The 45,251-nt window shown below is 73.9% G+C and carries 50 protein-coding genes and 1 riboswitch; of the genes, 33 read left to right on the forward strand and 17 right to left on the reverse strand.

What is annotated here, in order from left to right; translation table 11 throughout:
* Positions 1–73: 73 nt before the first annotated feature.
* The gene (locus tag AB0K00_RS15165; protein WP_363520688.1) at positions 74–916 is read right to left on the reverse strand and encodes an NAD(P)H-binding protein; all 843 of its coding nucleotides are present in this window, start codon (positions 914–916) and stop codon (positions 74–76) included.
* 119 nt (positions 917–1,035) lie between these two features.
* Between AB0K00_RS15165 and AB0K00_RS15170 the strand changes: the two genes are divergently transcribed.
* From AB0K00_RS15170 to AB0K00_RS15185, 4 genes are read left to right on the forward strand one after another with little or no spacing between them, the layout of a single operon-like run.
* Positions 1,036–2,037 (forward strand): methyltransferase, encoded by a 1,002-nt coding sequence (locus tag AB0K00_RS15170; protein WP_363520690.1) that lies wholly within the window; start codon positions 1,036–1,038, stop codon positions 2,035–2,037.
* A gap of 3 nt (positions 2,038–2,040) precedes the next feature.
* On the forward strand, positions 2,041–3,096 hold the full coding sequence (locus tag AB0K00_RS15175) for a phosphotransferase family protein (protein WP_363520693.1): 1,056 nt from the start codon (positions 2,041–2,043) through the stop codon (positions 3,094–3,096).
* A complete protein-coding gene (locus tag AB0K00_RS15180; RefSeq protein ID WP_363520696.1) occupies positions 3,093–4,100 on the forward strand; it encodes an LLM class flavin-dependent oxidoreductase in 1,008 nt (335 codons plus the stop codon). Before AB0K00_RS15175 ends, AB0K00_RS15180 begins: the two co-directional genes overlap by 4 nt.
* Positions 4,101–4,110: 10 nt before the next feature.
* Positions 4,111–5,166, forward strand: a complete 1,056-nt coding sequence (locus AB0K00_RS15185; protein WP_363520699.1) for an LLM class flavin-dependent oxidoreductase — start codon at positions 4,111–4,113, stop codon at positions 5,164–5,166.
* A gap of 47 nt (positions 5,167–5,213) precedes the next feature.
* On the opposite strand, the gene AB0K00_RS15190 is transcribed toward AB0K00_RS15185, so the two are convergent.
* From AB0K00_RS15190 to AB0K00_RS15205, 4 genes are all read right to left on the reverse strand, one after another.
* Complete coding sequence (locus AB0K00_RS15190; protein WP_363520701.1) at positions 5,214–6,053, reverse strand: alpha/beta hydrolase; 840 nt, start codon at positions 6,051–6,053, stop codon at positions 5,214–5,216.
* Between the two features lie 45 nt (positions 6,054–6,098).
* Positions 6,099–7,007, reverse strand: a complete 909-nt coding sequence (locus AB0K00_RS15195; protein WP_363520703.1) for a zinc-binding dehydrogenase — start codon at positions 7,005–7,007, stop codon at positions 6,099–6,101.
* 3 nt (positions 7,008–7,010) lie between these two features.
* Complete coding sequence (locus AB0K00_RS15200; protein WP_363520705.1) at positions 7,011–7,331, reverse strand: muconolactone Delta-isomerase family protein; 321 nt, start codon at positions 7,329–7,331, stop codon at positions 7,011–7,013.
* 96 nt (positions 7,332–7,427) lie between these two features.
* The gene (locus tag AB0K00_RS15205; protein ID WP_363520707.1) at positions 7,428–8,126 is read right to left on the reverse strand and encodes an SDR family oxidoreductase; all 699 of its coding nucleotides are present in this window, start codon (positions 8,124–8,126) and stop codon (positions 7,428–7,430) included.
* A 117-nt stretch (positions 8,127–8,243) separates the two neighbouring features.
* On the opposite strand from AB0K00_RS15205, the gene AB0K00_RS15210 reads away from it, so the two are divergent.
* Positions 8,244–9,248, forward strand: coding sequence for a hypothetical protein (locus AB0K00_RS15210; RefSeq protein ID WP_363520710.1), 1,005 nt, complete (start codon positions 8,244–8,246; stop codon positions 9,246–9,248).
* A 14-nt stretch (positions 9,249–9,262) separates the two neighbouring features.
* On the opposite strand, the gene AB0K00_RS15215 is transcribed toward AB0K00_RS15210, so the two are convergent.
* Together AB0K00_RS15215 and AB0K00_RS15220 are read right to left on the reverse strand one after the other, a co-directional pair.
* The gene (locus AB0K00_RS15215; protein ID WP_363520712.1) at positions 9,263–10,708 is read right to left on the reverse strand and encodes an MATE family efflux transporter; all 1,446 of its coding nucleotides are present in this window, start codon (positions 10,706–10,708) and stop codon (positions 9,263–9,265) included.
* A gap of 156 nt (positions 10,709–10,864) precedes the next feature.
* Positions 10,865–11,302, reverse strand: coding sequence for a MarR family transcriptional regulator (locus AB0K00_RS15220; RefSeq protein WP_363520715.1), 438 nt, complete (start codon positions 11,300–11,302; stop codon positions 10,865–10,867).
* A 135-nt stretch (positions 11,303–11,437) separates the two neighbouring features.
* On the opposite strand from AB0K00_RS15220, the gene AB0K00_RS15225 reads away from it, so the two are divergent.
* Complete coding sequence (locus AB0K00_RS15225) at positions 11,438–11,908, forward strand: VOC family protein (RefSeq protein ID WP_363520718.1); 471 nt, start codon at positions 11,438–11,440, stop codon at positions 11,906–11,908.
* A 40-nt stretch (positions 11,909–11,948) separates the two neighbouring features.
* Here the strand turns inward: AB0K00_RS15225 and AB0K00_RS15230 are convergent, their stop codons facing one another.
* Positions 11,949–13,025: a phosphoribosylaminoimidazolecarboxamide formyltransferase gene (locus AB0K00_RS15230; RefSeq protein ID WP_363520720.1), complete on the reverse strand. Its 1,077-nt coding sequence runs from the start codon at positions 13,023–13,025 to the stop codon at positions 11,949–11,951.
* Between the two features lie 29 nt (positions 13,026–13,054).
* Positions 13,055–13,140, reverse strand: a riboswitch (ZMP/ZTP riboswitch).
* 68 nt (positions 13,141–13,208) lie between these two features.
* On the opposite strand from AB0K00_RS15230, the gene AB0K00_RS15235 reads away from it, so the two are divergent.
* The gene (locus AB0K00_RS15235) at positions 13,209–13,664 is read left to right on the forward strand and encodes a pyridoxamine 5'-phosphate oxidase family protein (RefSeq protein ID WP_363520723.1); all 456 of its coding nucleotides are present in this window, start codon (positions 13,209–13,211) and stop codon (positions 13,662–13,664) included.
* A gap of 18 nt (positions 13,665–13,682) precedes the next feature.
* On the opposite strand, the gene AB0K00_RS15240 is transcribed toward AB0K00_RS15235, so the two are convergent.
* Complete coding sequence (locus tag AB0K00_RS15240; protein ID WP_363520726.1) at positions 13,683–17,675, reverse strand: tetratricopeptide repeat protein; 3,993 nt, start codon at positions 17,673–17,675, stop codon at positions 13,683–13,685.
* A gap of 73 nt (positions 17,676–17,748) precedes the next feature.
* Here AB0K00_RS15240 and AB0K00_RS15245 point away from each other — a divergent pair, with 73 nt between their 5' ends.
* Positions 17,749–18,309: a GNAT family N-acetyltransferase gene (locus tag AB0K00_RS15245; protein ID WP_363520728.1), complete on the forward strand. Its 561-nt coding sequence runs from the start codon at positions 17,749–17,751 to the stop codon at positions 18,307–18,309.
* Positions 18,310–18,327: 18 nt separating this feature from the next.
* Here the strand turns inward: AB0K00_RS15245 and AB0K00_RS15250 are convergent, their stop codons facing one another.
* Positions 18,328–18,951, reverse strand: coding sequence for a GDSL-type esterase/lipase family protein (locus AB0K00_RS15250; RefSeq protein ID WP_363520731.1), 624 nt, complete (start codon positions 18,949–18,951; stop codon positions 18,328–18,330).
* A 78-nt stretch (positions 18,952–19,029) separates the two neighbouring features.
* Between AB0K00_RS15250 and AB0K00_RS15255 the strand changes: the two genes are divergently transcribed.
* The 6 genes from AB0K00_RS15255 (at position 19,030) to AB0K00_RS15280 (ending at position 23,082) form a co-directional block, all read left to right on the forward strand.
* Complete coding sequence (locus AB0K00_RS15255; protein ID WP_363520733.1) at positions 19,030–19,302, forward strand: hypothetical protein; 273 nt, start codon at positions 19,030–19,032, stop codon at positions 19,300–19,302.
* A 71-nt stretch (positions 19,303–19,373) separates the two neighbouring features.
* Positions 19,374–20,255, forward strand: coding sequence for a UbiA prenyltransferase family protein (locus tag AB0K00_RS15260; RefSeq protein WP_363520736.1), 882 nt, complete (start codon positions 19,374–19,376; stop codon positions 20,253–20,255).
* A gap of 41 nt (positions 20,256–20,296) precedes the next feature.
* Complete coding sequence (locus AB0K00_RS15265) at positions 20,297–21,097, forward strand: MerR family transcriptional regulator (protein ID WP_363520739.1); 801 nt, start codon at positions 20,297–20,299, stop codon at positions 21,095–21,097.
* A 15-nt stretch (positions 21,098–21,112) separates the two neighbouring features.
* Positions 21,113–22,033: a hypothetical protein gene (locus AB0K00_RS15270; protein ID WP_363520741.1), complete on the forward strand. Its 921-nt coding sequence runs from the start codon at positions 21,113–21,115 to the stop codon at positions 22,031–22,033.
* A 48-nt stretch (positions 22,034–22,081) separates the two neighbouring features.
* Positions 22,082–22,603 (forward strand): hypothetical protein, encoded by a 522-nt coding sequence (locus AB0K00_RS15275; RefSeq protein ID WP_363520743.1) that lies wholly within the window; start codon positions 22,082–22,084, stop codon positions 22,601–22,603.
* Positions 22,603–23,082, forward strand: coding sequence for a DinB family protein (locus AB0K00_RS15280; RefSeq protein WP_363520745.1), 480 nt, complete (start codon positions 22,603–22,605; stop codon positions 23,080–23,082). Before AB0K00_RS15275 ends, AB0K00_RS15280 begins: the two co-directional genes overlap by 1 nt.
* Here the strand turns inward: AB0K00_RS15280 and AB0K00_RS15285 are convergent, their stop codons facing one another.
* Positions 23,083–23,592, reverse strand: a complete 510-nt coding sequence (locus tag AB0K00_RS15285; RefSeq protein WP_363520748.1) for a DUF5997 family protein — start codon at positions 23,590–23,592, stop codon at positions 23,083–23,085.
* Positions 23,593–23,730: 138 nt separating this feature from the next.
* Between AB0K00_RS15285 and AB0K00_RS15290 the strand changes: the two genes are divergently transcribed.
* From AB0K00_RS15290 to AB0K00_RS15325, 8 genes are all read left to right on the forward strand, one after another.
* Positions 23,731–24,531: a LysR substrate-binding domain-containing protein gene (locus AB0K00_RS15290; protein WP_363520751.1), complete on the forward strand. Its 801-nt coding sequence runs from the start codon at positions 23,731–23,733 to the stop codon at positions 24,529–24,531.
* A gap of 35 nt (positions 24,532–24,566) precedes the next feature.
* Positions 24,567–25,046 (forward strand): aminoglycoside adenylyltransferase, encoded by a 480-nt coding sequence (locus tag AB0K00_RS15295; protein WP_363520753.1) that lies wholly within the window; start codon positions 24,567–24,569, stop codon positions 25,044–25,046.
* A gap of 12 nt (positions 25,047–25,058) precedes the next feature.
* On the forward strand, positions 25,059–25,634 hold the full coding sequence (locus AB0K00_RS15300; RefSeq protein ID WP_363520756.1) for a hypothetical protein: 576 nt from the start codon (positions 25,059–25,061) through the stop codon (positions 25,632–25,634).
* A gap of 34 nt (positions 25,635–25,668) precedes the next feature.
* A complete protein-coding gene (locus AB0K00_RS15305) occupies positions 25,669–26,496 on the forward strand; it encodes a DUF72 domain-containing protein (RefSeq protein ID WP_363520758.1) in 828 nt (275 codons plus the stop codon).
* 77 nt (positions 26,497–26,573) lie between these two features.
* Positions 26,574–26,810: a hypothetical protein gene (locus AB0K00_RS15310; protein ID WP_363520761.1), complete on the forward strand. Its 237-nt coding sequence runs from the start codon at positions 26,574–26,576 to the stop codon at positions 26,808–26,810.
* A gap of 151 nt (positions 26,811–26,961) precedes the next feature.
* Entirely contained in the window at positions 26,962–28,539 is a 1,578-nt protein-coding gene (locus AB0K00_RS15315) for a glycoside hydrolase family 43 protein (protein ID WP_363520762.1), read from the forward strand.
* Between the two features lie 190 nt (positions 28,540–28,729).
* Positions 28,730–28,987 carry a hypothetical protein gene (locus tag AB0K00_RS15320; protein WP_363520764.1) on the forward strand — a complete coding sequence of 86 codons (258 nt, stop codon included), beginning with the start codon at positions 28,730–28,732 and terminating at the stop codon, positions 28,985–28,987.
* Between the two features lie 68 nt (positions 28,988–29,055).
* Complete coding sequence (locus AB0K00_RS15325; RefSeq protein ID WP_363520767.1) at positions 29,056–30,927, forward strand: sensor domain-containing diguanylate cyclase; 1,872 nt, start codon at positions 29,056–29,058, stop codon at positions 30,925–30,927.
* 14 nt (positions 30,928–30,941) lie between these two features.
* Here AB0K00_RS15325 and AB0K00_RS15330 read toward each other — a convergent pair whose 3' ends face one another.
* Complete coding sequence (locus tag AB0K00_RS15330; protein WP_363520769.1) at positions 30,942–31,355, reverse strand: ATP-binding protein; 414 nt, start codon at positions 31,353–31,355, stop codon at positions 30,942–30,944.
* Between the two features lie 135 nt (positions 31,356–31,490).
* On the opposite strand from AB0K00_RS15330, the gene AB0K00_RS15335 reads away from it, so the two are divergent.
* Entirely contained in the window at positions 31,491–31,793 is a 303-nt protein-coding gene (locus AB0K00_RS15335; RefSeq protein WP_363520771.1) for an STAS domain-containing protein, read from the forward strand.
* Between the two features lie 155 nt (positions 31,794–31,948).
* A complete protein-coding gene (locus AB0K00_RS15340; RefSeq protein ID WP_363520774.1) occupies positions 31,949–33,100 on the forward strand; it encodes a GAF domain-containing SpoIIE family protein phosphatase in 1,152 nt (383 codons plus the stop codon).
* Positions 33,101–33,103: 3 nt separating this feature from the next.
* Here the strand turns inward: AB0K00_RS15340 and AB0K00_RS15345 are convergent, their stop codons facing one another.
* Together AB0K00_RS15345 and AB0K00_RS15350 are read right to left on the reverse strand one after the other, a co-directional pair.
* Positions 33,104–33,748: a hypothetical protein gene (locus AB0K00_RS15345; RefSeq protein WP_363520777.1), complete on the reverse strand. Its 645-nt coding sequence runs from the start codon at positions 33,746–33,748 to the stop codon at positions 33,104–33,106.
* Between the two features lie 47 nt (positions 33,749–33,795).
* Entirely contained in the window at positions 33,796–34,704 is a 909-nt protein-coding gene (locus AB0K00_RS15350; protein ID WP_363520780.1) for an aldo/keto reductase, read from the reverse strand.
* Between the two features lie 85 nt (positions 34,705–34,789).
* Between AB0K00_RS15350 and AB0K00_RS15355 the strand changes: the two genes are divergently transcribed.
* The 3 genes from AB0K00_RS15355 to AB0K00_RS15365 are packed head-to-tail and all read left to right on the forward strand — an operon-like array spanning position 34,790 to position 36,823.
* A complete protein-coding gene (locus tag AB0K00_RS15355; protein WP_363520782.1) occupies positions 34,790–35,770 on the forward strand; it encodes a DUF5937 family protein in 981 nt (326 codons plus the stop codon).
* Positions 35,771–35,776: 6 nt separating this feature from the next.
* Positions 35,777–36,391: a class I SAM-dependent methyltransferase gene (locus tag AB0K00_RS15360; protein WP_363520785.1), complete on the forward strand. Its 615-nt coding sequence runs from the start codon at positions 35,777–35,779 to the stop codon at positions 36,389–36,391.
* Positions 36,392–36,400: 9 nt separating this feature from the next.
* Complete coding sequence (locus AB0K00_RS15365; RefSeq protein WP_363520787.1) at positions 36,401–36,823, forward strand: ASCH domain-containing protein; 423 nt, start codon at positions 36,401–36,403, stop codon at positions 36,821–36,823.
* Here the strand turns inward: AB0K00_RS15365 and AB0K00_RS15370 are convergent.
* A complete protein-coding gene (locus tag AB0K00_RS15370) occupies positions 36,820–37,413 on the reverse strand; it encodes a hypothetical protein (RefSeq protein ID WP_363520789.1) in 594 nt (197 codons plus the stop codon). The two genes, AB0K00_RS15365 and AB0K00_RS15370, sit on opposite strands and share 4 nt — an antisense overlap.
* 27 nt (positions 37,414–37,440) lie before the next feature.
* On the opposite strand from AB0K00_RS15370, the gene pyrF reads away from it, so the two are divergent.
* On the forward strand, positions 37,441–38,193 hold the full coding sequence (gene pyrF / locus AB0K00_RS15375) for an orotidine-5'-phosphate decarboxylase (protein WP_363520791.1): 753 nt from the start codon (positions 37,441–37,443) through the stop codon (positions 38,191–38,193).
* Here pyrF and AB0K00_RS15380 read toward each other — a convergent pair.
* Together AB0K00_RS15380 and AB0K00_RS15385 are read right to left on the reverse strand one after the other, a co-directional pair.
* Positions 38,135–39,532, reverse strand: a complete 1,398-nt coding sequence (locus AB0K00_RS15380) for a nitronate monooxygenase (protein WP_363520793.1) — start codon at positions 39,530–39,532, stop codon at positions 38,135–38,137. The two genes, pyrF and AB0K00_RS15380, sit on opposite strands and share 59 nt — an antisense overlap.
* A gap of 14 nt (positions 39,533–39,546) precedes the next feature.
* Entirely contained in the window at positions 39,547–40,848 is a 1,302-nt protein-coding gene (locus AB0K00_RS15385) for a hypothetical protein (RefSeq protein WP_363520796.1), read from the reverse strand.
* Between the two features lie 61 nt (positions 40,849–40,909).
* Between AB0K00_RS15385 and AB0K00_RS15390 the strand changes: the two genes are divergently transcribed.
* The 5 genes from AB0K00_RS15390 to AB0K00_RS15410 all read left to right on the forward strand — a co-directional run bounded on the left by AB0K00_RS15390 (position 40,910) and on the right by AB0K00_RS15410 (position 43,842).
* A complete protein-coding gene (locus AB0K00_RS15390) occupies positions 40,910–41,866 on the forward strand; it encodes a hypothetical protein (RefSeq protein ID WP_363520799.1) in 957 nt (318 codons plus the stop codon).
* Positions 41,867–41,883: 17 nt separating this feature from the next.
* A complete protein-coding gene (locus AB0K00_RS15395; protein WP_363520802.1) occupies positions 41,884–42,396 on the forward strand; it encodes an AAA family ATPase in 513 nt (170 codons plus the stop codon).
* Between the two features lie 106 nt (positions 42,397–42,502).
* Complete coding sequence (locus AB0K00_RS15400; RefSeq protein WP_363520805.1) at positions 42,503–42,991, forward strand: hypothetical protein; 489 nt, start codon at positions 42,503–42,505, stop codon at positions 42,989–42,991.
* 5 nt (positions 42,992–42,996) lie between these two features.
* The gene (locus AB0K00_RS15405; protein WP_363520807.1) at positions 42,997–43,542 is read left to right on the forward strand and encodes a GrpB family protein; all 546 of its coding nucleotides are present in this window, start codon (positions 42,997–42,999) and stop codon (positions 43,540–43,542) included.
* A 72-nt stretch (positions 43,543–43,614) separates the two neighbouring features.
* Complete coding sequence (locus tag AB0K00_RS15410; protein ID WP_363520810.1) at positions 43,615–43,842, forward strand: hypothetical protein; 228 nt, start codon at positions 43,615–43,617, stop codon at positions 43,840–43,842.
* The last annotated feature ends 1,409 nt before the right edge of the window (positions 43,843–45,251 follow it).

Consider the following 45,251-nt stretch of genomic DNA (forward strand, 5'->3'; position numbering starts at 1 on the left):
GCACCACCGCGCCGCGGCGCGGTCCCGGCCGGTGACCGCCGGCCGGCACCGCTGCGCCGGGAACACAGCAGCCCTATCGAAAGGTGTCGACGTGGTCCTCGACCCACTGGCGGAAGCTGCGTGGCTCCCGGCCCGTCACCTCGAGGACCGTCGGGAGAACCCGGGCCCGAAACGGGCCGGCCGCGGCGCGCGCGGACAGCACCGCGTCGACCACCTCCTGCGGCAGCCGGCGCGCCATCGCGGCCCGCGCCTCCGGTACACCGAGCTCCTCGAACCGCACCGGCCGGTCCAGGACGTCGGCGAGCACGGCAACCTGCTCCGCGGGGCTGATCGCGGCCGGGCCGCTCAACGGCAGCACCGCGCCGTCATGCCCGCCGGACATCGCCGCGACGACCACCGCGGCGATGTCCCGCGGATCCACGATCGCCGCCCGCAGGTCCCTGAACGGCGCCCGGACCACACCGGCACGCACCGCGGGCGCCCAGTCCAGGGCGTTGGACATGAACCCGCCGGGCCGCACGATCGTCCACGCCGGGCCGGCCTCCCGCACCGCCCGCTCACCGTCGGCGTGCCAGCGGCCCAGGGCGCCGTCCGGGTCCTCCTCGGCGGCCAGGGACGACAACGCCACCAGCCGCCGCACCCCGGCCTTCGCCGCGGCCTGCGCGAGGTTCGCGTCGTGCTCGGCCATCTGCGGCCCGGCCGACAGCAGGAACACCCGCTCGACGCCGTCCAGCGCGGCCGGCAGGCTGTCCGGGTCGCCGAGGTCGCCGCCGACGACGTCGACGCCGTCCGGCAGCAGGGTCGCGGCCCGCGCCGGATCGCGGGTCAGGGCACGCACCGGCGCGCCCGCGTCGAGCAACTGCCGCAGGACCGCGCGCCCGACGGTGCCGGTGGCACCGGTCAACAGGATCGTCATGTCCACGTGTGTACCGGGCCGCGCTCCAGCCGCGCTGGAGTGGAGGCGGACTGTATGGCCGCTCCAGCGGCCGCTTCTAGCGTCGGGCAGCAGCAACCGACGAGACCTGGGAGCCCACCGTGGAGCTGAACCCCGCCCGCATCCTCGACATCGCCTCCGGTGCCCGCCGCGCCCGGCTGCTGTTCGCCGCCGCCGACGTCGGTGTCTTCGGCGCCCTCGCCGAGGCACCCGCGACCACCGAGGAGCTGCGGGCACGGCTCGGCCTGCACCCGGCCGGGGCCGGCGACCTCCTTGCCGGACTGGAGGCCCTGGGGCTGATCGAGCGGCGCGACGGCCGGTACCACAACAGCCCGGCCGCCGAGCGGTACCTGGTGCCTGGGCGGCCCGAGTTCCTCGGCGGGTTCCTGGACTTCCTCGACGGCACCCTGCACCCCGCGTGGGACGGCCTCGCCGGCAGCCTGCGCACCGGGCAGCCGGCGAACGTGCAGGCCGGCGACGGCGACCCGTACGCGCCGGTGCACGCCGACCCGGCGGCGCGGACCGCGTTCTTCGACGCGATGGACGTGCTCAACGCCCCGATCGGCGCGGCCCTCGCGGAGCTGGACTGGAGCGGCTATGAGCACGTCGTGGACGTCGGCGGCGCCCGCGGCAACATCGCCGCGCACCTCGTCAAGGCCCACCCGCACCTGCGGGTCACGGTGTTCGACCTGCCAGACGTGCGGCCCGCGTTCGACCTGCACATCGGCGGGCTCGGCCTGGCCGAGCAGGTCACGTTCACCGGTGGGGACTTCTTCACCGACCCGCTGCCCGCCGCCGACGCGGTGCTGTTCGGTCACGTCCTGCACAACTGGCCGGTGCAGCGCCGCAGGTTCCTTGCCGAGGCGGCATTCCGCGCGGTACGCCCCGGCGGCGCCGCGTTCGTCTACGACCCGATGCTCGACCCGGACCGCCCGCAGCTGCCCAACGTGCTGGCCAGTCTGAACATGCTGGTCTGGTCCGCCGGCGGCGCCGAGTACACCTACGCCGACGCGGCCGGCTGGTTCACCGACGCCGGGTTCGGCACCGTCGGGCACACGCCGCTGGTCGCGACCACGAGCCTGCTCACGGCGCGGAAGGACTGAACGGTGGCCGTCGCTGTGACCCGCGACCCCGAGCTGACCCGCACGGCGCTCACCGGCTGGCTGTCGGCCCGCTTCGCCGCGCCGGACCTGCGGCTCGGCCCGGTGACCGTGCCGCCGTCGACCGGCTTCTCGGCCGAGAACCTGGTCGTGGACGCCACCTGGACCGGCGCGGACGGGCCGGTCCGGCGGCGGCTCGTGGTGCGGGTCGCGCCGACGACCTACCAGCTGCATCCGCGGCCACGGTTCTGGTTGCAGTACCACATCCAGCGCCTCCTCGGCGAGCGCACGAGCCTTCCGGTGGCGCCGGTGCACGGCTTCGAGCCCGACCCGGGGCTGCTCGGCGCGCCGTTCTGCGTGCTGGGTCACGTCGCCGGCACCGTGCCGGCGGACCTGCCGTCGTACCATCGCGAAGGCTGGCTGCACGACGCGCCGCAGCCGTTGCGGGCGGCGGCGTGGCGGCACGCCGTGGACGCGCTCGCCGACATCCACCGGCTCGACCCCGCGACCCTCGGCCTCGCCGCGCAGCTGGGCCCGGCCGATCTGGCCGCCCAGGTCGAGGAGCTCGCGGCGGACCTCGACTTCTACGGCTGCGCCGAGAACCCGCAGATCCGCGCCGGGATCGACCTGCTGCGGGCCACGGTGCCCACGGCGCACGGCCGGCCGGCGCTGCTGTGGGGCGACGCCCGGCTCGGCAACCTCGTCTTCGACGGTGCCACCGTCGCCGCCGTCCTGGACTGGGAACTGGCCGGGCACGGCGCGCCGGAGACCGACCTCGCCTGGTTCCTGCACCTGGACCGGCACCTCAGCGAAGGCATCGGCGCCGAACGGCTGCCCGGGCTGCCGGACACCGCGGCGACCGTCGCCCGCTGGGCCCGGCGCACCGGCCGGATGCCGCACGCCCTGGACTTCCACCGGGTGCTCGCCGCGGTGCGGTTCGCGGCGTTCACCGCCCGCGTGACCACCCTGGCGACCGGGCACGGCCTGGTCCCCGCCGACTTTCCTCTGCACCGCAACGCGACGCGCCTGCTCGCGGCCACACTCAAGGAGGTCGGCACATGAAACTGTCCATCCTGGACCAGTCCCCGATCGGGGCCGGCCAGTCACCGGCGCAGGCCCTGCGCAACACCGTCGAGCTCGCCGTGCTCGCCGACGAGCTGGGCTACACCCGGTACTGGGTCGCCGAACACCACGCCATGCACTCCCACGGCGGCAGCGCGCCCGAGGTCCTCGTCGCCGCGATCGCCGCCCGGACCGAACGGATCCGGGTCGGCTCCGGCGGGGTGCTGCTCAGCCACTACAGCCCGTTCAAGGTCGCCGAGGTGTTCCGCACCCTGGAGGCGCTGCACCCGGGCCGCATCGACCTCGGCATCGGCCGGTCGGCCGGCTCCAGCCCGGTCGAGTCCTACGCACTGCGCGGCACCCGCGGCACCGCGCCCGTCGCCGACGACTTCGACGACAAGCTCGTCGAGCTGCTGGCGTTCCTGGACGGCGGGTTCCCGCCCGGGCACCCGTTCCGCGACGTCGTGGTCACCCCGACCGGCACCGGCCGGCCCGAGGTGTGGCTGCTCGGCTCCAGCCCGCGCAGCGGCGTCGCCGCCGCCCAGCTCGGCCTGCCCTACGCCTACGCCCATTTCATCAACCCCGCCCCGACCCGGGCCGTGTTCGCCGACTACCAGGCCCGCACCGGCGGGACCGGCGGCGCGATCCTCGGCATCGGCGTCTACTGCGCCGACACCGACGCCGAGGCGGAACGCATCTACGCGACCCAGCGCGCGTTCCGCCGCCGGCTGACCCGCAACGACGTGCGGCCCGTGCCGAGCCCCGAGCAGTCGCTGCGGGAGCTCGCCGACGGTGACGACCCGCTCGGCGCCGAACGGTTCGAGTTCCCGCGCTACGTGCACGGCACCCCGGACAAGGTCCGCGACCAGATCCTGGCCATCACCGAGGCGACCGGCGCCGAAGAGGTCATCGCGCTCGCCACCATCTACGACCACGCCGACCGGCTGCGCTCCTACGAGCTGCTGGCGGAGGCGTTCGCGCTGCAGCCTGTTGCTGTGTCTTGAGAGGACTCCGATGCGCTTCGGAATCAACCTGTTCCCGACCGTCGGCCCGGACGACAAGGATGCCGCCGAGTACTTCGACGACGCCCTCGCCCTGGTCGAGCTCGCCGAGCAGCTCGACTACCACCACGTGAAGACCGTCGAGCACTACTTCTTCGCCTACGGCGGCTACAGCCCCGACCCGGTCACGTTCCTGGCCGCCGCGGCGGCCCGCACGTCCCGGATCAGGCTGATCACCGGCGCGGTCATCCCGGCCTTCACCCACCCGGTGAAGCTGGCCGGCAAGCTCGCCATGCTCGACAACATCTCCCACGGCCGGCTCGACGTCGGCTTCGGCCGGGCGTTCCTGCCCGACGAGTTCGCCGCGTTCGGCATCCCCCTCGATGAGAGCCGCCCCCGCTTCGACGAGGGCGTCGAGGCCGTCCGTCGACTGTGGACGGAGAAGGACGTCGTGTTCGACGGGGCGTTCCACCAGTTCGGGCCCGTCACCCTGCTGCCGTTGCCGTACCAGCGGCCGCACCCGCAGATCCTGGTCGCCACCGCCATCACCCCGTCGTCCGCCGAGACCGCCGGGCGCAACGGGTACGGGCTGCTGCTTGTGCCGTCGATCAACAAGCGGGAGAAGGTCCAGGAGATGATCGCCGGCTACCGGTCGGCACGCGCCGCCGCGGGACTCGACCCGGCCGGCGGCGACATCCACCTCAGCTACAACTGTTACCTGTCCGAGGACCCCGACGAGGCGTACCGCAGCGGCCGCCGCTACTCCGAATGGACCAACGCCCAGCTGCTGGAGGCGGTGTCGGCCTGGTCGGCGACGCGCAGCTCCGGATACGAGGGCTACGAGAACATCGTGAAGAAGGTGTCGGCCGCGGACTTCGACAGCTCGCTGCGCGACAACAAGGCGCTCGTCGGCACCCCCGCCGAGGTCATCGACCGCATCGGCACGATCCGCGACTGGTTCGGCGACGTCACGGTCAGCCTGCAGGTCGTGTCGGGCAACATGCCCCTGTCCGAGTCACAGCGCACCGTGCGCCTCTTCGGCGAGCAGGTCCTGCCGAAGTTCGGCTGACCACAATGGACAGTGCCCCGGCCGCCACCGGCCGGGGCACTGCCGCGTCAGGACAGGAACTCGTTGACCGCCGCGACGAACGCGGCCGGCTCGTCCACCCACGGGTAGTGCCCGGCGCCCGGGATGGTCACGTGGCGGCCGTGGGCGAGGCCGGCGGTGACCACGTCGCCGATGCGTACGCCGGTCAGTGCGTCCTTCTCGCCGGTCAGCACCAGTACCGGCGCCGGCAGGGTGGCGAGGCCGTCGAGCCAGCCGGGGTCCGTCCCGGCCCAGAACCCGGCCCACGCGGCCAGGGCGAACTGCTCCCGCTGGGTCGCCGCGTGTGCCCGCTGCCGCTCGTCCCAGCGGCCGTAGGCCGCCGGCGTGTAGCGGTCCAGGACGTCGAAGACCCGCTCCGGTGCGGCGTCCGGCGGCAGGCTCAGCAGCTCGCCGGCGGCCGCGCCGACCTCGGCGTGCCAGGGCGCGTCGGTGCGGGTGGCGAGGATGTCACCCACGTCGTCGCCGCCCTTGCCGTACAGCTGCGGGCTCGGCGACACCAGGACCAGCCGGGCGATGCGGGCGGGGTGCGCGGCGGCGTAGGCGCTGGCCACGACCGACCCGGCGGAGTGCCCGAGCAGGTCGAGCCGCTCCAGGCCGAGATGGTCGCGCAGCGCCTCGACGTCGCGGGCGAGGGTGGGGTACGCGTAGGTGGACGGGTCGTCGGGCCGGGCGGACGCGCCGGTGCCGCGGGCGTCGTAGCGGATCAGCCGCCGGGACGCGGACAGGCCGCCGAGGTCCTCGAGGTAGCCGGCGGCGCGTGGCCCGCCCGGCACCAGGACCAGCGGCGGCCCGTCGCCGATCGACTCGTAGTGCAGGACCGTGCCGTCGAAGCTGGTGAAGTTCGCCATGCCAGCGACGCTACGAACGGCCGCTCCACAAGCGGTGGGGTTCCGCTACAGGGTCAGGACCGCCTTGCCGTTGACCTGCCGGTCCCGCAGCGCCGCCCACACCGGCGCCAGGTCCGTCCACGGGGCGGTGACCGCGACCTGCGGGTCGAGCCGGCCCTGCGCCACGAGACCCACGAGCGTGGTCAGGTCCGGCCCGACCGGCTGCCGTTGCGTCTCCTGGAACAGATACAGGTGCCGCAGCGACACCCCCGGCCGCGGCCGCCCCCAGTCCAGCGGCAACGCCAGAGGCGCGCGGGTGGTGTTCCCGTAGCTCACCACCACCCCGTCGGCGGCGACCGCCCGCCATGCGGCCGTGAGGGCATCGCCGCCGACGCTGTCCAGCAGCACGTGGACGGGCTCGGTCACCTCGTCGCCATAGCGGCCGACGCCGGCCGCGCCGAGCTTCGCCAACCCGTCGCCGCGGCCCTTCGCGCCGACCTGGGCGAGGACCCGGGCCCCGGCGGCGGCCGCCAGCTGCACCGCGACCCGGCCGACGCCGCCGCCGGCACCGGTCACCAGGACGGTGCGGCCGAGCAGCCAGCCGGCGTGCCGCAGCGCGTACAGCGCGGTGAGCCCGGCGACCGGCAGCGCCGCCCCGGCCGTGTCGGGCACGGTGTCCGGCAGCACGGCCAGGTGCGCGGCCGGGATCGCGACCCGCTCCGCGAACCCGTCCCGCCCGGCGAGCCCCGTGACGCGGGTCCCGACGGGCGGCCCGCCATCGGCCGCCACCTCGACGACCCCGGCGATGTCCCAGCCGACCCGGGCCCCTGCCGGCAGCGCCCCGGCGACGGTCAGGTCACCGCGGTTGAGCCCGGCGGCGGTGACCGCCACCACGGCCTCGCCGGGCGCCGGCCGCGGCGGGTCGACCGTGGCGAGGGTCAGCCCGCCCTCGCCGGTCGTGACGAGTGCCCGCACGACTCAGCCGGCCGGCTGGGCTTCGATGTCACGCGTCGCGAACGCCTCGACGTCGAAACCGCCCGGCGTCGACAGCGGCAGCACCTCCAGGCGCAGGTGCGAGGAGAGCGGGTTGCCGTACAACACGTCGGTCAGCTCCTCGTGCGAGCCGACCTCGTAGATGTTCAGCCCGCCGGACTGCCCGACGACGATCCAGCTGTGCTTGATGATGCCCTTGTCGATGAGCCCCTGGATGTAACCGAAGCCCTCCGGCAGCCGGTGCCGGAACTCGTCCGAGCTGATCCCGACAGGGTTCTGGTGCGTGAAGACGGCGAACAGTGCCATGGTGCCCTCCTGGTCCGTGACCCGCATGCTTGCGGGATCACGGACCAGCCTGTGCGCCACCGGTGCAGCACGACTGGAGCATTTCTGGAGCTGTTGTCAGCTCAGCTGCGGGTACACCACCCGGAGGTCGGCGGCCATGGCGGCCTTCGCGCCGGCGGCCGCGTCGTCGACGAGGACCTCCAGGTCGCCGCGGGCGACACCGTCGACGACGGCGGTGGCCACGAACGCGGGGTCGAGCTTCGGGATCTCCCAGCGGGCCATCATGTCTGTGTCGGCGGCGCCCAGGTGTACGGCGGTGACCTGGGTGCCCTGCTTCGCCAGCTCGAGCCGCACGCCGTTGGTGAGGCTCCACTGCGCCGCCTTCGCCGCGCTGTAGGACGTCGCGTCGAGGAACGTGACCCACGACAGCACCGACAGCAGGTTGACGATGGCGCCGCCGCCGTTGCGGCCCAGGATCGGGGCGAACGCGCGGACCATCCGCAGCGTGCCGAAGAAGTGGGTGTCCATCTCGAGGTGGATGCGGTCCAGGTCGCCGTCGACGAGGTTGGAGAACGTCGCGATTCCCGCGTTGTTGACCAGCAGCGTGACGTCCCCGGCGGCTTCTGCCGCGGCCTGCACGGCCCCCGGGTCGGTGACGTCGAGCGGCAGCACTGTGGCGCCCGGCAGGTCGACGGTACGCGGGTCACGGGCCGTCGCGTACACGGCCGCTCCGCGGGCGAGCAGCTCCCGCGCGATGTGCAGGCCGAGGCCCCGGTTGGCGCCGGTGACCAGCGCGACGGATCCGTCGATCTCCATGTGGTTACCTCCTGAGTTGGTCCGGTCACCGTATGGCATCGATCACCTGTGACGGTTCCACCGTGCGGACGGCGCGATCCAGCCGTGGGTCCGGTGTCGGTCGTCTATGCTCCACGCGTGTTCGGAGGTCTTTTCAGGCGCGGTGCGGCACCCGTCCTGCCGGAGGTCGACCGCGACCGCGCGCTCGCCGACCAGGACCTGCGCGCGGCGCGGGCCCGCGCGGTCGCCGGCGACTGGACGGCCGCCCGCGACGTCATCGCGGCGGCCGGCACCGACTGGGAGCGCCGGGGGCATCGGACCTGGGTGCTGGCCGAGGCCGCGCAGGAAAACGCCGGCGCGTGGATTGACGCATGGCTGACGGCGACCCCGGATGACCCCACCGTGGTCACCCTGCACGCCGCCGCCCTCACCGAGCTGGCAGGCAGGGCGCGGGGCCACGCGACGGCGGCCCAGACGTCGCAGGAACGGCTCCGCTCGTTCGCCGACCTGTCGGCGAAGGCGCGGGCCCAGGCGGAGCGGGCGCTCGTGCTCGCGCCGGACGACCCGCTGCCGTGCAACATCCTGTTGAACTCGATGTTTTCCGGCGGCGACCGCGGTGGTGCCTTCGGCGAGCTCCTGGCCGAGGCGAGGCGCCGCGACCGGTTTGACTTCGAGGTCCACACGACCGCGGTGACCTTTCTCTGTGAGAAGTGGTTCGGCTCGCACGACGCGATGTTCGCCCTTGCTCGGGAGACGGCGTCGCAGGCCCCGCCGGGAGCCGGTGCCACGATGCTGCCGCTGTTCGCCCATTTCGAGTACGCGATGCGTGAGTACTCCTGGGCCAAGGTCAACGCGAGCGCGCTGGTCGACTGCCGCCGGTATTTCCAGCGCCCCGACGTCCAGGGCGAACTCGACGCGTGCGTGACGAAGTGGCGTGCGCCCGGCCCACCGACCCACGCGAAGGCGCTCACGTGCGAGAACTGGCTCGCCATCGCGTATGCGCTGTCCGGCCGTCGCGACGAGTGCAAGGCCGTGTTCGACCGCATCGGCCCCTACGCCGACTCGCACGTCTGGGCGTACTTCTTCGGCTCCATCCGGGACGGGTTCACCGCGAACAGGGCCTGGGCCAACCGCACCCGGTGACGTTCGCCGACACGTCAGGCCTCGGCCTGCTCGAGCAGGCGCTCGGCGCGGTCCGGGTTGCCCTCGGCGAGGCCGCGGTCGATCGCGCCACGGGACGCGAGCCACATCGCCACGCCGACGAGGAACACGATGCCCTCGGTGACGGTCAACGCCCAGATGATGCCGGTCAGCCCGAACCAGAGGTTGCCGAGCAGCACGATCGGGATGAACAGGACGCCCTGCGCCATCGACATCGTGATCGCCGGCGCCGAGCGTCCCGTTGCCTGGAACAGCGACGTGATGAGGCCCCGGAATCCGTTCACGATCATCGCCGCGAGCTGTGCGATGAGGATCGTGACGCCGATCGCGAGGACGGACCGGTCGGGCAGGAACGCGGCGACCACCTGCTCGCGGAACACGAGCATCGTCGTGGCGAACACCAGCACGATGGCGCCGACCGTGATCGCCGAGCCGCGCAGTGCCGCGGTGAGACGGCTCCGGTCTCCCTTGCCGTACGAGTAGGCGAGCAGCGGCAGCACGCCGATCGTGACGCCCATGACCAGGAACTCCGGCACCTGCGCGAGCCGGACCGCGACACCCATGGCCGCGAGCGGGCCGTCGCCGTAGGCGACCGCGAGGCGGTTGAGCACCAGGCTGGTGACGATCATGAAGGCGGACTGGAGCAGTTCCCCGACGCCCACGCCGAAGACCGGCTTGAGCACGGCGGGGGAGAGCGTGAACCACCGCGGCGCGAGGCTCAGGTGCTCGCTGTGCCGCCACATCCAGACGGCGAAGTAGATCACGCTGACCAGGTTCGCGAGGCCGGTCGACAGCGCCGCGCCGGCGACGCCCCAGTGCAGCACGAGGATGAACAGCACGTCGAACACGAGGCTTCCGACCGTCGACACGATGAGCCCGATCATCGCCTGGCGCGCGGCGCCCTCGGCTCGCACGAGCTGTTCGAGGCAGAACGCCGCGGCGAGCACGGGGACGAAGGCGAGCATGACGGTGATGTACGACGTTGTCGCGGGCCCGGCGGCGGCGTCCGCGCCGAGCACCGACACGAGGGGGTGCAGCAGGAGCAGCCCGGCGCCACCGAACACGGCGCCGGCGAGCACCGCGCCCCAGAGGGCGAACGACGAGACGTGCTTGATCTCGCCGGCCTTCGCGGGCTCGCGCTCCGCCGCGCCGAGCAGCCGCGAGATGAGCGTGCTGCCGCCGACGCCGAACACGCTGCCGATCGCCATGACGAGGCCGAGCAGCGGCGTGCCGAACGTGATCGCGGCGAGGAGCGCGGTGTCGTGGAGCGAGCCGATGAAACCGGCGTTGATGACGTTGTAGACGGAGCCGACGATCATCGCGGCGGCCATCGGCACGCAGAGGTGCACCAGGGCACGGGCGATGGGCGCGGCGGAGAGGTACCAGCGGTTCGTGCCGACGGCGTCGGCCTTCGCGGGGGACTCGAGGGTCGTGGTGCTCATGGCTGCTCCTTTTCCGGGCAGGTTTCTCGGGGTTTCCGGGCAGGTTCCAGCGCGCGACGGCGGATGCCGGCACGGCGACAGGGCAGGTTGGGGCGCGCGACGGCGGCACGCCGGCGCGGCGGGTCGGGTGGGCGCGGCCGGGCCGCGCCCGTGGTGTTACCGGGTGGGTTGCGGCAGCTCCGCGGTGACCTTCGTGAGCAGGGCGTGCAGGGCCGCGCGCTCGGCCTGGTCCAGCGGGGCGAGGATGGTCTCGTCGGCGGCGGCCATCGCGGCGTCGAACCCGGCGATGAGCTCGACGCCGGCCGGCGTCGCGTGGACGCGCTTGCTGCGCTCGTCGCCGCTCTCCGTGCGGCGCTCGACGAGGTCGCGGCGCTCCAGCCCCTGCAGCAGGCTCGTGACGCTCGCCGCGCTCGTGCGGGTGACCGCCGCGATGTCCCGCTGGATCGCGCCCGGGTTCTTCACCAGGTAGCCGAGCACGAAGGCCTGCGCGAAGCTGAGCTCGCGGGCACGGATCCAGTCCTCGCCCGCCTTCTGCTGCGCCCAGCCGATCCACCGGACCAGGTCAAGGGTGCTCGTGAGCCTCGGTGCGTCCATGGTTCAAACTCTAATGATTAGAGCTCTAACTGTCAACGCTCGAACTGACCCTGCGATTTCGACACCGACGGTTGACGGCGGATCGGTCAGGAATCAAGAAGCGGCCGGGACCGGGCCGTTCCTAGGGTTGCCGCCATGAACATCAAACAAGACATCGCCCAGGACATCGAACAGGACAAGGCCGCCGACGGCACGTGCCCGGTGGCGCTGCAGTACTGCCACATCACCGTGAGCGACTGGGACGAGTCGCTCGCCTTCTACCGTGACGCGCTCGGGCTCGAGGTGCACAACGACATCGGCTCCGGCGCGGCCCGCTGGGTCACGCTCGGCGGCACGAACCAGCCGGGCCTGGAGTTCGTCCTGTCGCTGCCGCACGCGGGCCGCACCGAGGCCGACGGCGACGCCCTGCAGGACCTGCTGTCGCGGGGCGTGCTGCCGATGATCGTCTTCAGCACCGACGACCTTGACACGACGTTCGAGCGGGTCCGGGCCTCCGGCGCCGAGGTGTTGCAGGAGCCCATCGAACGGCCGTGGGGGCCCCGGGACTCCGCGTTCCGTGACCCGTCGGGCAATACGGTGCGGATCCAGCAGGGCGCGGTTCGCTGACCGGCTGCCCTACCACCACTCCCAACCGGAGTAAGGGATCTCAGTGCCGGAACAGGCGGATCTCGGTGTGGACGTGGGTGATGCCGCGTCGCGAACACTCCTGCCGCACCGCGGCCGACCGGATCGAGTCGCCGGGTTCGGCGATGTACCGCACCCCGTGCCGTGCGGCGTGTTCGACGTTGTCGGCGAACGGCAGCGCGCCGTCGGACACGAACGCGACCCGGTCCAGTATCCGTAGCCACGCCGCCCGGTCGGGGACGTCCTCGGTCCGCTGAAGCTGCGCCGCCACCCGGTCCTGCACCTTCGTCCCGGCATCCGATGCCTGGACGGCCGGGTGGCGGCGCAGCCACCAGGTGTCGACTTTCGCGCCGGCGAGCCGCGTGCAGTCCACTCGCGATTGCTGGCCGGCGCCGATGCCCAGCGTCATCCCGTCCCGGACGTACGCCACCGAGTTCGACTGTGTGTACCGGACCACGACGAGGCCGAGCAGCAGGTCGTCGACGGCCGCGGCGGGCAGGCGCGGGTCCGCGAGCAGTTCCCGGGTCAGCGGCGCGTCGTCGCGGGGCTGGGTGAGACGCAGCCCGTACACGTCGCGGGTCTCCACCGGCGGCGGCTCGAACGCCGCGTCGGCCGTCACGACGAGGAATCGGCCGCCCTTCTTCGCGGCGAGGGACGCCACCACCCCCGGCTCGTACCCGGGTGCGACGACGCCGTCGGACACCACCCGCCGCAGCAGGTCGGCGAGCTCCGCGTCGACCGGCTCGGACACCGCCACGAAGTCGCCGTAGGAGCTCTTCGGGTCGGCGTCCCGCGCCCGCACGTAGGCGCCGGTCAACGCACCCGTCGTCGCCGGATCCACCTGGTACGTCCGTGCCATGACCGCGTCGAGCGGACCCGCGGTCGCGGCACCGGCCGGCGAGACGTGCTTGAAGGACGCGGCGACGGGCCGGCCGAGCACGGTCGCGGCCTCCCGCACGAGCTGCCAGGCACCCGCGGCGTCGAGGATGTTGATGTACGACGGCGCACCGTGCACCACCCGCAACGGCTGGGTACCGGGGTCGATCGGCGTTGCCGTCGCCGTGCGCTGGTGCGGGTTCATGCCATACCGCAGGTTCACGCTGCCTCCGATCGCAGGACGTCTGCTTCCGGAGGCGCCCAGGCGGACGGCGCCACACCCTCGATCCGGCCGGGTCCCCGGTGGTGCTCCACCCTCGCCAGTACCCGGCCGCCCGCAGCATACCGAACCCGGCTGGCCGCGCCCGGTACGCGTGGTGGTGGGCGCCGGTGCGATCATCGGGGTATGACGGCTTGGCGAGACGTCCAGCAGGCGGTGCCGGAGTTCGCGCAGCGGGTGCAAACGCTGTTCGACGCCCACCGGCACAAGACCATTGCCACCCTGCGCGCCGACGGGTCACCGCGGATCTCCGGGATCGAGGTGGTCTTTGAGGACGGCGAACTGGTCTTCGGCTCGATGGCGCACGCGCGGAAGGGCGCGGATCTGCGGCGGGATCCCCGGTTCGCGTTGCACAGCGCCACGGTCGACCCGGTCGAGGGCGCCGAGGCGCAGTGGCCGGGTGAGGCGAAGATCTCCGGGCGGGCGGTCGCCGCCGGACCGGTCGTCGAAGGGCCGGACGGCGACCGGTTCCAGGCCGACGTCGCCGAGGTCGTGCACACCCACCTCAACGAGGCGGCCACGCTGCTCGTCATCGAGTGGTGGACGCCGTCGCAGGGACTCCGGCGCGTCGAACGCGAGTAGCGCGACGTGCGCCCGGAGCTACGCGTCGTCGCCCGCGGGCGGAGAATCCAGGAGCGCGTCGATGCGCTGGACCAGCTCCGTCATGCCGATCTGGGCGGCCGCCCGCCTGGTCAGGTCGAGGACCTGTCGTGCCTCGTCCCACTGGCCCGCGGCCAGCAGCAGCCGGCCGAGGACGTCACCGACGACGGCCAACCCGTCCGGTCGCTGCAGTTCGGTGAGCAGTTGGAACGCGGTGATCAGCCGGGGGCCGGCCGCCTGGTGGTCCTGCCGGGCGAGGTCGATCTGTGCCAGGCCCCAGTTCGCGGACGCGATCCCGTCGGGGTCACCGAGGTCCTCGTTGACCTCGAGGCATTTCTGCTGGAGCTCGGCGGCCTCGGCGTAGTCGCCGCGCTGGAAGGCGATCTCGGCGACCTTGCCCCACGTGATGGTCGTGGAACGGGTGTCGCCGAGGCGTTCGAGCACAGGTAGTTGCACCTGATGGTAGATGCGCAGCGCCTCGTCGTAGTCGCCGCGCTGGTAGGCGATGTCGGCGATGTCGCCCCACGTGACGGCGATCGAGCGGGTGTCGCCGAGGCGTTCGTACACGGGCAGTTCGATCTCGCGGCGGATGCGCAGCGCCTCGTCGAACTCGCCGAGCCGGTAGGCGATGTCCGCGATCCAGCCCCAGGTGACGGCGATCGAGCGGGTGTCGCCGAGGCGCTCGTACACCGGGAGTTCGATCTCGCGGCGGATGCGCAGCGCCTCGGCGTAGTCGCCGCGCTGGTGCGCGATGTCGGCGATCCTGCCCCACGTGACGGCGATCGAACCGGTGTCGCCGAGGCGTTCGTACACGGGCAGTTCGATCTCACGGTAGATGCGCAGCGCCTCGTCGTGGTCGCCGAGCTGGTAGGTGATGTCGGCGATGTCGCCCCACGTGACGGCGACGGAACGGATGTCGCCGAGGCGTTCGTACACCGGCAGCTCGACCTCGCGGCAGATGCGCAGCGCCTCGGCGTAGTCGCCGCGCCGGTACGCGATGTCGGCGATGTCGCCCCAGGTCGCGGCGGCGGAACGGATGTCGCCGAGGCGTTCGTACACGGGCAGCTCGATCTCGCGGCGGATGCGCAGCGCCTCGTCGTAGTCGCCGCGGCGAAAGGCGATGTCCGCGATCCAGCCCATCGCGGTCGCGGCCTCGCGCGGCGAGCCGGCGGCGGTGAGCATCCGGTGGGCCTTGTGCAGCAGCCGTTCGGCCTGCTCATGATCGCCCCGGGTCATCAGGTGGGTCGCGTATTCGGCCAGCACCCGGGCGTGGTCGAGCGAGTCGCCGTCGGGCTGGTCGCCGGCCTGGTCGACCGCCCGCTGGAACAGCCCTTCGCCGGCGTCGCCGTCGCCGGTGGTGAGCGCCGCGGCCGCGACCTGCCGCAGGAGGTTGCTGTGCACCGGGCGCTGGTGCCGGTCGAGCAGCGCGATGGCGTCCCGGCCGAGCGCGAACGCGTCCTCGGCCGGCCCCTGCTGCAGTCTCCGCACGGCGGACGGCGCGCTGGACGCGGCGACGGCGGGTGCGTCGCCGAGCAGCGCCAACCGGGTCAGCTCCACATCCAGGAGCGCGTCGCGCCGGTCCTCGGCGGCGGTGGCGCCCCACGCGGCGAACAGGGCATCGACCACGACGGCGGCCAGGGTGCGCTGGGTGCCGGGGTCGAGAGGAGCGAGCCGGCCGGCGGTGAGGGCGTTGACGGCGACGGCCGGGCGGCCCGGGTCGAACAGGTCCGGGAAGCTGTCCAGCAGGCCGAGGCCGCGCAGCCGCACCAGCGAGCCGCCGACGGTCTCGGCCAGCACGTTCAGGACCGGTTCGGGCACCGGCACCTGGAACAGCGTCGCGGCGCGCAGCAGGCCCAGGTCCGTGCGGCCGGCCTGCTCGATCAGGGCGTCGAGGGCGAGACTCTCCAGAAACGCGCGGACCTCGGCGTCGGGGGGCAGGTCACCCTGCTGCAGGTAGTGCTCCATCCCGGCGACGACGGACTCGGCGCGGTGGATGTCGACCTGCTCGCCGTAGACCAGCCGCAGGCCGATCAGGTCCTGCAGGCCGGGGTTGCCGCGGCTGACCCGGCGGGCCCGGCCGGCCAGGTCGGCGCGTTCGGCCGCCCGCGCGGTGGTGGTGAGGGCCTGCTGGCGGCGCTGGAGCTTGTGCTGCGCGACCGGGGACAGCGGCTGCAGCTGCACGGTCTCCAACCGGCGCTCCAGGCCGTCGAGGGTGAACGTGTACCGGCTGGTCAGCAGCAGCCGGCTGTCGGACTCGGCCGGGTCGAACGCCCGTACCACGGCCGCCAGGGTCCCGGCGTGTTCCGGGGCGACCCGGTGCGCCCCCATGGGATCGGATCGCAGGATCTGCTCCAGGTCGTCGATGACCAGCAGCAGCGGCCGTTCGACCGGGCCGGTCTGCGCGCACGGCCCGGCGAGCAGGTCGATCAGCACCGCCTCGATCGCCTCCGGCCGCCGCCGTACCTCCGCCCGGCGCTGTTCGACCAGCTCCCGGGCCGCCGGGTTGCTGCGGACCGCGGTGGCGACCGCGTCGAGCACGGCAAGGGCGGTGTAGTCGCCGAACACCACGGCGACGGCCCGGTCCGGGCACCGGTCCGCGATGCGCGCCGCGAGGCTCGACTTGCCCAACCGGCCCTGGCCCTGCAGCAGCACCCCGGCCCGGTCGCCGGACCGCAGCGCCCGCAGCGACCGCTGCAGCTCCAGCCGGCGGCCGACGAACATCGCCGCCGCCGCGACCGGAACGTGCTGCTTGCGGTCCAGGAACGTCTTCGTCGCGTGGTTCGCCGGGACCATGCTCCTGCGCCGCACGCCCCCGACCAGCGGGCCGCCGCCGGCCGGGCCGAACCACAACCGGGCCAGGTGCCAGTCCCGGCGCGCCATCGGGTCGTCGGAGTCCAGCAGGACCCGCCGGGCGTCGGCGACCGCGACCGCCAGATCGGCCCGGGCGCCGAGCTGCCGGTACAGGTGCTGCGCGAACACCGTCGCCGCCCGGTCGTCCACCGATCCGTCCCAGCCCAGCACCGCCGGGACGCCCGCCGCCACCAGCCCCGTCGCGAGGGAATGCGCCACCCCGTGGCCGCCGCCGGCATCACCGCCGGCCACCGGAGCCGGGGTCAGGTCCCGGCGCTGGCCCGGGCCGGCCGGCAGGTGCCGGGTCGCGTCCGCGCCGGTGGCGGTCAGGCACGCCGACACGAACACCAGCCGCGGCAGGCTCGTGAGCAGCCGCACCAGGTCGGCGGCCGTGGTCGGGCGGGCGGCGCCCACCTCGTCCTCCATCATCAGGGCCGGCATCGCCGGGTCGTCCGGGCGCCGCCGCCACTGGTTCGTCCCGTGGCACGACAGGTGCACCACCGGCAGCCCGCCGAGATCGGCCAGGCGCTGCCCCAGTTGCTCCGGATCGCCGGTGTCGTCGACCATCAGGTCCAGCCGGGCATCGCCGACGGCGGTCAGGATCGCCGCCTCTTCCGCCTCGAAGTCCAGCTCCGCCTGACCGCGCGGCGAGGACGCCATGAACGCCAACCCCAGCCGGAACTCGTCCGTCCCGGGTCGCGGGCCGACCGGCCCCAGCCGGCGTACCACTGCGAACCGGGCCAACGCGTCGGCCGCCAGGAACCCGCCCGCCGGGTCGGCGAGGAGCTCGAACGGCGCCCGCAGCACCGCCCAGTCCCGCTCCGACGGCCTGGCCGGTGCCCGCACCTCGAACACCAGCGGCACCGGGGCCACCGCCAGCAGCCCCGTCAGCTGGCCCAGGTCCCCGTCCAGCCACCGGAACAGCTCCCGGCCCAGCCCGATGAGCACGGCCGGGTCCGACCCGGCGTGCACGGCGTCCACGTACTGCCCCGTCAACGCCCGCAGCAGGGCCGCGTCGGCCTCCTCGACCGGCCGGCGCGGCCCCACCCGTTTCCCCCCGGCCAGGATCTCCAGGCCGGCGCCGTCCAGCACCAGGCCCGTCACCGAGGCCTCGTCGACGTCTGACCCCTCCACCGCCGCCACACCGACTCCTGACGGACAGCGATGCGCCACGATCGAGTGGCGGTCGACCCCACGGATTACCGAGGATCAAGCCATGACCACAGAGGTGCGATTCGACCGGCTGCGGACCGAGCGGCTCGTCATGCGGCGCTGGCAGGAGTCCGACCGGGCACCGTTCGCCGAGCTCAACGCCGACCCGGAGACCATGCGGTTCTTCCCGGCCCCGCTGGACCGCGCGGTCAGCGACGCGCTGATCGAGTCGATCGAGACGCGGTTCGACCGGCAAGGATTCGGGTTCTGGGCCCTGGAGGTGGCCGCGACCGGCGCGTTCATCGGACTCACCGGCCTCAACCCGCTGCCGGACGGCGTGCCCGGCGCGGGCGGCCTGGAGGTCGGCTGGCGGCTGGCCAGGCACGCCTGGCGGCACGGATACGCCACCGAGGCGGCCCGGGCCGCGCTCGGCGTCGCGTTCGACCAGCTGGGCAGGTCCGAGATCTGGTCCCTGACGGCGGTCCTCAACGAGCCGTCCCAGGCCGTCATGCGCCGCCTGGGGCTCACGGAGGCGGCCCGGTTCGACCACCCCAGGATCCTGCCGGGTGATCCGCTCCGCCGGCAGGTGGCATACCACGGCACCCGCCCGCCCGCACGTGGCTGATCCGGTGCGGGGCCCAGGTCAGCTGCGGGCGCCGGGGCGGACCGCGGCGGCGGCGGCGCGGACGGCGGGGGACAGGGCGATCGCGATCACCGCGTAGCCGGCGCTGGACGGGTGGAAGCGGTCGGGGCTGAACAGCGCCGGCTCCGCGGCAAACGCCGCCGCGCTCCGGCCGATGTCGGCGACCCGGGCTCCGGCGGCCAGCGCCGCCTGGGTCTGCGCCTGCTGCAGCGCGTGACTTCCGGCGCGCACCACCAGCCGCAGCTGCGGCGGCACCCACGGGATGACGCTCAGGTCGGGCGCGGGCGTCACCACGACCTCGGCGCCGGCGGCGCGCAAGGCACGGACGGCGGACCCGAGCAGCGCCGCGGCCCGCTGCGCCGGGACGAAATGGGTGAGGTCGTTGGCGCCGACGATGATGAGCGCCACGTCCGGCGCCGCCGCGGTCGCCCGCCGCACCTGCTCCGCCAGGCCCTGACTGTCCGCGCCGGGGACCGCGAAGACCCGCGCCTGCGTGGGCGTGCCCGCCGCGGTCAGGGCGGCGGCCAGTCGCGCGCCGACGGTGTCGGCCGGGTCCGACGCGCCCTGCCCGTAGGCGATGGAGTCGCCGAGCACGGCGAGGGTGAGTGTCACACCGGTGGACAACGCCGGAGCCGCCGCATTGCTTCCGTCCGTCCACTACGGTGACCCAGTCCGAAACATCGTCCCGCAAGGAGCACGCGTATGGCACGGATCGATCCGGTCGAGATCCTGGCGAAGGTGAGCGAGGACAACGGCAAGCAGCGGGCGTTCGAGGTGTGGCAGCACAAGGCGGTCAAGGCCGGCTGGCCGGTGACCGTGGAGTCCGAGTCGGTGGACCAGCCGGGGCCGGAGTGCGGCGTGGTGGAGATCGAGGGCCTGCGGTACACCATCCGGCACGAGCCGCGGGTCCGGCAGCGGATCGCCGGTGCGTGGGAGTTCACCCACGCGGCCTGGGCCGAGCCGGTCCTGAGCTGACCGTCGTGTGACGGCCGCCGCATGACGCGGCTCTCAGTGCGGGCTCAGGCATTGAGGACGATGATCGAAGCATGACAGCGGTGTTGGAACGCCCGACCGCGTTGCTCGTGGCCGTGTCGAGGCCGTGGTTCTGGCCGGTGTCGTGGGTGCCCGCCTATCTCGGCACCGTCCTGGCCGGTCACGCGTGGCTGCCGGACCGCGAGGACGCGCCCCGGGCGCTGGTCGCCCTGCTCGTCCTCGGCCCGCTGATCTGGGGCGCGGTGCTCGCCCAGAACGACCTGCAGGACCTGCGCAGCGACCGGGACAACCCGCGCAAGGCAACGGCGCCACTGGTCACCGGAGCGGTCTCCGCGAGGCGCCTGCGGGTGTGGTACCGGTGGATCGCGCTCACCGCCGTCGCCGCCGCCCTGTACGTGGGGCCGCTGTTCGTCCTGGGCGTGGCGGGCGTGCTGCTGCTCGGCTGGGCGTACAGCGTGCCGCCGCTGCGGCTGAAGACCCGGCCGGGCTGGGACGTCGCGGTCAACGCCCTCGTGGTCGGGGTCGTGTCGCCGGCCGCGGGCTGGGCGATCACCCGGCCGCCGTGGGAGTTCCCGTGGCAGTTCGGGCTGATCGGCCTGCTGTTCGCCGCCGCCCTGTACGTGCCGACGACCGTGACCGACCTCGCCGCCGACACCGGCGCCGGCGACACCACGTTCGCGGTGCGGTTCGGGCCCCGGTTCGCGCACCGGCTCGGCGTCGCGCTGTGGGGCTCGGCGCTCGCGTTCTCGGTGCTGTGCGCGTGGCTCGACGTGCTCGTGCCCCGCTCGACCCTGGTGCCGCAGCTGCTGATGACCCCGGTGCTGCTCGCCGGATACGCGATCCTCACCCGCCGGCCCACCATCACCAGGCTCGCCGTGCTGTCGGTGCTGTTCGGGATCCCCACGATCGGCTTCGCGCTCGCGTACATCGGCTGAGACTTGACCTTGCCCCAAGGGCACGCCGCAGACTCGGGGGCGTGGACGGCAAACACCTGCGGGCGGGTGAGTTCGGCGCGGCCGCGCGGCTGTCGCCGAAGGCCCTGCGCCTGTACGCGGAGCAGGGCCTGCTCGTCCCGGCACGGACGGACCCGGCGACCGGCTACCGCTGGTACACCCCGGACCAGCTGCCGCGGGCCCGGCTCATCGCCAGGCTGCGGGCGCTCGGGGTGCCCCTCGCCAAGATCAGCGTCCTGGCCGACCTCACCCCGCAGGCGCGGGCGCTCGACCTACGGGGATGGTTGCGCACCCAGCGCAAGCGGCTCGACGAACGCGCCGCGGTGGTGGAGGCGATCGACCGCGCCTACGAGGACGCTGCGCTCCTCGACGCGGTCCGCCTCCGGGACGTGCCGGCGACGAAGGTTGTCTGCCGCAGCCGGCAGGTCGACGTCGTCGCTCTCCGGGACCTGATCGCCGCCGGGCAGCGCGACATCCGCGCGCACCTGCGCGGCTCCGGGCTGCCGTACGACGGTCCGATGCGGGTCTGCTTCTCCGATCTCGTCACCCCCGAGAGCGAAGGGTCCGTCGAGGTGGCGGTCGCCTGCGACGGCCCGGTCGAGCCCGTCGACGACCTGTACATCCGGCTGGTGCCCGCGCACACCGAGGCGTACCTGCCGGTGCCCGCGCCGCTGGAGGACTACCCGCTGATCCTGCGGGTGTACGACGCGGTCGAGGCGTGGACCGACGCGCGTCCCGGGGCGACATGCACCGGCCGCCCGTACGAGATCTATCCGGGCACCGGGGCAGCGCGCTTCGACGTCGCGTACCCCGTTGCACACTGACAGAGAGGGCTTCTCGTGCGTCATCTTGCCTATGTCGGCAACGGACCGTACTGCTACGCCAACGCGTTCGCCATGCTGCTGGGCGAGCGGGCACCGTCGACCGCGGTCATCGAGGTCGCCACCGGCGGCCCGTTCGGCATGCAGCTCGTCGCCGGCACGCTCGTGTTCTTCGACGCGTACGGCTGGAACCCGGAGCTGGGCTTCGACCGGGCGCTCGACGCGATCGGCTGGACCTCGACCGTGCACCGGGGTGGCGACGCCGGCGACGCGCTGGCCCGGCTCGCCACCGCGGCGTCGGACGGGCCGGTGTGGGTCGGCCCGTTGGAGATGGGGCACCTGCGCCACCACCCCGAGATGACCGGCCCGATCGGCGCCGACCACTTCGTCGTCGTCCTCGACGTGAACGACGAGCGGGTCCTCATCCACGACCCGCACGGCTACCCCTACGCCGAGGTCCCGGTCGGCGACTTCATGGCGGCATGGCGGGCGGAGACGGTGAGCTACGGCGACCCGTACACGATGCGCACCGGCTTCACGAAGGTCGCCGAGGTGCCCGACGCCGACGCGATCAGGTCCGTCGTCCCGGCCGCGATCGCCTGGCTGGGCATGCGTGAGGACGCCGACCTGCCGCCGGGCAGCCTCGGCAACGGCGAGGCCGCCGAACGGGTCGCCGACCTCGTCGAGGCCGGCGCCGGCAACGGGCTGCGCGAGCACCTGATGTACTTCGCGATCCGGGTCGGCGCGCGCCGGCTCAGCGACACCGCCGACTGCCTGCTGCTGGCCGGCTATCCCGGCGCGGCGGCCGTCGCCGCGACACAGGCCCGGCTCGTCGGCTCGTTGCAGCACCCGGTGGTCACCGGCGACTTTCCCGCGGCCGCGGCCGCGCTGCGCGCCCTCGCCCCGACCTATGACCAGCTCCGTGCCGCCCTGAGCTGAGCGGCCGGGGACAGCGCCGCGCCCGCGGTGCCGTTACGATCTTGCGGCGTGACGACCTTTCCGTACAAGCCCGGCAGCCCCGAGGGTCTCGCGGCCCGGTGGGTGCAGTGGGTCGCGGCGACCGGACCGCTGCGCAACCCGGTCCTGGACGACACCGGCCGGCACGCGCACCGCCGCCAGCCCGCCGACGTGTGGTTCCTGGCCGGGTGTTTCGGCGGTGCCGTCGAGCGGCGGTGCGGCGTCCCCGCGGGCCGCCCGCTGTTCTTCCCGGCCTTCAACATGTGGTGCCCGGACGGCACACACATTCCGCCGTTGCCGGGCGCGACGGGTCAGGCGTATGTCGACGGCGCGCCGCACCCGGTCGAGCCGATCGACGCGGCGGAGCTGTTCGAGGTGCGCGGCGCCTTCCTGAACCCGGTCACCCGGCGGCGCGGCGCCGTCGGCATGCGGGTGTGGGGGCTGTGGTCGACCGTCGAGCCGCTCGACCCGGGGGAGCATCAGGTGCGCTTCACCGGCACCGACGGGCACGGTTTCCGGGTCACCGCGATGTACGAGCTGACGGTGGCCTGATGAGCACCGACGACGTCTACGACCAGCCGATCCGCGCCCAGTTCGAGGCGTTCCTCGACGAGCACCGCGCCGCGCTCGACGAGAGCCTGGACGGGCTCACCGAAGCGCAGGCCCGCCGGTCGCTGGTGGCGTCCCGCACGACGCTGCTCGGCCTGGTCAAGCACGTGACGTTTGTGGAGCGGGTCTGGTTCGACGAGGCCGTCACCGGCCGCTCCCGCGCCGAGCTCGGCATCCCCGCGACGCCGGACGAGACGTTCGTCCTGGACGACGCGGACACGATCGCCTCCGTGCGCGAGGCCTACCGGGCGGCGTGCGAGGCGTCCCGGCGGGCGACGGCGCCGCTCGGCCTGGACGACCTGCTGCCCGGCAACCGGCGCGGCCCGCTGCCGCTGCGCTGGGTCTACCTGCACGTGCTGCGCGAGCTGGCGCAGCACTGCGGGCACGCGGACATCCTGCGCGAACAGCTCCTCAGCAAGTAGCTACGCGCTGCGGCGCCGCTGCGCGGTCGCCTTCTTCGCAACCGTCTTCTTCGCAACGGTCTTCTTGGCAGCGGCCTTCTTCGCGACGGTCTTCTTCGCGGCGACGGGGCGCTGCGGTGCCGCGGGTGCGGCGGCGGCCTCCTCGCGGAGGGACTGCAGGCGCCGCTCCTCGCGCTTGTTCTCGGCGTGCGTCTCACGCTCCCGGGTGAGCCACTCCGGCGGGTCGGCGGCCAGGGCGGCGATCTGCGCGGTCGTGAGCGGCTCCGTGATCCCCCCGCGCGCCAGCCCGCTGTTGGACACCCGCAGCCGGGCGGCGACCACGTTGCGCGGGTGCGGCCCGTCGCGGCGCAGGTCGGCCAGCCACTGCGGCGGGTTGTGCTGCATCTCGTCGAGCTCCTCGCGGGACACCATCCCGTCCTGGAACTCCTGCGGCGTCGCGGGCAGATACACGTCAAGCTTCAGCGCCGCCGTGGAGGGCTTCATCACCTGGGACTTCTTCGGCTTGCTCACCGGGTCAGGGTAGCGACCCGGTGAACGGAAGCAGACATCGCCCGCACCGTGGTGCCCGCCGTCACCCTGTGGGTCCGCGATGCCGGATGCCCGGGCGGGTAACCTGGCCAGGTCCCGGTCGAACTCCTCGGAGGTGCCGTGCCCCAGCCCGAGGATCGCCCACCAGCGCCGTTCCGCCTGCTCGTCGTCCCCGGCGTCACCGTGGACAAGTGGACCCGCGCCTGGTCCGAGCGACTGCCCGAGGTGGACCTGCGGCTGGAGCCCACCGAGGCCGCCGACGCACCGGCGCTGCTGACCGCGGGGGCCGACGCCGGGCTGATCCGGTTGCCGGTCGATCCCCTCCTGTTCCATGCGATCCCGCTGTACACCGAAGCCACCGTCGTCGTCGTGCCCCGTGAGCACCTGATCGCCGCCGCCGACCAGGTGACCGTCGCGGACCTGGCCGACGAGACGCTGCTCAGCCCGCTGGACGACGTGCTGACCTGGCCCGCGCCGCCGGCCGCGGTGCTGCCGGACCGGCCGGCGACCACGGCCGCCGCGGTGGAGCTGGTGGCGGCGGAGGTCGGTGTCCTGGTGGTGCCGCAGTCGCTCGCCCGCGCGTATCACCGCAAGGACCTCACCTACCGGGTCGTCACCGACGCGCCGGCGTCGTCGGTCGCGCTGGTGTGGGTCCGCGACCGGCACACCGACCTGGTCGAGGAGATGATCGGGATCGTCCGGGGCCGGACCGCGAACAGCACCCGCGGCCGCGCCCAGGACCCACCCGCGTCCGCTCCCGCCGCGCCCGGCGGCCAGTCGGGCGGCCAGTCCGGTCGGCAGCCCGCCAGGCAGCAGCCGAGCCGGCAACCCGGCGGGCAGCAGGGCAGGCAGGCGGGCAAGCCCGGTGCGGCCCGCGGCGCCTCGACCCGCGGCGGCCCGGCCAAGCGCCGCGGCCGTTGACGTCCGGCGAGCACGCCGGCAGGCGCGGCGTGGGGATGGACGCGACGAAGGTCCACGCGGTGCTCGACGCGCTCGCGGTGGCCGGCTGCCCGTGCTGGATCTCCGGCGGCTGGGGCGTCGACGCCCTGGTGGGCCGGCAGACCCGCGCGCACCGCGACCTCGACCTCGCCATCGACGCGGGCCGGGAGGCGGACGCGATGCGCGGGCTCGCCGCGCTCGGGTACACCGTGGAGACCGACTGGCGGCCGATCCGGGTGGAGCTCGTCGAGCCCGGCGAGGGCCGTGTCGACCTGCACCCTGTGGCGTTCGACGGGACCGGCGACGGCCGGCAGGCCGGCTTCGACGGCGCCTGGTTCGACTATCCCCGCGCCGACCTGGTCAGCGGCACGATCGGCGGGCGCACCGTGCCGTGCATCTCCGCCGGACTGCAGCTGACCTTCCACACGGGCTACGAGCCGCGCGACGTCGACGTCGTGGACCTGCGCCTGGTGCGCGACCTGATCGCCCGGCGCTGATAGCGTGCCGCTGTGCCGAGCCGCCTGTGGATCACCATCAACGCCAGACTGCGCCCCTTGGACCGCGGCGAACGCTACGAGGACCCCCTGGAGGAGGCCCTCGACGCGAAGGCGCCGGGCAGCCACATCGGTGGCGGCGGGACCCTGCTGTCCGCCGAGGGGGAGCCGACCGTCAGCGACGTGGACCTCGACGTCGCCGGCGACGCCGGGGCGGTCCTCGCGCTGACGATCGCGACCCTCGAGGCGGCCGGCGTCCCCAAGGGCTCGAAGGTCCGGCTCGACGACGACGAGCCAATCACGTTCGGCGTCACCGAAGGGCTCGCGGTGTATCTCAACGGCACCGACCTGCCCGGCGAGGTCTACGAGCGCAACGACGTCAACGACCTCATCGCCGCGCTGCTGGACGCGCTCGGCACCGAGGGCGAGCTGCAGTCCTACTGGGAGGGGCCGCAGGAGACGGCGCTGTACCTGTACGGGCCGTCGGCCGGGCGCATGAGCGAGCTGATCGCCGGCGTGCTGGAGCGTTTCCCGCTGGCGCAGCGGTGCAGGGTGGTGCCGCTGCCGACGACGCTGCCGGACCGGGACTGAGGCGGCGTCCGTGCGGCTGCACGTGGGATGTGCGATGTGGACGCACAAGGCCTGGCAGGGCCGCTTCGTGGCGCACCCGCTGCCGGCGCACGAGCGCCTGCGGGCATACGCGGGCTGGTGCAACGCGGTGGAGGGCAACACCACGTTCTACGCCACGCCGACCCGGGACACGGTGGCGTCGTGGGCGCAGCAGACCGACGCGGACTTCCGGTTCGTGGTCAAGCTGCCGAAGCGGGTCACCCATGAGCGGCGCCTCGCCGACGCCGGCGCCGACGTCCGCGCGTTCCTGGACGCGATCGAGCCGCTGGGCCCCCGCGCCCACGCCGTGTGGATCCAGCTGCCCGGATCGTTCGCGCCCGACGACGTCGCCGTGCTCGAAGGGTTCCTGCGCCGGATGCCGGCCTCCCACCGGTACGCCGTGGAGGTCCGCCATCCCGGGTTCTTCACCGACGCACGCTCCACCCACCTCCTGGAGGCCGCGCTCGCGGGCACGGCGGCCGAGTGGGTCCCGTTCGACACCACCGCGTTCTTCCGCACCCCGCCGACCAGCGAGGCGGAGCGGGACGCGTGGACGAAGAAGCCCCGCATGCCGCTGCGGACGGCAGCGCTGACCGACCGCCCGATCGTGCGGTACCTCGGCCGCGACGACACCGACCGCACCGTCGAGGGCTGGCAGCACTGGCTCGACGTCGTCACCGCCTGGCTGCGCGAGGGTCGCTCGCCGACCGTGTTCGTCCACACCCCCGACAACGCCGACGCGCCGGCGCTCGCCCGCCGCTTCCACGCCGACGTCCGCGCCCGCCTGCCGGAACTGGCGCCCCTGCCCGACCCCGAGCCGATCGAGCCGCTCACGCTGTTCTGAGCCGCTCCACCACTCCTCACCGTCCCGGCGCCGTTCGCGCCGGCGCCGCGCCTGTCCGCGGTGACTACCATGCGGTCGTGGACTGGGGGACGTTGGCGGCCACCGCACTGGGCGGGCCGCTCGGCGCTGGTGGCACCGTTGTGGTGGATCAGCTGCGGTGGCGGCGTGATCACGGCGCGCGGGAGCGCAGCGGCACCCGTGAGCTCTACGGCACGGACGCCGAATGGGACGCCTCGATTGCCGCGGTCCGGGCGGCGATCGAAGCGCTCAAGTCCGCGACGAGGGCAAGCCTCGCCGGCAATCCTCGCCGCTGATCGGCCCTTGCTTGCGCGCGGGTCACCAGTGTTTTCGAAAACGATTGTCGAACCGCTGGGCGTGGTTTGTGATCGGCACGGTGTACACCACACTCCCATGCCGAAACGGCACCGGTCCTGGCGCAAGGAACAATCTCACGAGGGGCGACCAATGACTGCCGGCTCCATCCGAAACCCGGTCCTGCCCGGATTCCACCCAGACCCGTCGATCCTGCGGGTCGGCACCGACTACTACCTCGCCACGTCGACCTTCGAGTGGTTCCCTGGGGTGCGCCTGCACCACTCCCGGGACCTGGTGCACTGGCGGCCGATCGGCGGGGCGCTGGACAGCGTCCGGCTGCTCGACATGACCGGCAACCCCGACTCCGGCGGCATCTGGGCCCCCTGCCTGTCCTATGTGGACGGACTGTTCCATCTCGTCTTCACCGACGTGAAGTCCTACTCCGGCTTCTGGGACACGCCCAACTATCTGGTGACCGCGCCGTCGATCGAAGGACCGTGGTCGGCGCCGGTGCCGCTGCACGCCCAGGGCTTCGACCCGTCGATGTTCCACGACGACGCCACCGGCCGTAGCTGGCTGCTGTCCAACCGCACCGACTGGCGGCCCGGCCACGCGTGGGCCAACGGCATCATCGCCCAGCAGTACGACCGCGACGCCCGGTCGTTGATCGGCGCGCCCGTCGACGTGTACACCGGGACCGCCGCCGGCATGACCGAGGGGCCGCACCTGTACCGGCGGGACGGCTGGTATTACCTCGTCACCGCCGAAGGCGGCACCGACTGGTTCCACCAGGCGACCGTGGCCCGCTCCCGGGACGTCCTCGGGCCATACGAGTCCGACCCGGCGGGCCCGCTGATCACCGCGGTGCACCGGCCGGACCTGGCGCTGCAGAAGGCCGGGCACGGCAGCCTGGTGGAGACCCCGGCCGGCGAGTGGTTCTTCGCCCACCTCACCGGCCGGCCGCTCAGCCCCCGCGGGCGGTGCGTCCTGGGCCGGGAGACCGCGATCCAGCGGGTCACCTGGACCGACGGCGGCTGGCCCCGCATCGACGGCGGCGTCCCGCACGACGAGGTCGCCGGGCCCGACCTGCCGGCCCACCCGTGGCCGGACGAGCCGGAGACCGACGACTTCACCGGCCCGGCGCTCGGCCCGCACTGGAGCACCCTGCGCCGCCCCGCCGACGCCACCTGGGTGTCCAGCACCGCGCGCCCCGGGCACCTGCGCGTCCACGGCGGCCGCTCGCCCGGTGCGAGGTCCGGCGAGAGCCTGGTCGCCCGCCGCGTCCAGCACGCCCGCGCCACGTTCGAGGCGACGGTCGACTTCGCGCCGGAGCACTTCCAGCAGCTCGCCGGGATCACCGCGTACTACAACACCCGCAACTGGTACTTCCTGCGCGTCGGGTTCGACGAGGCGGCCGGCGCGTTCGTCGACGTGCTGTCCAGCGACCGCGGCCGGGTCAGCGCGCACGGCCCGGCCGTCCCGGTGCGCGGGCCGGTGCGGCTGCGGCTCGACCTCGACGGCGGGGTGCTGCGCGCCTCCTACGGCGACGTCGAGTGGGGCCCGTTCGACGCGAGCATCCTGTCGGACGAGTACGCCCAGGAGTCCGACGGCGGCGTGCCGCGGGCGTGGGGCTTCACCGGCGCGTTCTTCGGCCTGTGGGTGCAGGACATGACGGGCGCCGGACGGCCCGCCGACTTCTCCGCGGCGACCTACAAGCCGCAGCGCTGAGTTGTCGCGGTGGCGGCTGCGGATCTGCCCGCAGCCGCCACCGTCATTACTCACTGCCAGTTTCCTGGTTACGTCGAGCGAGGGCGCCGGGTACTTCACCTGCCCGCGCTTTGACTCTGCACCCGTCTGAGCAGGACCTCCGCGTCGTAGGATGCAAATGCACGTGCATCTGCGTGGGAGGGGGCACCGCGTGACGGAGACCGACAGGCGTTTGCTGGAGGGCGCGCCATCAGTGTTCGGCATCGTCGCCGACCCTGAGGACGACGGCCACCCGTGCGTCGTCGCCTGGGGCCATCAGCTCGCCGACAGCGCCGTGACCAGCTGGTTTCTGGCCGACGGCAGCCTCGAGGTCGCGGTGTTCGGCTCCGCGGAGGCGGCGTTGGAGACGGCCGAGACGCTGTACCCCGCCCGGCTCGTCTGGGTCGCGCCCGGGTGCTTCCCGGACTGATCCGGTGGTAGGTGGGGTGCGCCGCCACCCCGCACTCATGCGCGGCGCACGACGGCCGATGGTCCGGCGTGGAACCGTCTCGGAACAAGCGCAGCTCGGAGCACCGCTCCCTGCTGCGCGACCCGGTGCTGCTCGGCATGGGCGGGCTGACCGTCGCCGTGGTGGTGTGGTTCCTCGCCGGCCCGGGTGACAGCAGGTCGTCGTGGCTGATCCAGGCGGGCCTCGACGTCTCGCTGCTGTGGTTCGCCCGGCGGCTGGCGGCGCTGAGCGCCGCGAAGTCCCCCGGCCGCCGGTTCTGGCGGTCGTTGTCGTTCACCGCCCTGTGCTGCGCCGCCGGCGACGGCTACCAGTCCGCCCTGGTGCTGCGGCACCCGGAGCTGACCCAGGTCAGCATCGTGCAGACCGGCCTGGTCGTCCTCGGCATGTCGGGCATGGTCGTCACGATGCTCCGCCACCCGCTCGGCGCCGACGGCCGGCAGCGGCTGCGGCTGTGGCTGGACGCCGCGACCGTCCTCGTCGGTGTCGCCGTGTTCCTCTGGTACTTCTCGATCGGTGCCCACCTCGGCGCGGACCGGGCGATGGACCGCTTCGCCACGGCCGCCATGTCGGCGGTGATGCTGGTCATCGTCTTCGGTGTGCTGAAGCTGATCCTCAGCGACACCGCGCCGTTCACCATGGCCGCCGGGATCGCCGGCAGCATCGGCACGGCCGGCACCGCGGTCGGCGCCTCGGTCGCCACCGTCCTCACCGGCGAGCCGAACCCCGCACTGATGACCGTCGCGCAGCTCATCCCGTGCATTCTGGTCGCGTTCAGCCTGCGGCTGCAGGAGCTGCAGACCCGCCGCCGCCGCGGCGACCGGCCGGCCGGCCCGCGGGGCCGGTTCAGCCGGATGCCCTACCTGGCGGTCGTCGCCACCCAGATCCTGCTCGTCGCCGCGCTGGTCGAGGTGCGCCCGGACGCCCGGGTCTGGGGCGTGACCGCCGGTGTCGTCATCATCACGGTCCTCGTGCTCACCCGGCAGCTCGCCGCCTTCCATGACAACGACCGGCTGCTGACCGACCTGGACCGCAGCATGCTCGAACTGCGCAGCCAGAAGGAGTGGTTCAGCTCCCTCGTCCAGCACGCCTCCGACGTCACCCTGGTCGTCGACGCCCGGGACGCGGTCACCTACGTCAGCCCCGCGGCCGGGTGGATCCTGGGGATCGACCCGGGTCAGGCGCTCGGCACGGTCCTGCGGCACCGCGTACACCCGGACGACGTCGACGCGTTCGACGCCCTCGCCGCGCATCCCAGCGACCCCGCCGGGCCCGCGTCCGCCGCCTCGGCGCAGGTCCGGCTCCGGCACGCGGACGGCTCCTACCGGTGGCTCGACGTCGTCGGCGCGGACCTGCGCGGCCATCCCAGCGTGCGCGGCGTGGTGTACAACGCCCGCGACATCACCGAGGCCCGCGCCCTGCAGGACAGGCTGCGCCACCAGGCGACCCACGACACCCTGACCGGCCTCGCCAACCGTGCGCTGCTGGGCGAGCGCCTGCAGCTCCGCGCCGGCGGAGGGCAGGCCAGCGTGCTGGTCATCGACCTCGACGGCTTCAAGGAGATCAACGACGGACACGGCCACCACGCCGGCGACCACGTCCTCACGACCGTTGCGAGCCGGCTGACCGCGCTGCTGCACGCCGGCGACCTGGCGGTCCGCCTCGGTGGCGACGAGTTCGCGGTGCTGCCCGCCGACCCGCACCCCGGCCGCGTCGCCGCGCTGGCCGAGCAGATCGTGGCCGCGCTGTGCGCCCCGGTCGACCTCGACGGCCGGCCGCTGCGGATCGGCGCCAGCGTCGGCGTGGCCACCGGCCCGGCCGGCGACCCCGACCGGCTGCTGCGCGAGGCCGACGCCGCCATGTATCGCACCAAGCAGCACCGCAAGGCCACGGCCACCGTCTGACGTGGTTTCGGGCGTCAGCGCCCGTGGCTGTGAGCGGTCAGGCGCACGAGCCGGTCGGTGCCGCTGGCGTCGACGGTGAGCTCGTCGGAGAGTTTCGTCGCGAGCCACAGACCCCGGCCGTGGAGCTGGTCCGGCGGGGGAGCGGCGGCCGGCACGTTGAACTGCCACGGTGCGGTGCCCTGGTCCACGACCTCGACAACGAGCCGCCGCGCCTGCAGGATGAGGGTCACCGTCGCCGTGCCGCCGCCGTGCTCCACGGCGTTGATGACGATCTCGTTGACGGCGACGGTGAACGCCGCCGCCCGCTCGGGTGAAAGACCCACCTCGTGGCCCGCCTCGGTCACCCGGCGCCGGACCTCGGCGACGCCGGCCACCGTCACCGGAGGCAGTGCCACCAGCACCGGGGGTGCGTCAGGGTCGTCCCACATGTCACATCCACAACGTCGTGCGCCGCCTGCAGCGGCGTCGCAGGCGGTCTGGAACCGCCGCGGCTGTCGCTGCGTCCTCGCCGAGCCACCATATAGGGTCAGCAGGCGCTTGTCGTTTCGCGGAAGGAGGGCCCCATGGCATTGTCGCTGTCCACCGATCGCGACGCCGACACGATCACTGTGACCGTCGCCGGTGACGTCGACCTGTCGACGGTCGCCGAGCTGGACCATGCGGTGCTCGCCGCGGTCATCGGCGCGACGAGCGTGGTGATCGACCTGGCGGCGGTGACGTTCATCGACTCCGCCGGCATCAACACGCTGCTCAAGAGCAGGCGGCTGGCCGATGAGCGGGGCCGCCGCTTCCGGATCGCCAACGCGACGGGTGTCGTGCGGGACGTCCTCGACCTGACCGGGGTGCTGAGTCACCTGTCTGGCTGAAACACGGGATCGAGGTCGATCCGGCGGGCGCCAGGAGAGTGCGACACTGAGCGGGCAGCTCGATGGACGTAAAGCGGAGAGGCAGGGCCACGGTGCCGAGGCGCGGCGGAAAGGCGATGGCCGACAGCGCGGAGAGGCTGCGTCGGCTGCAAGCTGTGACCGACGCCGCCCTGTCACAACTCGGGCTCGAGGACCTGCTCCACGAGCTGCTGGAGCGGACCCTGGACATCCTGCGCGTCGACAGCGCCGCCGTGCTGCTGCTCGACCAGGACGGCACGGACCTCGTCGCGACCGCGGCCGCCGGCCTCGGCCGGGAGCTGCAGCACGACCTGCGGGTGCCCGTCGGTGTCGGCTTCGCCGGTGGCGTCGTCGTGCGCGGCGCGCCGGTCGCCGTCGAACGCGTCGACCGCACCGGCGACTTCGGCGCCGCGCTGCTGCCGGCGCGGACCACCTCTGTCCTCGGGGTGCCGATGCTCAGCAGCGACCGGGTCATCGGCGTGCTGCACGTCGGCACCGTGGAGCCGCGGTCGTTCACCGACGACGACGTCGAGCTGCTGCAGCTCGTCGCCGACCGGGCCAGCCTCGCCACCCAGGCGCGCCGGTCGCACCTGGACCGCGCCGCCGCGGTGGCCCTGCAACGCAGCCTGCTGCCGGCCCGCCCGCCGGCGATCGCCGGCCTGGACCTGGCGGTGCGCTATGTTCCCGGCGCCCAGGTCGGCGTCGGCGGCGACTGGTATGACGTCTTCGACCTGCCGTCCGGCCACGTCGGCATCGTCATCGGCGACGTCGCCGGCAGCGGGCTGCACGCCGCCGTCGTCATGGGTCGCATCCGCAGCGCGCTGCGGGCGTACGCGATGGAGACCGACGACCCGGCCGACGTCCTGACCCGCCTGGACCGCAAGGTGCAGCGCTTCGAGCCCGACGCCATGGCCACCGCCGTCTACGCGGTGCTGGACCCCACCCTCAGCACGGTCACGCTGTCCAACGCCGGCCACCTGCCGCCGGTGCTGACCGACCCGGACCGGCCGGCGCACCTGCTCACCCTCGACCCGGACCTGCCGCTGGGCGCCTACCGGGGCGCCGAGCGCCGCGACACCCGGATGCCGCTGGAGCCGGGCCAGGGCCTGTTCCTGTACACCGACGGCCTCGTCGAACGCCGCGACCGGAGCATCGTCGCCGGGCTGCGGCGGATGGTCGGCGTGCTGAAACCCGGCTCGGCCGACGCCACCTGCAACGCGGCGATGACGCTGTTGGACAACACGGCACCGACCGACGACGTCGCCGTCCTGGCCGTGCGCCGCGTGTAGCCGCTAACCGCCGGCGACGTGGTTGCGCAGCGCGGGATCCAGCAGTGTCGCGGCGTCCCAGTCGCCTTCGCCGCCGGCCGCTTCGCCCGCGGCGACGAACACGGCCTCGACCGGCCGCAGCCGCCCGATCAGCGCGTCGAGCGGGTAGCGGTCGACGAACCGGGCGCCGGCCCGGTCGACCAGCAGCACGGCGAGCGGCCCGTCGCCGCCGAGCGGCAGGTCGGGGTAGACGTTGCCACCCCAGTACATGACCGGCGTGGCCTCGTCCGTCTCGGCGAAGCGGCCGGCGCCGGCGAGCATGAGCAGGCTCGTCTGGGTGCCGTAGACGTCGGCGTGGTAGTCGTACAGGTAGACCTCCAGCGCGCCGTCGTGGTGGCGGGCGAGGGTGACGCCGCCGGCGGCGCGGGCCGCCAGGAGCCGCAACGGGGTCCCGGCGCGGGCGTCGCGGATCGCGGCCACCGCCGCCGGATAGCCGGCGATCTCGGCCAGGTCCCAGTCGGGGTCGCCGGCGTCGTCCGCCCAGCCCGTCCACATCGCGGCCGGGTTGTCGATGACGTCGAGGCCCGGCAGCGGCGCGGCGAGCCACGCGTCGAAGCCGGCCCGCGACATCGGCATCCGGGTCGCGAGCATGTACGAACGACCCCCCACGGGCCACCTCCACCAGGTCGACGGCAGTCGTGGCGACGATACCGGCGTCACCGGCCGGCGGCGTCCAGCAGGGCCAGGTCGTCGGCGGACAGCCGCAGCGCGCCCGCGGCGACGTTGTCGGCGAGGTGGCCGGGGTCGCCGGTGCCGGGGATCGCCAGGACGTGCGGGCCCTGGTGCAGCGTCCACGCGATGCGGACCTGCGCCGCGCTCGCCCCGTGCGCCTCGGCGACGGCCCGCACCGCGGCGTCATCGTCACCCACCGTGCCCGCCGCTCCGGCGGTGCGGCCGGTGCCGGCGATCGAGTAGAACGGCACGAACGCGATGCCCAGCGTGCCGCACCGGTCCAGCAGCGCGGCCTGGTCGGGGCGGACGCCGACGCCGTACATGTTCTGCACGCACACGACCGGCGCGATGGCGAGGGCCTCGTCGAGGTGGTGCGGGTGGACGTTGGACAGGCCGAGATGCCGGATCAGGCCCGCCTGCCGCAGGTCCGCCAGGGCGCCGAACCGGTCCGCGACCGGGTCCGTGCCGACGACGCGCAGGTTCACCACGTCCAGGTGGTCCCGGCCGAGCTGCCGCAGGTTCTGCTCGACCTGCGCGCGCAGCTGCCCCGGGCCCGCGTGCGGCTCCCACGCACCGGACCGGTCCCGGGCGGGCCCGACCTTCGTGGCGATGACCAGGTCGCCGGGGTACGGGGCGAGCGCCCGCCCGATCAGTTCGTTGGCGCAGCGCGTTGCCGAGAAGTAGAACGCGGCGGTGTCGATATGGTTCACGCCGAGCTCCACGGCGCGGCGCAGCACCGCGATCGCCTCGTCGCGGTCGCGGGGGACGGCGCCGGGCGCGAACGCCTCGCCGTGCTGCGGCAGGCGCATCGCCCCGAACCCGAGCCGGTTGACCGTCAGGTCGCCGAGTGTCCAGGTGCCCGCGGCCGCCGCGGTGATCGTCTGCGAAGTCATGCGCAGAGCCTCGCGACGCCCGCGCCGCCGCACCAATGATTCAGCCAGGACCGAATCGTCGCGGCGGGATCGGTAGGGTCGGGTCGTGGAGGAGCTGGCGTTCTCGACCGCCGACCTTGCCCGCACCCGCTTCGTGGTCTCGCCGATGTGGGAGGCCGGGCCGAGTTTCCGGTTGCTGGCGCGGGGGCGGGCCCACGCCGTACACCAGACCTGGATCGACGACGTCCGGCCCAGGGTCGCCGCGGCCGGGCTGGACGCCGGGTGGCTGGCCGAGCTGATCCCGCCGGCCGGGTACGTCCCGGACTTCCTCAACCCGGCACCCGCCGGCGCGGCCCCGGCCCTCGCCGACGAGGTCGCCGCGATCCGCGCCACGCCGCCCGAGCGGGTCCGCCGCGACCTCGCCCGCCTCGGCCGGCAGGAGGGCGGCCTCGGCCCGCACGCCCGGGCCCTGCACGCCGACCCCGCCACCCATCTGGCGCGGCTGACCGGCGAGATCGAGGCGTACTGGGCGCTGGCGATCGCGCCGTACTGGGCGCGCATCCGCGCGGTGCTCGACGCCGACGTGTTCCACCGCGCCCGGCACGTCGCGGAGCGCGGCGCCGGGCACCTGCTCAACGACCTGCACGCCTCGATCACGTGGGACGACACCGCGCTGCGCCTGGCCCGCCGCCCAGGATCGCTGCCGCGGGGCACGGCCGCGCCGGGGCTGCTGCTGATCCCGTCGGTGTTCACCGGGCCGGACCTGTTCACCAGGTCGGCGCCGCCGGATCCGCCGCAGCTGGCGTACCCGGCCCGCGGCGCCGGCACCCTGTGGCAAACCCGGCCCGCGACCGGAGCCCTGGCCGCCGTGCTCGGCCGCGCACGGGCCCGGCTCCTGGCTGAGCTCGGTACACCGGCGTCCACCACCGAACTGGCCCAGCGGACCGGCCTGTCCGCGCCCGGGGTGTCGCAGCACCTGACCGCGCTGCGCGACGCCGGCCTGGTCAGCGCCCACCGCGCCGGCCGCCGGGTGCTCTACGCCCGCACGAGCGCCGCCGACGCCGTCCTCGACGCGGCCGTCGGGTAGACGGGCATGACGACGCGAGGAACGGCCGCCTACGACCACGCCGGCGACCTGCCGGAGCTCGTCGCGGCGGCGGTCGCCGCGGCGCGCCGGGCCGGCTTCGGCAACTCCTGCGGGCCGGAGCACGGCGAACTGCTGCGCACGCTGGCCCGCGGGATCGGCCCCGGCACGATCGGCGAGACCGGGACCGGCTGCGGCGTCGGGCTCGCGTGGCTCGCCAGCGGCGCACACCCCGGCGCGCGGCTCGTCAGCGTCGAGCACGACCCCGCCGTGGCGCGCGTGGCCGCGGCGGTCTTCGCCGGGGACCCGCGCGTGGAGATCCTGACCGCCGACTGGCGGGCGCTGGTCCGGCACGGCCCCTTCGACCTGCTCGTCCTGGACGGCGGTGGCCACGGCAAGCAGGGCGGCGAACCGATCGACGTCGACGTGTGGCTGCGGCCGGGCGGCGTGCTCGCGATCGACGACTTCACGCCGTCGCGCGGGTGGCCGCCACTGCACCGCGGGCAGCCGGACCACGCCCGCCTGCACTGGCTGCTGCACCCGGCCATGCTGACCACCGAGCTGCGGCTCACCCCGTCGTCGGCGAGCCTGGTCGGCCGGCACACCGGCATCAGGACCGTTTAGGCTGGCGCGGTGACCGCCGCCGAGCTGCCCGCGTTCCACTTCGCCTTTCCGGGGCCGCTGCGCGACGCGCTCGTCGCCGCCGTGCTGGACGGGACGAAGACCACCACGACCGGTCTGGTGCAGGACTTCGAGCTCGACGGCGTCCCGCTGCCGGCCGCCGGTGACCGTGCCGCGGTCGTCGACTCCGCCGACCGGCGGGTCGCGGTGATCGAGCTGACCCGGGTCGAGGTGCGCCGCCTCGGCGACGTCGACGCCGTGCACGCCCACGACGAGGGCGAGGGCCACGACACCGTCGCCGCCTGGCGGGCCGGCCACGAGGAGTACTGGCACGGGCCCGACTACCGCGGCTGGCTCGGCGACCCGCAGTACACCGTCGACGACGACACACCCGCGGTGCTGCAACGCTTCCGGCTGGTCGAGGCGCTGTCCTAGAGGGCGGCGCCGCCGTCCACGGCGAGGGCGGCGGCGACCTCGGTCAGGACCGCACGCCACTGGGCCTCGTCCTGCTTGGGCAGCACGTCGTCCCACAGCGGCAGGCAGCTGCCGCGCAGCTGCGTCAGCCCGGCGGGGCGGCCCATGAACCACAGGTGCAGGTGCGTCGAGCCGTCACCGATCTTCGACGAGTGGACCCGGCCGATCCCGCCGACCGACATGATGGCCCGCTCGACCCGCTGCAGCATCGGCCCGATCTCGGCGGCCCGCTCCGGGGGCAGGTCGCCCAGGTCGTGGTGGCCGATCGGGCACAGCAGCACCACGACCGGGATCGCCGTGGGGCCGCCCGCGTGCCGCAGCATCCAGTGCTCGTCGGCCCACACCGCCCGCCGCAGCCCGTCCTGGCAGATGTCGCACGCCTGCGGCCCGTCCTCACCGTTGCGCGGCGGCTCGGGCAGCACGGGCGGGTCGAGCGCGCGCACCCGCAGGTCGCCGTCGAACGGGAACGTGTCCCAGCCGGGGATGCCGTCGCCCTCGAAGGGCGTGGACGGCCCGCCGACGGGCAGGTGCGTGAGGAACCGGTCGGTCATGCCGACGATCATGCCAGGATGACGGCCATGGATCTCACCCGTCGGGTCATCGTCGCGCTCGACTTCGACACCGCCGAGGACGCCGAGGCGGTCGTGGACCGGCTCGGGGACGCCGTCCAGTCGTACAAGATCGGCCTGCAGCTGCTGACCGCCACAGGTCCGTCGCTGGTCACCGCCCTCGCCGCGGCCGGCAAGGGCGTCTTCCTCGACCTCAAGCTGTTCGAGATCCCGACGTCCGTCGCGGCCGCGGTCCGGGCCGCCGGCCGGCGCGGCGCCACGATGGTGACCGTCCACGCCTCCGCCGGGTCCAGCATCCTGCGGGCCGCGGTGCGGGCCGCCGCCGAGTTCCCGCGGCTGCGCGTGGTCGCGCTGACCGTCGTCACCAGCCTCACCGACGCCGACCTCGCCGAGGTCGGGGTGGCCGCGACGACCGGGGAGCAGACCGCCCGGCTGGCGCTGCTCGCCCGGGACGCTGGCTGCCACGGCGTGGTCGCCGCACCCCACGACGCGGCGACGCTGCGCGGGCTGCTCGGCCCCGACCCGCTCATCGTCACGCCCGGCGTCACGCTGCCCGTACACCCGGCCGCGACCGACCACGCCCGCCCGGCGCACCCGGCGGACGCCTTCCGCGCGGGCGCGTCGCACGTGGTCATCGGCCGCGCACTGACCCGCGCCCCGGACCCGGCGGCCGTCCTCGCCGCGATCGCCGAGGAGCTGCGGATCAGCGGCGGCGCCGTAACGCGTCCAGCGGGGCGACGAACAGATAGCGCCAGCCGGTGACGGTCCGCCCCCAGGCCTCGTACCAGGCCTGCTGCTCCTCGATGGTGACCACGTCCTTGCCGTCGGCCGGGTCGAGGACCTCGACCAGGTCCCGGACGTCCGAGCGGCGCCACCGCCGCAGCGCGTAAGCGACCTCGCCACCCGACATGCTCCGCGACATGCCGGAGCCGTGCACGTCGCGCCGGGCGCCGTTGCAGCACAGCAGAATGCCGTCCGCTTCGAGCTGGCGGCGCAGCTCCAGCAGCGACTCGTGCAGGTCCTCGCCGGATGCCGCCCACTGCCGTCCGTCGGGCGCCCGCAGCAGCAGGTCGTCGGCGTCGGTGCGGCGCAGCGCCCACTCGTGGGTGCCGTCCGCGGTGCGCACCCGCATCTTCCGCGGGCGCCCGTGGGCGGCGGTCAGGGCCCGCTCGGCCTGCTCCACCAATGCGGGCACGAGGTCGGCGGCGGACGGCAGGTCGGTGATCAGGTCGACGGCCTCGCCGGCCCAGACCGGCAGCGGCGGGATCGCGCCGCTGGCCACGTCGTCCTGGTAGTCCTGCCGCGCCCGGGCGTCGGCGGCCAGTTCGGTCTCCCGGCCGCGCCACCGGTCGAGGTACGGATGCCCGAGCGTCCGCGCGGAGTACCGCGACGGCCAGCGCGACCCGCGGGCGATGTCCAGCACCGTGCTGCGCTCGGTGTCCTCGCTGCGCCCCTCGACGATCGCCTTGGCGACCGCAGGATCCACGAGCGCCTCGGCGGTCGCCTGGAAGCGGGTGCCGATCACCGCCCCGGCCGCACCCAGCGCGAGCGCCGCCGCCACCCCGCGCCCGTCGGCGATCCCACCGGCGGCGAGGACCGGCACCGGATCGGCGAGGTCCACCACGACCGGCACGAACGGCAGCGTCGAGCGCCCGCGCCCTGCGCCGTGCCCGCCGGACTCGGTGCCCTGCGCCACGATGACGTCGGCGCCCACGTCCACGGCCCGCCGGGCCTCCTCGAGGTCGGTGACCTGGACGATGAGCACGGCACCGGAACGCCGGACGAGCTCCGCGTACGGCGCCGGATCGCCGAAGGACAGCATGACCGCCCGCGGCCGGTGCTCCAGCGCCCGCTCCACGGCGTCCGCGTCGAGCATCCACGTGAGGAAGCCGATGCCCCACGGCCCGTCGGTGCCGGCGGCCACGATCGGCACCTCCCGGTCCAGCCACGCACGGTCGCCGTCCGCCGCGCCGAGCATGCCGAGCCCGCCACCCTGGGAAACGGCGGCGGCGAGCGCACCGCCGGCGGAGCCTCCCATCGGTGCCAGGACGATCGGATGTGGTACCCCCAGCAGCTCCGTGAACCGCGTCGTCAGCGCCATGCGCCCATCATCGTCTATTTCGCGCGGGCCCGGATCTGCGCGGCGCAGCCCTCGGCGACCGGCGCCCACTCGGTGCCGAACACGTTCATCGATGCCGCTTCCGGGTCCGACTCCTGGCGGACGACGGAGCCGAAGAACGCCAGCATCTTCTCCTCGTCGAACCGTTGCGCCAGGCAGGTCACGGTGAGCAGGGCAATGCCGTACCGGGCGCGGCGGTCGTCGTCGGACGCATCCGCCGGTATCCCGTCGAGCGTGACCGTGCCGTCCCAGCGCCCGGCGCGCAGGTAGCGCCGCACCGCCGGCAGCCGGTCCCGGGTCCACGCGCCGTCCCGGTCCGCGACGTACTCCGCCAGCCCCTCCGTGAGCCACCAGAGCCGCCGTGGGCTGTCCTCGTCGCCGAGGCTGACCACGTGCGTGAACTCGTGGGCCAGCAGGTTCACCGTCCCGATCTGGTCGGCCCGGATCGCGACACCGTAGGACCCGGCCGAGTAGCTGCCCGCGCCGTCGACCTGGCCGTTCCACCAGGTACGCCACTGCTCGGGCCCGGCGAGATACACGACGTACCGTTTCGGCGGCGGCCCCCACCGGGCGTAGCGGTCGGCGATGTCGGCGGCTTCGTCGGCGGCCGCGAGGATCCGGTCGAGGTGCCCGGCGAGGGAGGCCGGCGCGGCCACGATGGCCCGCCGCCCGGCGACGCCCTGCAACGCCGTCAGGTCCCACGGGAGCACGGTCCGCTGGAACGCGGTCGCGACCGCCCGGCCGTCCCGCACCGTCCACGTGCTCGGCAGCACCAGCTCGACCGGCTCACAGCCGGGGTCGCCGAGGCAGTACCCGATCTTCACGGTGACGCTCCACCGGTCGTCGGCCTCCTCCGGCATGCCCGTCGCCTGCGCCGTCCACCGGGCCACCCGCAGCGCCCGCAGCGAGTGGAAACGTTGCGTGAACTCCTCGTGCAGCGCGGCATCGACGGACGCCAGGTAGCCGTCCAGGTCCCCGCCGAGCAACGCCTCGCCCTGCGCGGCGAGCCCGGCGTTGATGAGGTCGGCCTTCACCTCGGCGGGACTCTTCGCCCGGGCGGGCGCGCTCGGCACGGCGACGGTCTCGGGCCTCGCGGCGCGCGCGACCGTGAGGTACAGCGCCGCGACGAGGACGAGCACGATACCCGCGGCTATCAGCCACAGCCGCCGCCTCGACGGCCCCGGCTCCGGCGGCGGGACCGGCCCAGCGGAGGAGGACGTGAACGGCAACGGCACGCCGTATCCGCCCACCCCGACAAACTCGACGGGCCGCGGCTCGTCGTCCTCCTGAGTCCTCACGCGCGCAACCTACTGGATCTTCATGCACCCCGCTACCAGCATCATGGCGTACCGTCGCGGCGTGCACTTCGTCTACCGGACGCACTACGAGGGGCCGCTGAGCCGGCGGGTCCGCCAGCTGCCCGACCGCAGCGTGCTGGAGTGGTTCCGCCGCGGCTGGGGCTGCGACGAGCCGCGGGACTGGGTCGAGGCGGAGCTCGGCGGCTACGTGTACGGCCTCGGCTCGATCTTCGAGGCGGCCCGCACGAACGGCCTCGCACCTCCGCAGACCGTCGACGAGCTGCGGACGCTGCTGCACGCACACCTGTACGTCGAAGGCGACGCCGACTTCATCCGGCTCGACGAGCACAGCCTGCGCGTGCGTACCGACGACGACGAGGTCGAACTGGCCTACTTCTTCCTCGACGACGAGGTGGTGGCGGCCTCCGGCGAGCGGCTCGCCGTGCTGCTGCACGACTCCTGGCCACTACCCGGCGACGCGGGTGACCCGGCGCCACCGGGCGACGCGACGACCTCCATGGTGCTCCTCACCCACTACGACGGCGAGACCCTGGCCCGGCTGGAGCCCTTCGTGTTCCCCGGCGTCGACCTGCCCGGCCTGGCCGGGCACCTGCGCGCCGCCGACCCGGCCGGGCAGGACTGGCCGCCGGAACTGCTCGTGCTGCGGGCCCTCGTCGCGCCGGACGACACCACCGTCGAGCCGGCGCTGCGGCGGTGCAACCTGTGGCCGGGCTTCAACCTCAACGACGGGCCGTGGCCGCGGGGCATGCCTGACGCGCACGCCGCCGTGCACCGTGAGGCCGCCGATTTGATCGCGGTCGGCGAGTGTACGGACGGACGCGACCCGGACGCGTCCCTGCTCCGGGTCGACGACCACCTCGCCCAGCTGGCGATGCACTGCAGCGAGGCGTTCGGATACCAGCAGTGGTTCCTGTTCGACACCGTCTGGGCAGCGGCGCATCCGGACCTGGCGCGGTCGCTGCTGCGGTACGCCGGACACTGGGACCCGCTCGACTGATGTGTGACCATCACGGGGTGCTGATTGTGATGTGTGGCCTGCAGGGGACCGGGAAGAGCACGATCGCCGGGCAACTGGCCCGGGAGCTGCCCGCGCCGGTGCTGCCCGTCGACCCGGTCGAGGTGGCGCTGTGGGCCGCCGGGATCGACCGGGACCAGCCGACCGGGCTGGCCGCGTTCGTCGTTGTCGGCGCGCTCGCCGGCGCGATGCTCAAGCTCGGCCAGACCGTCATCGTCGACGCCGTCAACGACGCCGAGGTGGCCCGCCAGCAGTGGCGCGACCTGTCCGCCCGGCACGAGGTGCCGCTACGCTTCGTCGAGGTCGTCTGCTCCGACCCGGACCTGCACCGGCAACGCCTCGAGGACCGCCGCGACGTCGACCTCGCCGGCGCCGCCGAACCGACGTGGGAGTCCGTCGAGGCCCGCCGCGAAGGCTTCGAAGGCTGGGCCGACGAACGCCTCGTCCTGGACTCCGTCGACCCCGTCCCCGACAACGTCCGGCGCGCCCTGGCCTACGTGCGTCCGACCTGACCGGTGTTGTGACCGGTGTCCTGACCGGCGTTGCCGTGCCCCGGCCGGTCGGGAAGGATGCGGGGATGGAAATCCTGGCCCTCTTCCGGCCGGTGATCGGCCACCCGTGAGCCTGCATTACGAGTGGATGCTGTCGCTGCGGCTGCGGCCCGACACACCCGCGACGTTCCTGGACGAGGTCCGCTACCACCTCGGCCTGACCGACCAGCGCCCCGAGCACCCTGAGCTCGACGTCGACTGGCCGTGCCTGGTCACCAACCCCGCCGACGATCGCCTGCCCGGCGGCGGTGCCGGATCGCTGATCGCGCAGCGCCCGTACCTGAACCGGCCGGGCTCCTTCGGCCTGCACCTGCGCATGTACGTCGTCGACGACGCCATGTACCACCTGATGCAGACCGTGCCACGATGGCTCGCCCGCCGGTCGCTGACGCAGGGATGGATCGGCTTCGCACGGGAGGAACTCGCCCTGGACACGTGGCTGAACTTCTACGTCCAGGACGGCTACGCGTACATCGGCGAACCGGGCGGCACCGTCGGCGCCTTCGACGATGCGGCGCCCCCGTTCACCATGTTGCAGACCTTCGACGCCCTGTAACGCCGATGCCGGATGCCGTGGAGATCGTCGACTACGACCCGGCCTGGGTCGCGGTGTTCACCGCACTCGGGCGCACGCTGCGCGAGTCACTCGGCGACATCGCGCTGCGCATCGACCACATCGGCTCGACGGCGGTGCCGGGACTTGCCGCGAAGCCGATCGTCGACGTGCAGATCTCGGTGCACTCCCTCGAACCGGGCGACGGGTTCCTGGTGCCGCTACGGGCGCTCGGGTACGTGTACCGCGCCGACAACCCGGAGCGGACCAAGCGGTACTTCCGGGAGCCGCCGGGCCAGCGGCGCACGCACCTCCACGTGCGGCGGGCCGGCAGCTTCGCCGAGCAGTTCCCGCTGCTGTTCCGCGACTATCTGCGGTCACACTCCGCCGCGGCGGACGAGTACGCAGCGGTGAAACGCCGTTGCGCACAGCGGTTCCGGCACGACCGCCAGGGTTACGTCGAGGCGAAGGACACGTTCGTCTGGCAACTGATCCGCCAAGCCGACGGCTGGGCGCAGCAGGTCGGCTGGCAGCCCGGCCCGAGCGACGCCTGAACCCGTCACGGCGACGCGTCGGCCCGCTGAAACTCGCTCGTGCGCGTCGCCGGTCGCGGGGACGATGCGACGATGACAGGAGCACCTGAGGGATTCAGCTACCGCGTCCGCAAGAGCGGCGACATCGAGCTGCTGCACCACGGCCGCCCCGCGGGCGTGCTCCGCGGCGCGGCGGCCGCCCGGTTCCTGGTCGACGTGGACAACGACGACCCGCAGGAGCTGATGGCCCGCCTGACCGGCAACTACAAGCACGGCAACGAACGCACCGCGAAAGACCACCCACGCAACCGCCGCAGGTAGCCCCACCCACCGCCCGCCGTCACGGTTACCCGCCGTCACGGTTGCTCGCGGTCGTGGTGGCTCGGTGGCTTGGCGTCACGGTTGCTCGCGGTCGTGGTGGCTCGGTGGCTCGGCATCGCGATGACTCGGCGGCTCGAGGGCCGGCGCTGGGCGGCTCGACGCGCCATTCGGCGCGAGCGTGCTACTCGTTGTCGCGGCGGCGCGGCGGCGCGGCGGCACGGCGGCACGGCGGCACGGCGGCGCAGCGGCGCAGCGGTTCGGGGCTCGGCGGCGCGGCGGTTCGGGGCACGGCTCGGCTGGGCGGCTGGGCGGCTGGGCGGTTCGGAGCGCGGCGGCTGGGCGCGGCGGCTGGTGGCTCGGGTCGCGGCGGTTCAATGCGCCATTCGGCGCGAGCGTGCTTTTCGGCGGCGCGGCGGTTCGGGGCGCGGCTGGGCGGCTCGACGTGGCATTCGGCGCGAGCGTGCTATTTGTTTGTCGCGGCGGTGTGGCGACGCGGCGGTGTGGCGACGCGGCGGTTCGGCGGTTCGGGGCGTGCCTGGGCGGCTGGCGGTTCGGGGCGCGGCGGCTGGGCGGCGGCTGGGCAGGCGCGGTGGCTGGTGGCTCGGGTCGCGGCGGTTCAGTGCGCCATTCGGCTCGGCGCGCCATTCGGCGCGAGCGTGCTATTCGTTTGTCGCGGCGGTGTGGCGGTGTGGCGATTCGGGGCTCGGCTGGGCGGCGTGGCGACGCGCGGTTCGGGGCGCGGCTGGGCGGCTCGACGCGCAATTCGGCGCGAGCGTGTTATTCGTTGGCGTGGCGGCGTGGCGGCGTGGCGGCGTGGCGGTTCGGTGGTTCGGCAGCGCGGCTGGGCGGTTCGGTGCGCGGCTGGGCGGCTGGGCGGCTCGACGTGCCATTCGGCGCGAGTGCGTTATTCGTTGTCGCGGCGGTGTGGCGGTGTGGCGGTGTGGCGGTGTGGCGGTGTGGCGGTGTGGCGGTTCGGCGGCGTGGCGGCGTGGCGGCGTGGCGGCGTGGCGGCGTGGCGGTTCGGGGGCGTGGCGGTTCGGGGCGCGGCTGGGTGGCTCGACGTGCCATTCGGCGTGAGCGTTCTATTCGGCGGTGTGGCGGTTCGGCGGCTCGGGCCACGGCTGGGCGGCTCGGGGCGCGGCGGTTCAGTGCGCCATTCGGCTCGGCGCGTCATTCGGCGTGAGCGGGCTCTTCGTCGCGGCAGCGTGGACCAGCGGAAGCGACCCTCTTGCCTGCTCCACAACCCAGGCCATGAACCCGGGCAGTGGAGCAGGCGGCGGTTCGGCGGTTCGGGGCGCGGCGGCTGGGCGGCTGGGCGGTTCGGGGGCGTGGCGGTTCGGGGCGCGGCTGGGTGGCTCGACGTGCCATTCGGCGTGAGCGTTCTATTCGGCGGTGTGGCGGTTCGGCGG

Source organism: Dactylosporangium sp. NPDC049525, from assembly GCF_040676755.1.
Taxonomy (GTDB): domain Bacteria; phylum Actinomycetota; class Actinomycetes; order Mycobacteriales; family Micromonosporaceae; genus Dactylosporangium.

Bases quoted from the DNA above. Each gene is read 5' to 3' on its own strand.
- AB0K00_RS15165 (WP_363520688.1), bottom strand. From the start codon at position 916: ATGACGATCCTGTTGACCGGTGCCACCGGCACCGTCGGGCGCGCGGTC.
- AB0K00_RS15180 (WP_363520696.1), top strand. From the start codon at position 3,093: ATGAAACTGTCCATCCTGGACCAGTCCCCGATCGGGGCCGGCCAGTCA.
- AB0K00_RS15185 (WP_363520699.1), top strand. From the start codon at position 4,111: ATGCGCTTCGGAATCAACCTGTTCCCGACCGTCGGCCCGGACGACAAG.
- AB0K00_RS15190 (WP_363520701.1), bottom strand. From the start codon at position 6,053: ATGGCGAACTTCACCAGCTTCGACGGCACGGTCCTGCACTACGAGTCG.
- AB0K00_RS15200 (WP_363520705.1), bottom strand. From the start codon at position 7,331: ATGGCACTGTTCGCCGTCTTCACGCACCAGAACCCTGTCGGGATCAGC.
- AB0K00_RS15205 (WP_363520707.1), bottom strand. From the start codon at position 8,126: ATGGAGATCGACGGATCCGTCGCGCTGGTCACCGGCGCCAACCGGGGC.
- AB0K00_RS15215 (WP_363520712.1), bottom strand. From the start codon at position 10,708: ATGAGCACCACGACCCTCGAGTCCCCCGCGAAGGCCGACGCCGTCGGC.
- AB0K00_RS15220 (WP_363520715.1), bottom strand. From the start codon at position 11,302: ATGGACGCACCGAGGCTCACGAGCACCCTTGACCTGGTCCGGTGGATC.
- AB0K00_RS15225 (WP_363520718.1), top strand. From the start codon at position 11,438: ATGAACATCAAACAAGACATCGCCCAGGACATCGAACAGGACAAGGCC.
- AB0K00_RS15235 (WP_363520723.1), top strand. From the start codon at position 13,209: ATGACGGCTTGGCGAGACGTCCAGCAGGCGGTGCCGGAGTTCGCGCAG.
- AB0K00_RS15245 (WP_363520728.1), top strand. From the start codon at position 17,749: ATGACCACAGAGGTGCGATTCGACCGGCTGCGGACCGAGCGGCTCGTC.
- AB0K00_RS15255 (WP_363520733.1), top strand. From the start codon at position 19,030: ATGGCACGGATCGATCCGGTCGAGATCCTGGCGAAGGTGAGCGAGGAC.
- AB0K00_RS15260 (WP_363520736.1), top strand. From the start codon at position 19,374: ATGACAGCGGTGTTGGAACGCCCGACCGCGTTGCTCGTGGCCGTGTCG.
- AB0K00_RS15280 (WP_363520745.1), top strand. From the start codon at position 22,603: ATGAGCACCGACGACGTCTACGACCAGCCGATCCGCGCCCAGTTCGAG.
- AB0K00_RS15295 (WP_363520753.1), top strand. From the start codon at position 24,567: ATGGACGCGACGAAGGTCCACGCGGTGCTCGACGCGCTCGCGGTGGCC.
- AB0K00_RS15305 (WP_363520758.1), top strand. From the start codon at position 25,669: ATGTGGACGCACAAGGCCTGGCAGGGCCGCTTCGTGGCGCACCCGCTG.
- AB0K00_RS15315 (WP_363520762.1), top strand. From the start codon at position 26,962: ATGACTGCCGGCTCCATCCGAAACCCGGTCCTGCCCGGATTCCACCCA.
- AB0K00_RS15330 (WP_363520769.1), bottom strand. From the start codon at position 31,355: ATGTGGGACGACCCTGACGCACCCCCGGTGCTGGTGGCACTGCCTCCG.
- AB0K00_RS15335 (WP_363520771.1), top strand. From the start codon at position 31,491: ATGGCATTGTCGCTGTCCACCGATCGCGACGCCGACACGATCACTGTG.
- AB0K00_RS15350 (WP_363520780.1), bottom strand. From the start codon at position 34,704: ATGACTTCGCAGACGATCACCGCGGCGGCCGCGGGCACCTGGACACTC.
- AB0K00_RS15360 (WP_363520785.1), top strand. From the start codon at position 35,777: ATGACGACGCGAGGAACGGCCGCCTACGACCACGCCGGCGACCTGCCG.
- AB0K00_RS15370 (WP_363520789.1), bottom strand. From the start codon at position 37,413: ATGACCGACCGGTTCCTCACGCACCTGCCCGTCGGCGGGCCGTCCACG.
- pyrF (WP_363520791.1), top strand. From the start codon at position 37,441: ATGGATCTCACCCGTCGGGTCATCGTCGCGCTCGACTTCGACACCGCC.
- AB0K00_RS15380 (WP_363520793.1), bottom strand. From the start codon at position 39,532: ATGGCGCTGACGACGCGGTTCACGGAGCTGCTGGGGGTACCACATCCG.
- AB0K00_RS15405 (WP_363520807.1), top strand. From the start codon at position 42,997: ATGCCGGATGCCGTGGAGATCGTCGACTACGACCCGGCCTGGGTCGCG.
- AB0K00_RS15410 (WP_363520810.1), top strand. From the start codon at position 43,615: ATGACAGGAGCACCTGAGGGATTCAGCTACCGCGTCCGCAAGAGCGGC.